Genomic DNA, 50,959 nt, shown 5'->3' on the forward strand with positions numbered 1-50,959 from the left:
ACGGGAAACGTGAGCCGGAAACCGGCGAAGGCGGCAGGTTACCAAGGCTGAGATGCCATCAGGAGCAACCATTTCTTTCGGTAATCCGCAGTTCTTCATAATATGCCCAATGCTTGACTCGTAGGTGAAAGAGAGAGTAATCCCTTATGTATAGAAAGTACATAACAGCCGGATGAACCTCAAAAGTTACCTATATGTTACCTATGAGTATAAAAGAGACTATGGTGCAATGTGTAACTTATTGATATTATTAATGCGCCCAGCAAGAATTGAACTTGCAACCTTTGGATTCGTAGTCGTCTGCAATATCCTCACGATCTTTTCCCGATCACCGCCCGTTCCTTACCCATTCTTGATCTATAAACATTTTTACAGTAATGTCTTCCGTGAGCTTATGGGGGATTACGCTATGTCTACTGTACAAAAACTATACAAGACGCGATGCTAACACCTACAACTAAATGATTTCGTTTTTATGAAGGGACGAGAATTACGGATCGAAACAAGCACAACATACGCTTGACCTGCAACCCGAACTTGGCGCTTTGTACATCAATATTCTAGCACAAAGCGTTACAGGCCGGGTTGTCAACGGTGAGATGGCTCTCTCTTTGGCAGATGATGGCGGTTCAAGGATTAAACAGGCAGGCTCTTCTCGCTGTTTGCCGGCTGATGTTTAGGGCTTTGGATATTGCCTGATACGACAGGCCCAAAGCGTGCAATTGGTTTGCTTTGTCGGCTAATGTCTTGTATAATATCCGCTGCTGATTCACGTAAATAAGGATGTCAGCAGAGATCTCGGATGCGGTTCGAATAGGTTGCATTCGGGTCCGCCATATGTGTTCAATAATTTCATTAGATTTTAGATCAACTGTCTAAAAAAGAAGACGCCGACCAACTTTCTGAGAAGGAAATCCAAAAATTTGTGAAGAAGACAACTCCTCCTTCAAAAATAGATAGGCTCATTGGAGAAATAGAACGAATTCTGGGGGAAAGGAGAATTACGGATGATGGCCAGGTGAGGCGGATATCCAACTCTATAAGAAACGATCCCGGCATATCGGGGATAGTTAATCCAAAGGGACATTAGCTCCCGTTTCCCTCTGTGTGGCTTCAGCATCTCCGTCACTTCTTCGTTGCCGAGGGCGTCAATAAACTTCCTTCGCCGGGCTTTACACCCTTGCGCACCGAGGATCTGTTCGAAATCATTCAATTCGTACCCGCAAAAAGTTACCTCTGTTTTACTTCTAATTTCTTTGACTGAAGGACGGTCATTTCTTGAACAAGGCACGAATCAGGAGCAAGCCACCGCCGATGATCATAACGGCAATCATCGGAACAAAAAGCAAGAGCACGGGAAAAAGAATAGGGCTGCCGCCTGATAGCTTGTATATAAAACCTATGGAGTATTTGAGGATCACGTTGGATACTCGGTCCTTGAGTGATTGAGGCGCAAGGAACGGTGGGTAACGGAGCAACCCCCAAAAAAAGGTAAAGTGCAAGGGTCGTAGACTACAAAGGGATTGTGGATGACTAATGGCAGTCCCGGAAGGGCTTTTCTATTATCTTATCGTTCTGTCGTACGAAAAGCAATATAGAAGCAAAGAGAGTCGCGCCGGATACGGCGGCGGTCAGAGGTACCGTGGCAGCGCTAAAATACAATTCAACATATACGTTGACTTCAAACATGGTGCTGGTGTAATGGTATTAACAAGGAAAGATGACCAGAGCTCGTTCCAGACAAGTGCGCAAACGATACGAGTCCCAGATTGTGCGGCCTTTGTGTCTCGGCAGGCTCAGTAGTCGATACGTACGTATATTCGAGGCGGGAGAGGGCGCTTTGTGTAGGCCTGTCAAAGCTCAGACCCGGCAATCAGGTTGCAGATGTGGTTGGCGCATTTCCGAGGAAACACGGAACCAAGGATTCGTGACCGGGCTCTGGTGCGGTTATCGAATGGGAATGGACCTCGGAGATGGCATAGGGCGCCTTGAAGGCGATTACACGCAAATAAAGGATGGCATGGTCCTTACACCACCCCCAGATCATGATGTAGGACCGCGAGGAGGGGTTGCTTCTGGCAGACACATTTGCAGTCACAGAGGATGGACCGCAGAATCTTTCACGAACGGTTTGCGAATTGAAGTCCCTTGCGCCGGACAGCTCGGGAGTGTAGAATGGACGGTGTAATTACTGCGGCACCTCGAAACACGTTCTGCTTGAGAGGCAAATAGCATTGATAAACAATCGGCGATTTGAAAAACTTCTGGAACCTGCTCGCATCGGTTCGGTGAGGACCAGAAATCGGATCATAAAGTCTGCTGCCGGCCTTCAATATTGGATTCAAGGTGATAACCCGGTATCTGAAAAAGCCAAATTTCTCTATGAAGCTTACGCCAGAGGCGGTGTAGGTCTTATCATCATGGAGAGCCCGTCCATCGAGAAGGGCGGTAAGAGTTTCCGACTCGACAGGGAATCTCACGTTCAGGCCATGTCTGAGGTGACTCATCTGATCCATAAGCATGGTTGCCCCGTCTTTGTGCAACTGGCTGATATGGCAAACTGGAAACTCACCCCAACGGCCGACGCACCCAGGGCCCCTTCCTCTGTCTGCGTCTATTCGGAAATGGATAATCACAATACAATGCCCCGTGAATTGACTGCCACCGAGATTCAAGAGATTGTCCAGAAATTCGTGACGAATGCGGAAGGAGCGAGTAAGGCTGGATTCGACGGGGTGGAGGTTAATGCGTCCTGCAGCCACCTGATACATACGTTTCTGTCGCCCTTCTGGAACAAGCGTGATGATGAGTACGGATCACAAAATATGGAAAACAGGACACGATTTCTTGTCCAGATCATCAGCCACATCAAGCAACGTTTGGGAAGGGATTTTCCCGTCACGGTCCTTATCAACGGTATTGAAACAGGTAAGCTCGTTGATGTAGACCAAAGCGAGTGCCTCACACTCCACGAGGGTTTAGAAGTAGCCCGCTTTATCGAAAAAGCGGGTGCCGACGCGATCCAGGTCCGGTCTCAATGGATTGGAAGGCACGACGCCTCTTTTCTCACAGACCATCTTTTTTATCCCGAACCCCCTGTCCCGCTAAGCTCATTTCCCAAGGAACTGGATATGAGCCGCCGCGGCGCAGGAGCGAATGCGTCCATGTCTCACGCGGTAAAAGGGGTAGTTTCTATCCCGGTCGTAACTGTAGGCAGGCTTGATCCTGTGCTGGGGGAAAAGATACTCCGTGAGGGCAAGGCTGACTTTATCGCGGTAACGAGACGTCTTTTTGCGGACCCCGAGTTTCCAAACAAGCTTGCGACTGGAAAGGCTGACGACATCGTGCCTTGTACCTCTTGTACCTGTTGCAAAGCAGAAAACGCGCCTCGACGGTGCAGGATAAACGCTGCCATAGGGACGACAAAGACCTATGGAATTGAAAAGGCTGGAACAAAGAAAAAGGTAATAGTGATCGGCGGCGGCCCTGCCGGCATGGAAGCAGCGAGAGTGGCTGCCTTGAGGGGACATGCGGTCACCCTCCTAGAAAAATCCTCCCGGCTTGGTGGGCTAATCCCATTGGCAGCGATGGTCAAGGGGCTCGAAATTGAGGACCTGCCGGCGATAGTGCGGCACCTGAAGAACCAGATCAACAAATTAGGTGTAACCGTAAGGGTCTCAACGGAAGCAAATCCCGCATTGATTGAAAGAATGCGGCCCGATGTGGTCATATTGGCCGCGGGGGGCATCCCTGTCGATCCCGAAATACCCGGTATCGAAGGCTCAAACGTGATAAGAACCGCCGAACTCCATCGCACGCTGAAATTCTTCCTGCGGCTGGTCGGACCCAGAAACTTACGGCGACTTACAAGGCTCTGGATGCCTGTCGGTAAACGGGTTGTTATAATAGGCGGCGGTATTGCAGGATGCGAGCTTGCCGAGTTCCTGGTCAAGCGGGGCAGGAAGGTCGTCATCGTCGATACGGCGGACAGTTTGGGAGAAGGCATGATACATCATTTGAAGCTGCAGCTCTTCTGGTGGTTCCGAAAAAAAGGCGTAGTCATGTTGCCGGGGGTACAACCCGAAGAGATTACCGACGGGGGGCTGAAGGTGCTCAGGAAAGAGGGGTACAGACAGACCATCGAAGCGGATAGTATCATACCCGTCCCACCCATGAAGCCCAACGCGGAATTGCTGAAAAGTCTTCACGGAAAAGTCCAGGAAGTGTACGCGGTTGGGGACTGCAGCGATCCCCGGCTGATAGCAGATGCCATTGCCGATGGATGGAGAATTGCCAACTCGATATGACAAGACCCGAAGGACATAACGTAAGGAGCAAAACGGCCCTGTGGTTTCGGGGCAGCTACAGCCCTTGTCTAAATTCAACACACGGAGGTGCATGATGAAAAACAAGAGGTTAACCGCGTTCATTTGTTCGGCCCTGGTCTTATTGTTCCTGAGCCTCATAACCGTTGGAACGACGGCCGGAGCGCCTGCGGCAAAGTCCCAGCAAAAAATAACCATAGCGGTCGCGGCCGAGCCCGATACGCTCGATCCAACGACAACTAGGTTCAGCGTCACCTCCGCGCCCATCAGCAACAATATCTTCGAAAGGCTTGTAGATTTGACGCCCGATGGGAGATTTGTGCCCGGTATTGCTTCGTGGACCGTGTCGCGTGACGGAAAGGTAGTGGAGTTCGTTCTGCGAAAAGGGATCAAGTTTCACAGTGGGGATCCGCTTACCACCAGAGACGTAGAATTCAGCCACAACAGGGCTCTCAAGACAAATCCCACACACCAGCGCGCAATGAGAAATCTGGACAGATTCGAAATTGTCGATGACTACAAATGCAGGTTCATCTTCAAGATACCTGATGTCCTCTTCATACCTACGCGTTCTCTCGCCATCGTTTCCAAAACTTATTATGACAGGGTGGGTGAAAACGAATTCGTCTCCAAACCAGTCGGAACAGGCCCGTACAAATTCGTTGAGTGGAAGTTGGGAGAATACATAGATATTACGGCAAACGACAGCTACTGGGGGACCAAACCTCAGGTCAGACAAGCGCGTTTCAGATTTATCAAAGAGGACTCAACACGGGTGGCTACGCTAAAGTCCGGAGAGGCAGACATTATTATGTCCACGCCGTATGCAATGGTGAAGGACGTCGAATCTGCCGGCTTCCGCACCGCGCGGCTGCCGACCCACCCGCCCACTTCCATCCAATTCCATAACAACAACCCTGACGTCCCGTGGTACGACAAGCGGGTTCGTCTTGCCATCGCCTATGCTATTGATGGAGACAGTATCGTGAAGAATCTGTTTCAGGGGATTCCAGGGCGTTACGCAAGGCTCGCCCCCGGTGAGCTCGGTTATGATCCCACGCTCAAACCGTACCCTTACGATCCGAAAAAGGCAAAGGAGTTGCTCTCTCAGGCTGGGTATTCCAAGGGCTTTGAAATGCCGCTCTACTATTTTTCAGGAAGAGTGGCTGGCCAAAAAGAGACCGCTGAAGCCGTCGCGCTCTATCTCAACGCCGCGGGTATTACCTGTAAGGTTCAGGGGATAGACGCCCCGCAGATGCTGGATAAAGTCAGGGCATGGCATGACGATCCCAAGGCGGTCTACGTGGGCCTTGCCACGGTTCCCATGGCCCACTTACCCGAACCCACAGAGGCTTTATCAACCGGCTACTATTCCAAACAGCGAATGGCGGTTTATTTCAACCCTAAGTTGGACGCACTGATTGAGACAATCGAGACGACGATAGATAACAAGAAACGGGGTGAACTGATCAAAGCCGCCATCAAGATGATACATGACGATGTGGCAACTATTCAGATTTACACAGCCACCGACGTTTACGCGATGAAACCCAATGTAGAGTTTACGTTGACAAAGAAAAACCGGGAGCCCTTGATGCTCATTAAGGACGTGAGGATTAAGAATTAGATCTATGGCGGGTAACCAGCCATAGAGCGCGGCCTGCCTTATACAAGGTTCATCGCGAAAGACCATGGCGGATCATAGATGCTCGTTTATGGGTTAAGCCTCGAAGGGAAGCTTATGAACAAGTGTAGACTATACCATTCTGCGGCATATAGGGAAGCATGAGAAGATATATATTAAAACGATTGATGCTTGGCCTTCTGACGCTCATCGGTGTGAGCATCATTATATTCGTGGCAGTTCGGCTTTCCGGTGACCCTGTTCTGCTCCTTGTATCAGCGGACGCGTCGCAGGAAGAGATTCAAAGGGTCAAAGTGGAACTCGGCCTCGACAAACCCATCCCGATACAGTATCTAATTTTTATGAAAAATTCCGTGAAGGGCGATTTCGGTCGTTCCACGCGGTATCATCGCCCTGCCTTGGAACTCGTGCTCAACCGTTTGCCTGCAACTATACAGTTGGCCCTGCTCGCCTTTTTGGTTTCGGTTGGCTTGGGCATAACCATAGGCGTGATTTCCGTGACACGAAAGGGTTCATGGCTGGATTTTTCGGGGAAGACTTTTGCTATGCTCGGGCAGGCCATGCCCGAATTCTGGATCGGCATCATGGCCATGCTCATATTCTCGGTAAAGCTCGGCTGGCTGCCTACGAGCGGCAGAGGAGGGCTTACGCATCTTATTTTGCCAAGCCTGACTCTCGGATGGTTTTCGGCGGCATCGATCATGCGGCTTACCCGTTCATCCATGCTCCAAGTCATGGGGAGTGAGTATATAAAGACCGCACGCCTCAAAGGAAATCCCGAATGGGTGGTGGTCTGGAGACACGCCCTTCGTAATGCCCTGATCCCTGTTATTGCTATGGGTGGAATCCAACTCGGCCGGCTTTTGGGCGGCGCGGTCATCGTGGAAAGCATATTCGGGTGGCCGGGACTTGGTCAGCTTATATTGGACGGCATTTACAGCCGCGATTATTCGATTGTTCAGACAGGTGTCTTTGTTACGTCAACGTTTTTTATACTGCTGAACCTTGCGACGGATATGACCTACGGCATCATAGATCCGCGGATACGTTATGAATAGGCGATGTCATGATGTTCAGAGATTTCATCGACGTAGGTAAGGGAAGGATATGAGCGAAACGCCTTCGTATCGTGGGGTATGGCCGACGATCAAAAGACTGCCACTGCTGCCGGCGCTTCTCCTTATGCCGATTCTCCTATTCGGAACGTTAGGTCCGTTGTTCTATAGCCACGATCCGGTGGCCATGAATCCCGCTCACTCTATGCAGCCACCATACTTGTTCGGCGGACAGGCCAGTTACTTTCTCGGTACCGACCACCTGGGACGGGATGTTTACAGTAAGATCGTGGAGGGGGCCAGAGCCTCTCTCGTTGTGGCTGTCACGGGTGTGCTTCTGGCAGGCGTTCTGGGCATCTTCTTGGGTATGGTTGCCGGGTATTTCGGCGGATGGATAGATGAAGTGATTATGAGGATTGTCGATATACAGATGTCCATACCGGCTATTCTCCTTACTATCCTTATCAGCGCGGCGCTGGGCGGAGGGTTAATAACCATAACGATCTGCGTGGCGCTTGTGTTCTGGACCCAGTATGCGCGGATAATCAGAGGAGAAACCTTGAGCATCAAAGAACGCGAGTTTGTATTATTGGCCCGTATGGCGGGATGCGGAACGGGCAGGATGTTTGTCAGACACATTATGCCCAACCTCGTGAGTACGAGCACCGTCGTCGCTACATTGCAGCTCGGACGCGCCATCATCATAGAGGCATCGATCACCTTTCTGGGCCTTGGAATACAGCCGCCCAAGACCGCCTGGGGCCTGATGATGGCCGAAGGCAGGATGTATCTCTCAACCGCATGGTGGTTGCCAGCATTTGCAGGTTTTGCCATAGTGATAACCGTTTTAGGTGCAAACATGATGGGCGATTGGATCAGGGACCGGCTGGACCCGAAATTAAAACAACTATGAGCGCACTAGAGGAGCGCCAGCGATGGCAGAGAAACAGCACCTGTTAACGGTTCAGGATTTAAGGACCTACTTTTACACACGCGTCGGTGTGGTTAAGGCAGTGGATGGCGTGAGCTTCCATCTTGATGCTGGTGAGGCCCTCGGTATGGTTGGTGAATCAGGCTGCGGTAAAAGCGTAACGTGCCACTCAATCGTGAGACTCTTGCCTCCCGCGGGGTCCCATATCGTCGGAGGAAAGATCCTTTTTGAAGGGGATGACTTGGTTCAAAAAAAAGAAAGGGAGATGAAGCGGTGGCGCGGCAAGCAAATCGGCATGATATTGCAGGACCCTCTCGTATCGCTCAACCCTGTGCATACAATCGAAAGACAGGTGGGAGAAGCGATACGGCTTGATAACAGAAGACAGAACAAAGGTTTCATCCGGCAGAAAGTAATAGCTATGCTCGAACGGGTCATGATCCCTTCGGCAAAGCTAAGGCTGAGCCAGTATCCATTTCAGTTCAGTGGAGGTATGAGGCAGAGAGTGCTCGCAGCGATTTCGCTCGCTCGCCAACCAAAACTCATTATCGCAGATGAACCTACGACAGCCCTCGATGTGACCATACAGGACCAGTTCCTGAGGCTCCTCAAAGAATTGCAGCGGCAATATGGGTTGGCTTTGTTGCTTGTTACCCATGACCTGGGACTTGTAGCAGAGACCTGCGACCGGGTAGCGGTCATGTACGCAGGCAGGATCGTGGAAACGGGAAGTGTGGAAAAAGTTTTTGATGATCCGGCCCATCCGTACACCAGGGCTCTCATGATGGCTCTGCCCGAATTGGAGACGAAGAAGAAAAGGCTCTATCAGATACAGGGTGAGCCGCCCAGCTTGCTCAATCCTCCGTCGGGATGCAGCTTCTCGCCGCGGTGCAGTGAGGTCATGGAAATTTGTCGAAAAGAATACCCTCCCTCAATGCCCACAGAAGCAGGTGGCGTAGCAGCCTGCTGGCTATGGGCGAATAGATCGGATTAGTGATGGAACCGCTTCTTGACATTCAGGGTTTGACCAAACACTTTTTCATACCTGCCAATGGATTCTTGCGCAGAGGGTATAGTACATTGAAAGCCGTTGACGGGGTAAGTTTTTCCGTAGCCAAGGGAACATGTTTTGGCATAGCTGGAGAATCAGGCAGTGGAAAGACCACAATCAACAAACTTATACTTCTTGCTGAAAAGCCAACAGCCGGCAAGATTCTCTTTGAGAGCAAAGATATCACTGCCTTCAACCGGCAGGAGATCATTTGGTACCGCACCCGCGTACAGCCCGTTTTTCAAGACGCCTCAAGCTCTTTAGACCCTAACATGCGGATCATCGACATCGTGAGCGAGCCTTTAGATATACAGCAAAAGGAGATACCCCGCAGGGCAATCCTGTTAAAAGCGCAGGAGATATTGCGGCTTGTGGGCATTGGACCGGAAAGCTTACGAAAATATCCTCACGAATTGAGCGGAGGGCAGAAACAGCGGGTGGCCATAGCGAGGGCCATTATTCTTGACCCGGCGCTTGTCATACTTGATGAGCCTGTGTCGGCGCTCGACGTATCCATTAGGGCCCAGATCTTGAACCTTCTCGCTGATATTCAGGAACAACGTCATTTGACCTATCTGGTTATTGCCCACGATCTCGCTATGCTTCGACAGATAACCACACACGTGGCTGTGATGTACCTTGGAAAAATCATGGAGACGGGAGAAACCGAGCAAGTGTTTGATCACCCCTCTCATCCGTATACAAAAGGGCTTCTTCAGGCGGTTCCTCGCTCCAAACCGGGTCAACGTAAAGAACGCCCCGCACTCTACGGGGAAATTCCGGATCCCCTGAACCCGCCCATGGGCTGCCGATTTGGTCCGCGCTGCGAACACCGCATTCAGGGCTGCGATGAATTAGATCCGCCGCTCATGCGCGTCGCAGAAGGCCATTTCGTGGCGTGCGCCAGGTTCCCCGAGGGAGGTACTCCATAATGATGGCAGGAAAGTAAACCTCCGGGGTACCCCGTCCGCTATGTGCCTGGTAGGGTTAGAGATTTTTCTGAGGTTTGCGCCAGTCTACCTTGGCGTTTCTCAGCGAGGAGACAGCCTTTTCGAAGAGCGACGTGTCCTTTGGCCTCTTCGAGGTCTCTTCCGGTTGCTTCGTCTGCTCTTTCCAATCTGGCATCTTTGCCTTCTCCGCTATCTCCCGAGTCGCTTTCAACAGGCCGTCCATAACTAAGTTGCCTAACCCGCCGCCGGTGTAATACTTGCGCTTCGGCGTATCGGAGTCTTTGTTCTGTTTCTGGGTTTGATCGCTTATACCTGCCTCCATTATTAGCATACTCCAAGTGCATGAACTTGCCAAAAAGTTCTTAATTGTGGACAGTGCACAAAGAGATATGGACAAGATCACTCTTCTGAGCGGTAACCGCCAGTCAATGAGACCTAAGGGGCTGGTATAGGACCATATTTATGGTAGGTTCATTTTTTCGCGCAAACCCAATACAGGCTTAGAGATTATAGAATTCAAGTCCTTACCTCTCTGCCATTTGGTTATTTGACCTGCATTATAGCTATGAGAATCCCACCTTCCTTGCCATCAACCCACGGTTGATTTATTTGAACTTTGAGTCCCTTGATTCAGGGAGAATTCCATTATACATATATACAATGAACGTTGGTCAGAAGATACGCAGGTTGAGAGAAGAGCGCGGATTGAAACAGATTAATCTGGCGAACGCGCTACAGGTCAGCCCGCAAGCGGTTTCAAAATGGGAACGGGGTTCCAATCAACCTGATGTTGATGCCTTGATAAAGATCGCACGGTTGTTCGACGTGAGCACCGATTATCTGTTGGGTATTACAGACGCCGCAAACGGTATTTTTGAGGCCACGGTTCTCTGTTCGGGTATTGCGCATTTTGCCGAGCGAGCGGCGTCAATGACATCCAAAGAAACGGCCGATTACGTGAATGTCCTTTTCTATCACCTTACAGAATCGGCGCTCAAGTTCGACGGCGTGCCGGTCAAATGTGTAGGAGACGGTTTCCTCAGTTTCTTTTCCGGTCCGCACCATGCTGACCGGGCTGTTAAAGCAGCGCGCCACGCCAAGAAGGTGATCTTCCAGAAGGAGCTCGTCATCGCGCTTAACTCCGGGGACATCTATCTTGGGCTCGTGGGGCATCCTCATTACGCTATGCGTGATATCGTGGGGGAGACGGTCAACAATGCCTTTATCATACTGGAATGGATTTCAAGGAATTGCCCGTCCGGCATCGGCACCACTGAAGCGGTCATAAAAAGGCTGAAGGAGGCCTATAAAACAAGGCTCCATCCGAAAGTTGCCGTGGATCTGATCAAAAAGGCTTTTGATATCTACGAGATTCTATAGACGGCTGAGGCTCGCGGCACGCGCAGCACAATATTGTGAAGGAGTCCGCGTTGAGGAAAAAAGTAAATATGAAACGTTACGGACTATACCTTATCCGCTGGCAGCTATCTACCCCGATTCTTGCGGGCGTCCTCATCGTGCTTGCAGGAATGGGCAAACTAACTGGCACGGTCATTGCGAACTTCATCGGCGGCCTCATCTTCTTCTGGGTAGATATGTTCATTTTTACGTCGAAGAACCTTTCCGTGCAGTGGGAGGTTAAAGACGCAATGGTTTGTACAGACTGCGGAAGAGAAACACGCGGTTACCGGATAGTGAGGGCAGCCGAATACGACCGCTCGGAGGTTCCTAATCCGGAGTACCGCTGTGAAGCCTGTTCCAGCAAAAAGACAGAGGACTTAAGACTGCGCGGTATCGGTGTCTGATACTCTTATTCGCAGAGGATTACGGTGAAAACTGAACTTAAAGTACTTCTCACGGGCCACACCCCGGAAGCGGAAAAAGCGATCAGTGCGGCGGCCAAACTCTGCTATAGCCCCCTCGGTGTGGAAGATGTTCTTTCTTCCGTCGAGAAGACGGACAATAATGCATTTTTGAGAGGGCTTATCGCCGCCGGGCATCTAAGCCCCATCGAGCATGCTTCATTCACGTTTGCTATAGAAGGGATATCACGGGCATGTTCTCATCAACTCGTCCGGCATCGTCTGGCGTCATACAGCCAGCAATCTCAACGCTACGTAGACGAAAAGCGATTCAATTATATCATTCCTCGTTCAATCGAGGACGACGATCAATTGAAAATCCGCTTCGAAGAACTCATGGGACATATTCAGAAGAGCTACCAAGACCTGGTGGATGCGCTGTGCCAGGCTGGTCACGATATAGAGAACGCCCGGGAAGATGCACGCTTCATTCTGCCGAATGCCGCGGAGACAAAGATCGTGATGACTATGAACGCCCGCGAGCTTCTCTACTTCTTCAGCTTACGATTATGCAACCGGGCGCAGTGGGAAATTCGTGCGTTGGCCTATGCAATGTTGCGGCTCGTACAACGTGTTGCACCGGTGATATTCGAACGGTCAGGTCCGCCATGTGTAACGGGAAAATGTCCCGAGGGAAGTAAATCCTGCGGAAAGGCGGACGAAGTGCGGCAGAAATTTACCGTCAAGGACAAAGAAGATCAAACGTAGATTGATGAAGGACTGCCAGGAAGGACGGACCCACACTTGGGCTATGGTAGTTGGTTCTACAACGGCCCATACCGGCGGGTCATTCTCTTCCCGGAAGGCGTAAAGCACTGACCGAACTTTAGTTGTACCCCCCCGAGAATCTTTCTGTGGCAACAGCAGTGACATCACGGTCTTCCTTGCGTATGACCCATCAGGGATAAAGACCCCATAGCCTCCCTTTTTCTCGTAACATGCCGACGAGTAATAGCACGGCGGACAAGACAAAGATAAGGGGACACAGCCTGAATGCTATGAAATCTATCTTAAATCCGGTGAGTAGCGAGACCACAGCCATCGTCACAAGCATGACCAAACACAGAATGTAGACCGCTTTCTTCGCCCCCGCCCCCGCGCTCTTGATGAAGGTGATTGTTATAATAAGCGATCCGATAAAAATGAGGGTAAGGCCCTCGTTTATCCATTCCATCAGGATAATCCGTTTGTTGTTGAGCGTGATGTCACCAAAACCACGGACAATACTACTCGCTGGAAAAAGATGGGCGATACCCCACAGAATGGTCAGAACCCCGGAAATGGTAAACTGCAGTTTCCCCTTCATGTCTGTCCCCCTTCTGAAATGACCATTGATTGCCTCATCGTTCGTGAAGAGCGGTTTCATGTCGTCACTTCTCTGACCCATCTCTCGATCCTTTCTTTTATCGCATCTCTGACAGTCCGCATTTTCGAGAGCCTCTCTTCGCGGGTTCCGGTAAAGGCGGAAGGGTCTTCAAAGCTCCAGTGGAGCTGTGCGGTCAACAGGCCGGGGAAAACCGGGCACGTCTCGGCGGACGCGGCATCACAGACCGTGATAACGTAGGAGAAGAGTTCTCCCTTTTTGAAAAGGTCAAAGACGCTCTTAGTCTTCTTGTGCGAGATATCGATGCCGATCTCCCTCATGACCTCAACGGCAAGAGGATGGAGCGTTCCGGGTTCAAGCCCGGCACTATCGGCTTCAAACCTGTCTCCAGCGAGAAAGTTGAGAAACGCCTCAGCCATCTGACTCCGGGCGCTGTTGTGCACGCAGACAAATAAGACCCTTTTCTTATCCATGTCATTTCCTCCTACTAATCTTTACAAACATCGTAGAAGATTCCAGCCGGCTTCTATACCGTATCAGGAAGATGCTTCCTCTCAACCCGGAGCATAAGCCATTGGATACTGATATCGGCCGCAATATCACTTGTCTTTCTCCCTTTGATCCTTGAGATATTGCCGGTATTCCTTGAGCAAAGCGTAGGTATACTCTTTTCGAGCCTTTTCAGATGAGGGTATATAGTTCTTATAAGCTTCCAATCTTGTGACGATCTTTTCGGCGGCGGCGTTCGCCTGTCTTCCTTCAGAATAGAGTTCGGCGAATGTCTCATCCAAACCGAAAATACCAGCCTGCGAATCGTCCACGAACTTCAGTACGCGCCAGCTAACTGGTGGCGGTGTATAATCATCCCCTCAGTCCACTCATCCTGCTTTGAAATGTGCCATTCTTTGCCTCGCTTTCAGTTATTTAATCTGACGACTTGTCGTCTCATTTGCATGTATAGTAACAGACCCCGCTTGGCGCTTCTACCGCGTATAGAAAGTACTTCTTCTTAAACCAGAGGGCAAGGTGCACGAGATTAATAAGCACGGGCACTTCCACAAGAGGGCCGATGACAGCGGCAAAGGCCTCGCCGGAATTGATCCCGAAGACAGCGACTGCAACGGCAATAGCAAGTTCAAAGTTGTTCGAGGCGGCGGTAAAGGAAAGTGTGGCAGCTTGTCCGTAGTGGGCCTTCACCTTGGCGCTCATAAAAAAAGAGAGCAGGAACATGACGACGAAATAAATGAAAAGCGGTATGGCTATCCTCACCACATCAAGAGGTATTTTGATTATGTACTCACCTTTGAGAGAGAACATGACGAGTATGGTGAAGAGGAGGGCAATAAGCGTGATGGGGCTTATCTTTGGGACGAAGCGCTCGTGATACCAGGCCTTGCCCTTGATACTCATTAAAGCAAATCGGGTTATGACACCGGCGATGAAGGGAATGCCGAGATAGATGAAAACGCTTTTCGCAATCTGGCCGATGGTAATATCAACGACCATTCCTTTGAGGCCGAGCATCGGGGGTAAGACCGTGATGAATATGTAGGCATATACGGAGAAGAAGAGGACTTGAAAGATGGAATTGAAGGCCACAAGACCTGCGCAGTATTCGGCATCCCCTTTTGCGAGGTCATTCCAGACGATGACCATGGCGATGCACCGGGCAAGACCGATCATAATGAGACCGATCATGTACTGCGGATAATTTCTGAGAAAGGCAATAGCGAGGATAAACATAAAAATCGGGCCGACTACCCAGTTCTGCACGAGGGAAAGCAGAAGAACTCGCCAGTTCTTGAATACTTCACCCAGTTCTTCGTATCTGACCTTGGCGAGTGGCGGATACATCATGAGGATGAGACCAATGGCGATAGGGATGTTGGTTGTCCCCGTTTGAAACCGATTCCAGAAGCCGACAACGCCTGGAGAGACATACCCCCAGAGAACACCCACAAACATGGCGAGAAAAATCCAGAGCGTCAAATAGCGATCAAGAAATGAAAGTCTTCGGACGGGATCATCCATGCTCACGCGCTCCTGCAGCACCCGGCGGCCATATCGGCGAATTCCGCTGACCTCAACGCGATGAAGGCTTCCAATCGTTGTCTATCGTCTGCTATATCTTCATCCTTTACCCGCTCAGCGATAGAAAGAAAGATGAGCCGCTTAAACAGGTCCGATTCGTTGAGGCGGTAATGCATCCACTTCCCCTCCCGTCTATCCCTTACGAGCCCTGAATCCTTGAGAACTTTCAAATGAAAGGAGACTTTGGACTGCGACATATTAACGGCGGCTACGATGTGGCACACACAGAGTTCACCCTCCTCAAGGAGCTTCACAATCCGTAATCTTGTTTCATCGGATAATGCCTTGAATAGTGAGAGAAGTTCTTTCACGCTATCCTCCACTTATATCAATGTCATTTAATATTTATAATATAAATTTACATATATGTCAACCATATCAGTAATTAACAATCAAACAAATATTGATATGAACGCCTTGACAAGCACCTCGGAATGTTCTATTATGAAGCATATGGAAGCTCTGCCAATCATAAAGCCTGTGGCCCGCGAAACTCAACCTTGCTGAGGCCCCTCAGAAAAGCGGGGCCCGATGAGGCCTCCTCGTATTGATCAACCTTTTGTCACAGGTACAATCGAAACCCCCGCCGGTCCTGTGCCCACGGTATCGAATGTCTTTAGCCGTACTGACCTCATGGGCGCTTTCAAGGTGCGATGGGGAATCGGGCGGATGAAATACAGGGTGGATCCGGGTCTTTATGCAATAGGGGCTCCGGATGCCGAATCTCCCGTCTTCGTCACGGCGAACTACAAGCTCACGTTCGATCTGGTTCGAAGAGCCCTTTTTTCGGTAGACGGGTGGATACTTGTGCTCGACACGCTTGGTATTAACGTGTGGTGTGCCGCAGGCAAAGGCACCTTCGGGACCGACGAGCTAGTGGATCGTATCGAATCGAGTCGCCTTGCCCATGTGGTAGCTCACAGAAAGCTCATACTTCCTCAGCTTGCGGGACCGGGCGTGGCTGGTTACGAGGTCAAGAAACGCTGCGGTTTTCAGGTTATATACGGACCTGTAAGGGCTCAAGATATACCTGAATTCGTGAGTCAGGGTTTCAAGGCGGAAGAACCGATGAGAACAAAAAGGTTCGAGTTTATGGAAAGGCTGGCGCTTGTCCCAATGGAAATCGTGCCGGCCGTGAGAGGCGGGCTTATTGTTGCTGCGGGGCTCTTTGTCATATCGTTTCTTGTTTCAGGCCTCGTAATATCGAAGGCGTATGCCTGGTCTATGACCCCTGCCCTCGCGATCGGGGCTTCCATCGTTGCGGGTGCTGTACTCACCCCGCTTCTGCTTCCGTGGCTCCCCGGCCGGGCTTTTTCCGTGAAAGGACTGGTTATGGGTCTTTTATCGGCTCTGTCGGTCATCTTCTTTGTCCACGGCCTAAGTTTTCTCGAAACGGTCGCGCTTCTCATCTCAATTCCCGCCATGGCTGCCTATCTTGCAATGAATTTTACCGGCGCGTCCACATTCACCTCGCTGTCCGGTGTGAAAAAGGAGATGCGCTTTGCCCTTCCTCTTGAGATTGGCGGTATCGGAGCGGGTCTCATCTTATGGATCATTGCCATTTCAGGAGGGTAGGGGGACGACATGCAATCCATGCTGTATCTCAAAGACGTAGTCACCCTTGTCCACAGGCCAGAGGCGTGCAACGGTTGTGGGGTGTGCCTTACCGTTTGTCCTCGGCGGGTGCTACGACGCTCTAACGGAAAGATCGAAATCGGCGAGCGCGATGCCTGCATTGAGTGCGGTGCCTGCCAACGCAATTGTCCTCACGGCGCACTGACAGTCAGGGCAGGCGTAGGCTGTGCTTCAGCGCTTATAAACCAAAAGCTCGGCAGGAAGCAGGCGTGTTGTGTTGCTGACGAGACGTCGGGTTGACCCGGTCACGCCGGTATCCTTCTGCAGCCGTCAAGCATCAAACAGAACGTCGTCCGATAATCAAATACCACGAGAAATCATCCGTGTTTACTGGCTTGACCAATCCCGCAATCTGGCCTATATTGTTAAAATCGAATGAAAAAGGCTTCGACCTACATCGCTCAAGTCCTTACCCGGGGCGTAGACCATGCAGTCCTTGTGGATACGAGCCGCGTCTTCACCGCCCCATGGGTGAGACTAAAATGCCAGTTCGGCTGTGCCGGGTACGGACAAACCCTTACCTGTCCGCCTTTTTCCCCGACCCCCGATCAGATGCGCTCTACTCTCGACTCGTACCGCCATGGCATACTTCTTCACCGCCACTGGAAGAAGGATCAAAAAGATATGGAAAAATTGAGCGATGTTGTCGTGGACCTGGAGACCATGCTTTTTCTTGACGGTTATTACAAGGCTTTCGGCATAGGCAGCGGTCCGTGCGCGGGGTGTAGAACCTGTGACACCACGGCGAGCTGCAAGCACCCGGAGCGTGCACGACCTTCCATGGAAGCCTGCGGCATCGATGTTTTCAAAACTGCGAGGGAGCATAACCTGCCCATTAGAGTTGTGCGTGAGCGCGGGGAAGAACGGGACATGTACGGTCTCGTACTCATGGAATAGACGCGCACAACAAGGAGATGTCCTATGGATGATAAAGACCGCCTCAATGCATTGGAAGTGGCCCTGAACAACGAAACAAGGGAACGTGAATTCTATCTAAAGAATGCACAGAGAACAAGCAATCGCCTGGGCAAGGCCATGTTTGAGCGGATTGCCCTCGACGAACTGGAACATTACAATCGACTCAAAGAGCTTCATCGTACATGGGAGAAGCAGGAAAAATGGCCCGAATCCGTTCCGCTCACCGTGAACAACACGAATATCAAAGACATCCTTCTCAATACGATCAAGGACCTCGACAAGGCGGCCAAGGCGGATTCTGGCGACCTTGATGCCATCAAAACGGCCGTGGAGTTTGAGAACAGGGGGACCAAGTTTTACGCGGAATTGAGGGACGCCTCCACGGACCCCAAAGAAAAGGAATTCTTCAATCTGCTCTCCGTGATCGAGCGCGAACACTACATGTCGTTAAGAGACGCCGAAGAGTATCTCACGAGCCCGGATACATGGTTCATAAAGGTCGAGCACCACTCTTTCGACGGCGCTTAGGAGTAGACTATAAAATATACGTGAGGGAGGTAAGTATGGTCTGGGTATGTTCCGTGTGCGGTTACCGCTATGAGGAGGATGTTGAAAAGGTGCCATTCGATCAGTTACCCGATGATTGGACCTGTCCGATCTGCAATGCGCCAAAGAGCGCTTTTGAAAAATCAGCCACGTAGGAAGAACAGATTCTCACGTTTCTCTTCCCGGCTTCATGGTACCCCTTTTTAAAAAGGGGTACCATGAAGAAAACATTCTCACTAATCACCCGATATGGAGACACTAATTGAGAACAGGGGCTCGCAGAGAGTACGACTGTGACAGTTGCCTATCCGGTTTTCCTGTGCTAAAGTTACGGAAAGAGTAAGGGAACACATAATCAATGGAGGAGGAAAGCATGAGAACCATGAGACGCAAAAGTTTTGACGTGTCGGCCGGATTACTCTGTTGTGCCCTGATATTCGCTGTTTGTGTTCCGCTGGTCTTTTCCGCAGAAACGGCCAAACCCAAAGCACCGCTCCCCCGGTACGGCGGGACCATGAGGGTGGCTGACCGGTTTGACGGCATATCGATCGGCTACCCGCCGAAGATGCCGAACAGTTACAGTCAGAGGCAGGCCGTTCCCGCATTGGAAACGCTCTTTCGTCTTGACAAGACAGGGAAGGCGACCCCGTGGCTCGCTACCGGCTTCAAGGAAGATGCGAAGGGCAAAACCATCCTTCTCACCTTGAGAAAAGGGGTGAAATTCCATGACGGCACGAATTTCAATGCCGAGGCGGTGAAGTGGAATTTGGATCTGTATGCGTCGGTCAAGACCCCGGGGACGGAGAAATTCAAATCGATTGATATCGTTGATGAGTTTGCAATCCGCATCAACCTCGCCGAATGGGATAGCACCGTGACGAGCGGCTTCACCCAGAGGCTCGGCATGATGATATCGCCTACGGCCTACAAGAAAAACGGCGAAGAATGGTGCGCGAGCCATCCTGTGGGCACGGGTCCGTTCGAGTTCGTGAGTTGGGAAAAGGGGACCTCTACCGTGTACAAGAAGTTTCCCGGCTACTGGCAGAAGGGTAAGCCCTATCTGGACAGGATAGAGTACTATGCGATAAACGACTCCATCACCAGACTGCTTAGCTTCAAGAAGGGCGAACTGGAGGTGCTTCTCTCGCCCGACGCCAAAGACTTAGCGGATTTGAAAAAGGACGGGTACGCGGTGAATAACCCGAGAGTGGGTTCAGGGGCTATGAGCCTTATGCCCGACTCGGCAAACCCCAAGTCACCCTTCTCCGACCTCAAGGTACGCCAGGCTGCAGAGCATGCCATCGACACGGAGAAGATCGTCAAAACAATCTACCACGGCGAGGCGGAGCCGGCCACCCAGTGGATCTACAAAGGCCATTGGGCCTATAACCCGGCGGTCCGAGGGTATCCTTATAACCCGGCCCTGGCCAAGAAGCTGCTCGCTCAAGCGGGCTATCCGAACGGATTCAAAACAAAGATAACCTACCGCGTGAACCCGCAGAGCGATCTGGTTTTCACTGCCGTCCAGGGATATCTGGCGGCGGTCGGGATCGATGCGGCGCTCGAGCCGATCCAGCAGGAACGATACAACAAGATCACCCAGGAGGGAGGAAGCTGGGAAGGGCTCATCGAGGACATGTTCTCGCCCTACGTAGACGTAGTGATTCCCATGTCACAGATGTATAGCGGAGGAAACCGATACTTCACCCAGACACTTGCGCCCGCGGATTATGTTAAGGCTATCCAGGATGCGGTCGGTGCCTCCGATTTCAAAATCAAGCAAAAATCAATTCGGGAGGCGATGAAGCTCATGAGCGACAAGTATTGTCTTCAGATACTGCTTCTCTGCCAATCCATGGCCAGCGTGAGCCAGCCCTATGTACATAATCACGGTTTTTACGAAACGCCGGCCATTACGTGGACGCCCGAAGACTCCTGGTTGGGGAAGTAGGCGGCGCGGTTGTAAGGTGCCGATAGTATCGCAGGGACCTGATAATGAAGTGGAGAGCGCATGCGGGATAAGATGAACGAAAAGAGCTTGACCATGCTCGCTGTGGGCGACACATGACCAGGGCTACCAACGCTTGAAAGGGCAGTTATTCTCCGGCAAGCTCTTGTAAGCGGCCTTCGAAAACGGCGGATTTCTTCTCGTACTCGCCGGTTGCCGCGTCAAGTTCTTCGAAGAGTCTCTCGATCTTTATTCCCGCTGTGTAGATGGCGAGCGACAGCGATTCGATGTCTTTTCCCTGCCCGTTTCGCGAGGCCGCGATGAGCGCCTTGTTATCACGGTCGATTGCCGCTTCGAGATCGGTTATCTCCTGTTCGAGGTGGGTAACCTTTTTTTTGAGCGGGGTCAGTACTTTCGACTTATCAGCTATGATCTGCGCCCGTAGCTTCCTCAAATCCTTTTTAGTTGGGACCTTTTCACGCTCTTCGTATGCGATCTCGATGTCTACCGCGGGCGCGGTTCTTTCATCTGCCCAGCCGACCCGTTCCAGAAAGTCTGCGTATCCACCTTCGAAAAGGGTGAGACCGCCTGCGTCGAATACGAGCAGTCTGGTGGCGACGGCCTTGAGAATCATCTCGCTGTGCGTCACGATGATCACGGCCCCGTCAAACTCGTCGATGGCTTCTATGAGCGCGTCTATTGACTCTGCGTCGAGGTGATTGTCAGGTTCATCGAGTAAAATCATGTTCGCCGGTCTGGCGAGAATCTTGCCGAGCATGACCCTGCTGCGCTCACCGCCGGAAAGTACCGAGATCTTTTTCATGGCCTTGTCATCTTCAAAGAGCATAGCGCCTGAGATGGCCCTGGCGCTGGCCAGGGCATACTCCTGGTGGGCGCTTAAGATCTCTTCGAGCACAGTTTTGTTGGGATCAAGACGTTCCACGTTCATCTGCCCAAAGTGGGCCGGCACGAGATTCTGGTTCGGCCGTATTGCGCCCCGTTGGGGCACGAGCTCGCCTGCAATGAGCTTAAGCAGCGTTGTTTTTCCTTTTCCGTTCTTTCCGACAACCGCGATCCGGTCTTTCTTCTTGACCGCTATCTTCAAACCATCAATGATGGGTGGGGCGGCATCTGTGAAAGAGAAGCAGAGATCGTCGATCTCCACGAGCCATTTGCCCGGGAATGGCGCTGCCTTGAATTCAAAATCGAGGCTTCTCTCTTCCACGAGGTTCGCCTTCTTTTCATGTTTCTCGAGCATGCGGATTTTTGATTGGACGGCCCGGGCACGGGTCGCTTGAGCCCTGAACCGGTTGATGAACTGCTCTATTTCCCTGTGTCTCCTCTCATCGTTGATTCTGGTCTTTTCATAAATCTCTTCTTCCTGGATAATCTGTCTATAGAACTTTTCCGTATCACCCGCCACCTTTCTCACCTTTTTGCGGTGTATACCCATGGTGTGAGTGGTAACGCTATCCATAAATGCCCGGGCATGCGTCACGAGAATCATCTCGCTCTTCCAGGTCTTAAGGAATTGGGTCAGCCATCTGATGGACAGGATATCGAGATAGTTAGTGGGTTCGTCAAGAAGCAGCAGATTTGGCTCGGAGACCAGTATCTTCGCGAGGTTCAGTCTTACCTGGTATCCGCCGGAGAGCATCCGTGGATCGAAATCAAACTGCGCGGATGAAAAACCGAGTCCCGAAAGGATCGCTTTTACCCGGTAGCTCTCGTCCCGGCCATCGTCGGACGCGTGCATGTTGGCGCAGGCTTCCTTGAGCACGGATCTCTCGGTAAAGTGGATGTGCTGCGAAAGATAGCTCGCCGTATAGCCTTTGGGCATGGAAATGAGGCCCGAATCGGCCTGGTCCTCCCCCACGATAAGCTTGAGGAGGGTAGTCTTACCGGAACCGTTCCTGCCGGTTAAGCCCGTACGGTCCCCGGCATTTACCGTGAACGTTACGTCATCCAGTATAACTTCTCTGCCGAAAGACTTGGTAAGCCCTGTGACCGTAAGCATTACACACCTTGAGATACGTTCGCTTTAGCCCAATTAGCTTACTGGAATTGTACCCAAAACACAATAACGCGCCAAATCCGCGTTGACGCCGAATTTATGGAGGGTTCCACGGGTCCTGGCGCCTTAAGGGCGGCCATTCTCGAGGCGGTTAATCATTTTATAATTTTTGTTGACAAAAGCACGCGTTTAGTTTATTATTATTCCAGATATGTTAATTAATTCACATACTGGGCATCATAAGTGGCCAAATCCATTAGAGTTTCTGAAAGCGGTAAAATTACACGCCATGGAAATTGAGCTTGGGATGCGCAGACTGTGCGAGTTTTCACAAGCAACATCACCCTTACACTGAAATTACCTCCATAAGCTTCTCATAATAACCCCCCTTCCCCCTGGGAACCCACCCAGGGGGTTTTTCTTTACAACGATGGGAATTTATTGTAATATTTTCCCGCAAATGGACATAAGTAGCGCAAACATGTACACGGGGGGACTCTTAGGTCTTATCCTGGATGCCGGGCCGCTTGCGAAAGTGGTTATCATCATCCTGATCTTCTTTTCCATCATTTCCTGGACCATCATTTTCGTCAAAATCAGGCAATTCGGCAGGGCAGACGAGCAGGGCGACAGGTTCTTTAGAATTATCAAGGACGCCGATTCCTTCAAGAAGCTTGTTTCGGCGTACAAGGAAGGGGGAGACAGCCCCTTCTACCGGCTTGTGCTTGCCTGTTATAAGGAGATAAGCTCGCGGCAACGGGAGAACGCGGGTGAATCCGGTAAGGCGGACGCTATCGCTGCCATAGACAACCTCTTGAAAATAACTGTTGCCGAGGAAGTGGTAAAACTGGAAAGGCGTCTTTCTTTTCTGGCGACCACAGCCAATACAGCACCCTTCATCGGTTTGTTCGGGACCGTCTGGGGCATTATGGATTCCTTCAGGGAAATCGGGGTGAGGGGAACGACAAGCCTGGCTGTTGTCGCCCCGGGCATCAGTGAAGCGCTGATCGCGACCGCCATCGGCCTCGCCACGGCCATACCGGCTGTTCTCGGGTACAACTACTGCCTGGGAAGGCTCAAGCGCATTTCCTCCCGAATGGACAATGCTGCACTGTATCTCATCAATATTATTCAGAAATGAAGAACTCAAGGGAAAGCAAAGGGCCTCTTTCGGAAATCAACGTGGTACCGCTCGTGGATATCATGCTCGTGCTTCTTATCATCTTCATGATTACTGCGCCTATGATGCAGCACGGATTAGGGATTGACGTCCCGCACGTAACTGCCAAACCCTTACCCACAAAAGACGAGCCCCAGATACTTAACATCACGGAGGGGCAGAAACTCATTTTGAACGAGAAGAAACTGGACGTAAGCGATCTCAAGGCGGCAATCCAGTTGCTGTTTGCAAACAAGACAAAGAAGGAAATATTCTTAAGGGCCGACAAAAACGTTCCCTACGGGTTTGTGGTGAAGTGTATGAGTACGATCAGAGAAGCGGGCGTGGACAAGATCAATATCGTAACGAAACCACTGGAAAAAGATGAGTGAAACAGCCTGGTACAGGATGCTCACAATCTCTATCACCCTGCACATTCTCGTCATAGCGGCCTTTACCATACCTGTCAAATTTTCATCCAAAAAAGTCGATCTTTCATCGTCGTACTCGGTAAATCTTGTTGCAGGGACAGGGACTCTTGGTGGGCCGCAGAGAGAGGCGGCACAACCGGTGGCCAAACCACTGCCGGAGAAGCCGGTCGCAGCCAAAGACAGGAAAATGATCGCGAAATCAAGACCTGTGCCTATCCAGAGAGAAAAAGACCTGGTTTCCATCTCGAACAAAAAGGTGCCGGCCAGGGAGGCGACAACACAACAAGAAATGAGCGAGCTTGAAAAACGGCTCAAAGAAATAAGAAGAAAGACAGATTACATCGATGTGACAAAGGCAAGCGGCAGCGGCCCCGTGAGAACGGCAATGGCGGGGAGCGCCGCCGGCGCAGGAAGCGACACTCACGTGAACCCGCTGGAACAGAAGTACTATCTCGATGTGAAAGATAAGATATATGCCGCGTGGAACATGCCGAGCACTGCAGCCGGTAAAAGCAACCTGGAAATGGATGTGGTGATTAGGATACGAAAGGACGGGAAACTTGTTGACGTGAGCGTGGATAAAGGATCGGGAAACCGAATCTATGACGAGTCGGTTATGCGGGCCGTCCGGGTGGCAGAGCCCTATCCGCCTATACCGGCGGCGCTCGACAGGGACTCTATCGAAATAGCGTTTGCATTCAAACCGGAAATACGATGACGGCGCCTGAGAGCATCTTCATGGGTGCCCTCCAGGGCATCACCGAGTTTCTCCCCATTAGTAGCCCTGCCCATCTCATCGTTGTGCCCTGGTTCTTCCACATGCAGGAAGGCGATATAAATAAACTCACTTACGACGTGATGCTCCACCTCGGCACGCTCGCGGCAATCCTCTTCATCTACGGTAAGAAACTCATCCATGTGGTTATGGAAGGTTTGCTCGATTTCAGAGAGGGCCGGGGCAGACAATCGCTGCTTGCGAAGCTCAGCATTGCCACGATACCCGCCGCTTTAGCGGGTATTTTGTTGCAGCATCTCATTGAAAGATACTTGAGAACACCTTTTGTCGCGGCATATATGCTCGCGTTCGTGTCGATCCTCATGATTATCGCCGAGAGGATACACGTGGAAAGAAGGGCCATTTCCTATCCCGTTGCCATTGCCGTCGGTATAGCTCAGGCCGTGGCGCTGATCCCTGGTACATCGAGGAGCGGGGCTACCATTACCATAGGAATGCTCATGGGGCTCAAAAGAAGTGAAGCCGTTGATTTCTCCTTTATGCTCTCCATCCCGATCGTGCTCGGCACCGCGCTATACGAAATGAGACACTTTCAACACGCGAGCCAGGGGGCGAGCTTATATGTTTACGGGGCGCTATCGGCCTTTGTGTTCGGTGCATCGAGCTTGAATTTTCTCATACAATATCTCAAGAGGCACTCTCTCGATATCTTCGCATACTACCGGATCGTGCTCGCCCTCGCTATCCTTCTCGTATCCCTGTGGAGTCACGAGGCCCGTTTGACAGCGTGAGTGTCAAGCCATATGATATGAGCATGGACAAAGAAGAGAAGGGTCAACCAAGCGAGCCCATCGAGCATACCTTCGTGATCTACGATCCTGAGCGATCGGCATACGAAAGGTTGGAGCTGTGTACCTATCTTAATGAATTGCCCGAACTTACGGAGGCGGATGTCGAGAAATACAAAGACGAGTAACGGCATCCCTCACCGGCGTCTCTTAGCTAAAGAAATATCTTCTTTTCGAGCTACCATCTACGGTCACTACCGGATAAGGGGTAGGGAACTTCCTTGGCGGAATACGGATGATCCCTATCATATCCTTGTTTCTGAAATCATGCTCCAGCAGACGCAGGTGGAGCGGGTTTTGCAGAAGTATGGTCCCTTCATAGCCAGGTTTCCGCATGTGATCGCTCTTGCTGGTAGCCCCCTCTCGGAAGTGCTCCGTCTGTGGCAGGGATTGGGCTACAACAGGCGCGCGCTGTCACTTGTGAAGATAGCACGGATCGTCGCGTCCGAGCTTGACGGACGGATCCCTGAAGACCCCGAAGCCTTGATGAGACTACCGGGAATCGGTCAGGCCACCGCGGGCTCCATACTCTCGTTTGCCTTTCAAAAGCCGTTTGTTTTTGTGGAGACTAACATCAGGAGGACCTTCATCCATCATTTCTTTCAGGACCGGAAAGAGGTGCATGATCGTGAAATCATGCCACTTGTAGAGGCGACGCTTGACAGAACGAACCCAAGGGAATGGTACTACGCGCTCATGGATTATGGGTCCCACCTCAAAGGCGAGGTGGAGAATCCAAACAGGAGGAGCATACACTATTCGCGTCAGTCGCGCTTCAACGGCTCTGACAGAATGATCCGCGGGGCGATTTTGAAGATCCTCGTTGAAAAAGGTTCCGTGACCACGAGAAAGATTATTTCGGCTGTTTCCAATGACAGTCAAAGGGTTACGAAAATTCTCAGGACCATGGAATGCGAAGGCTTAATCGTCCGATCCGGCAATACCTACAAGGTGGCGTAACAGGCTGTCTCAAAAGGAGATTATCGTTGACGCCTTGCCAAAAAGCCGATTAATGTTTATTATGTATGCTACTGTTGTCGGCATGCGGCGATAACAAATCCAGCAAAGGAGTATGGCATGTTTGAAGTATCCGAAAAGGCAGGTGAAGCGATCCTGCAGTTCCTTCAGGGGCGAGAAGGTCCCCAGGCGGTCAGGATTACGTTAAACGAGGGCGGCTGAAGTGGACCATCGTTGGGCATGGCTCTGGATGAGCCACGGGACAATGATGAGACCTTTAAGGAAAAAGGCGTTACCTTTCTTATTAACAAGGAGTTGTTTACTGAAGTAAAACCGATCGCCATCGAATATGTAGAATCCGAGATGGGGGCGGGTTTTATGGTACAATCGGCGCTGTCCAACAAGGCTGCCGGTTGCGGAAGCGGCACCTGCAGTTGTTGATTGAATAGGCGTGAGACGGGGCTCCTTTTGGAGCCCCGTTCTTTTATGGTGAAGATAAACGAGTGGCCGATTCCATTTTCCTCTTATTCTATTCCGCTCAATAGAACCTGGTGAAGACGGAATCAGCTTTACCGGGATATCTTCCCAAGGATCTTGTTGTAAACCGATTCTGCGATGGGCGTCGGAACGCCTAAATCCCTGCCCATGCTCATAATCGTCGCCCCGAACAGATCACCTTCGTTCTGTTTGCCGTGCTCCTCCAGGTCTCTTTGATAGGACGTCTTTGTTTCGTAAGGGAAGTTGTTCGCCTTGGCTATGGAGGCATTCACAACGTCCGGCGGAAGAGCTATCTGTTTCTTTTTCGCGATTAAAAAGACCTCCTTCATGATGCCGCTCGCGAGTATCATGAGTTCGGCGTCGCTCGCGATCTCGCCAAGGGTTTTTCCGTATGCCGCAGTGACGAGGCCAAAGGCGGCAATGAATAAATACTTTTCCCATATGGACGGGGAAACGTCTTCAAACCATTGAAAGGGGATATGTGCCCTTTGGAGAAGCTGCAAGATCTCATCGGGATAGAAATCGGGATGCATTGGGTCTTGGCCCAAGAGCATTCTACCCTCACCGCCCCTCTGGGTGACGACGCCCGGTTTCTCTATGTGCGTGCCCACATAGATACAGGCGGGAAGGACGATGCCTTTCTGCACAATCTTTCTTATCCTCTCGCAGATATTAACGCCGTTTAATAGAGGAATAAGGACTGTCTCTTCTCGGATAGCTTTGGCAAGCGAGCGACTCACCCCTTCGAGGTCGTAGCTTTTCACACAGACAAAGCAAAGATCGGGCGCCTCAAGCGTCCCGGGGTTGTCCGTTGCCAAGGTGGGGGTGCAGATGATCCCTTTCTCATCCCCCATATTGAGAATGAGACCGCTCGTTTGAATTTGCCTGAGATGTTCGCCCCGTGCGATAAAGTAAATCGCCGTATCGGCCCCACGCTCTTTTCCAAGGGAGCGCGCGATCTTTCCCCCTATGAGCCCGCCCACGCCGCCAACACCATATACCCAGATTGTCTTTACGTGCACGAGCTCTCTCCTGATATTTCAGACATGGTTCCTGGCCATCAACTCGAGGGGATGAGGGTTGAGGTAGACCTGCCTTTGCAGATACTCTTTATGGTATTTTCTCACATAATGATTGAGCGTGGTGATGGGCACGATGAGCGGAATAATGCCCATGTGGTAGTTGTCGATTATCTCGAGAAGCTCCCGCTTTTCATCACCGGTCAATTCTTTCTTGAAATACCCCAGGACGTGCAAAAGCACATTCGTCTGCTTTTTTGTCGTGGCGATACGTTTTAAGCCCTCCATCATGGTCCGGACATAGAGATCGCTTAAGCCTCGTGCATCTATGTTCGGACCGGCTACATATCTCCCGAGAAGGGTGAGATGCCTGGGGCTGTGCGCGAGTAAGAGCAGCTTGTGGGCTGCATGAAACTCGATGAGGTCTTTGGCGTTCACTTCTGTTCTCATTAAGTGAACCCACCTCTTTATGACGAATACCCTTTCAAGGTAATTCTCCCTAAGTGCGGGATCGTTGAGCATGACATCGTCAATTACCGGAACAAGAGGAAATCTGTCCATAAAGGCCCTGGCAAAGATACCTGATCCTCGCCTGGTTTTAACGCCTTTCTCGTCTGAGACCTCTACACCCTGCATTCCTGAGCTGGGAGACCTGCTCTTGAATATGAATCCATCGAGCCCCCGTTCTGAGAGCTGAGTAAGTCTGTCGATGGCCCATTTCTTCATCTTTTCTGTGTGGTCTATGCCTGTATGAATCGTGATAAGACGGGGGTCTTCAGGCACGCCCACGAGATGCATGGGCTCTCTCGGTACGGGCAGACCGCACTCAACTTCCGGGCAGACGGGTACAAATTCGAAATACCGGCCGAGCGTGTCCGTAATGTAGTGATCACGCTTTTGCCCTCCGTCATAACGGACCCTGGTGCCGAGCAAGCAAGCGCTCACCCCGATCCTGATCTTTTGCATCATCTCTTCCGCCCCGGTGAGAATCATCGAAAATCGAGGATGATCTTAAGGCTCTTATTTTCTTGAGCCCTATGTAAGGCCTCAAGTGCGTTATCAAACCTGTAGATCCCCGAGATGAGCGGTTGAACGTGGATACGTTTCTGAGTGAGGGCGCGAAGCGCGGGCTTAAAAGGTCCGCATCTGGAGCCGACCACGGTAATCTCTTTCACAACAAGCGGTGCGAGATGTATCTCTGATACCGCCTCAACCGTGCTCTTCAACACGATCGTTCCCATGGATCTCACATGTTCAATTGCCTCTGCGAGACCCTCCGCTCTTCCCGTTGCTTCGACTACGAGATCGTATTCTGCCTTATGCGGTCTTTTCCGCGACCTGTTGATTGTTCTCAAGTGGGCCTGTCGTGCAATACTCAATTTGTGCTCGTGGTTGCCGGTGAGCGTAACATCCGCCTCAGTGAGGGCAAGGACCAAAGCGCAGAGAAGCCCGAGTTTTCCATCGCCCACAACAAGAATACGGTCAGTGGGTTTGATGTGTACCTGACAGGCTATTTCAAAAGCAGCGGCCAACGGCTCTGTAAAGGTTGCTTCCTCGTCAGAGATGCTATCCGGCACTACATGGAGATTAGACAGGGGAAGCGTTACAAATTCAGCGAAGGCACCATTTTTGCTCCGGATGCCGAGCGTTTTCCTATGAGGGCAGTGTTCCTTATGTCCTGCCCTGCAGAAGTCGCAGACACCACAGCCGCAGTTAATCTCGCCCACAACCCTTTTTCCCAGGAGACCTCTGCCATTTGGCGGGGCCTCTACCACACGACCGACAAATTCGTGGCCCATGATTCCGTGGAAGCCGAGATAACCACGTATAATCTCCATGTCCGTATTGCAGATGCCGGCCAGCGACACCCTGATCAGGGCTTCGTTGTCTTGAGGACGGGGGATGGGATGGTCCTGTCTGCATGATAATGCACCGTCAAAAACAATTGCCTTCATACGTTTATTGCTGTCCTTGGAGGCACTATCGGTAGCCGGTGGAGAGATGAGCCTTCTGCCTACCATGCGTTGCGTATCCTATTCATCGCCGACCGCTTTGCCGTGTTTCGCGACAAACCAGTCGATAAGCGCCCGGGCGATGCTTATCCTTCCGGGAATCCTGGGAAGCCCGTCCGCCGCAAACCACGCTGCATCCAAAAGTTCCTCGCCATCAACCTTGATTTCGCCACCTGCGTACTGAGCGGTAAACCCAATCATGAGAGAGTCGGGAAAAGGCCATGGCTGACTCCCGAAGTAGTGAATGTTATCGACCTCGATCCCCGTCTCTTCTTTGACTTCCCGCTGCACTGTCTGTTCGAGCGTCTCTCCTGGTTCGACGAATCCCGCGATGACGCTGTACATCGCATCCTGAAACCTTGTCGCGCGGGCGAGAAGCGCCTTATCGTCGCGCTCGACAAGCACAATGACCGCGGGAGAGATGCGGGGAAACATGGTAAAGCCACATTTTGTGCATTGTCGGGCTAGCACGTCGTTGCGCCTTAGGGCCGGCGAGCCGCATTGGCTGCAGAATTCATGGGTGCTGTCCCAGTTAATAATGCCGAGGGCCCTGACCGCGATCGCGTAAAACTCCGGGTTCAGGTGTCCGAAAAGGCTTCTTAACCCGTGAAATTCCATATGAGCGGGCACTGCGACGTTCTCCGGAAGATAGGCGGCGATGCATCGCGTTCCATCTAAGATCCCAAGATGGTACTCGGTTAAGGGGATAAGTCCGAGCCCGAAAAGCGCATCTGAGGAGGGCACTTCAGGCGCGGATTTTTCCACAGCAACGAGCATTTTCTGATCCCGAAAAACAAACCACCAGGCAGAAGGATCTTCCTTAAAAGGCGGCGAATCGGAGGAAATGGGAGAATCTTTCACAACGCAAATCATTACCCTATGGCCCGCCGAAAGTCAAGGATGAACCCGTTGGCAGGCGTCATTGATAGAACGGCGCCTGATGATTAAATGTTTCTTAAGGACATTTGCAGATGACGATTTTCTCGAATAGTGCTATAATAATACGGCGATAATGGAAACGACGGCTATCATAACTCAAGGCAACGTCGCTAAAGTGCCATACTACGGCTCCCGCCCCATTGCAGAGACAAGCAGGCCGAACAGGGAAAAACAAGACGGCGCGCCAAAGGGTAGCGTTGCTGCGGACGCTGCCCGCGACGATAAGGGCCTTGCTCGTGCCGGTGAAACCCGTGTAACCAATGGGAGCACGAGCCTTCTTCCGGTTGAGCGATTCCTGACGCCGGAGGGTACGGGAAATTCCTCATACGGCACGGAGGTCTGCCCCGCCAGGGTCGCGACCGGTATAAAGATTGGCTACACCCTGAACGTGGATACACAATTTGTGAAAGACCAGTATGCCATCGATAAGGTCGTGACGGGTATGATCCAGTCCGGCGTGAGTAGGTACAGAGAGGTTGAGGCAGCAGGGTTGAGACTCATGTCAACCCTCGAAGTCTACGCGTAGGACGAGTCACCCTCGCTCGCCACCTTTTCTTGACAAAAATAGCGAATATCATTAATTTATACGTGAAAGGTTGAATGAGTTGAACGAAGTATTAAACGAGCGGGAAAAGATTGTGCTCCGACTGGTGATGGAGCACTACATATCGTCTGCCGAGCCAATCGGGTCGGAAACAATAGCGAAAACCATAAAGAGTAAGGTGAGTTCCGCCACAATACGAAACATCATGGGATCTCTGGAAGAACTCGGTTTTCTCTTCAAGCCTCACGCCGTCGCGGGAAGGATGCCCAGTCCAAAGGCGTTCAGGTATTATGTGAACAACCTGGCCACCTTCGGGATGCCGGGCAGAAGGGAGTTGAAAGTCCTGGAATCGCTTGCCAGGCCGCACTATTCTTATGTCGAAGAGATCATGTCGGATGCATCACGGATGCTGGCGGCCATGTCGAGCTGCACGGGTATTGTTGTGGAACCCAAAGTAAATACGATGTTTTTCAAAGAAATAGAACTGGTGAAGCTGTCCCGCCATACCATACTCATGGTATTTGTTACCTCCTCGGGCATGGTTCATAAGAGGCTTGTCGAAACCGACGAAGACCTTCCCATCCATGTGTTAAATGAGATGAAGGCATACATGAACGAGAGATTCAGCGGCATGCCCTTTTATGCGCTGAGGGACCATGTACTGCGAGAGATGAATAGAGATAGAGAAGAATTGACTTTGATCAGTGAAAAGATAAGAGACGCCCTCGATATCATTATAGGCGAAGAAGAGAAACGAGAAGTATACATGGAAGGCACTTCCGAAATGATAGGAGTTCCGGAATTTTCTGACATTGAAAGGCTCAAGGAACTTTTGAAAGCCCTCGAAAACAAAGAGAAGCTCGTAAAACTGCTCGATAGCTGCCTGAGAAAAGAGGGCACGAGCGTGATACTCGGCAATGAGAGCGATATGAGAGAGATGAGGGATGTGAGCATTATTATGTCCACCTATCGGATTAGCGAAAAAGGCATGGGTATCCTCGGGGTTATAGGTCCCATGAGGATGAATTACTCGAAGCTCATACCCATTGTTGACTATACGGCGAGGACCGTTACGGATATCCTCAGGATGATGTGAGGGAGAAACAGGTAATGAAAGAACCGGAAAATAATCAGGAAGAAACCAAAGCAAGGAACAAGGAAGAGCATCACAGGGAACCGCATGAAAAACGCGAGGCCGGCCATCAGGAAGAACACAGGCATGATGAACACAAGAAAAAAAAGAAGACTGATGAGGCCGGCGTAGAAGAATTAAAGAGATTGCTTGAAGAGAAGGAAGAGAACATAAAGGCGCTTCAAGAGAAGATGCTCTATCTCCAGGCGGAATTCGAGAACTTCAAGAGACTCAAGGCCAAGGAAAAACAGGAAGCTATAAAATACGGAAATGAGGTTCTCATCAAAGACCTGATCCCCGTGGTGGATCATCTGGAAATGGCCCTCGAACATGCCTCAAAAACCGATGAGTGCCAGGGCATCAACGAAGGGGTCAGAATGACCCTCAATGAATTCGTCAAAACCCTTGAAAAAGCCGGCGTGACGAGAATTGATGCGATAGGTAAAAAGTTTGATCCTAACCTTCATGAAGCCTTTTACCAGGAAGAGAGAGAAGACATGGAGCCGGATATGGTAATATCCGAGTTTCAGAAAGGTTACCTGCTCAACGAGAGATTGGTGAGACCCTCGCGGGTAGTTCTGTCCAAAAAACCTGAAATCCAGTAAAACAAGGCGATTTAATGAGAAGAGAATATGTCGACTACCACGAAATCCTCCATGTTTCTAAAGGGGCTACCGAAGAGGAGATAAAGAAGTCATACAGGAGACTTGCCCTCCAGTACCATCCCGACAGAAATCCGGGTAACAAAGAAGCCGAGGAGATGTTCAAGAAAGTAAGCGAGGCCTACGCGGTGCTTTCCGATCCCGAGAAGCGTCGCCGCTACGAACGATTCGGCGACGCGGGCGACGCGGGATCGATGTTCGATTTCGGCTTTCAAGGCAATTTTGACACGGTTTTTAACGACCTGTTCAATGATTTCTTCGGCACGCAGAGGCAGTCCAGGGAGCGAAAAGGGGATGACCTTCGCTACAACCTCACCATAGAATTCGAAGAGGCGGTGTTCGGCGGAGAGAAAGAGATTGAGATCCCTAAGGAAGAGAAATGCACGGTCTGCAACGGCACCAGGATAGAGCCGGGTTATCAGCCTACCACGTGCAAGAATTGCAACGGCAGGGGCCAGGTCCGACAGAGCCACGGTTTTTTCACGATCAACAGGACCTGTGAGTTTTGCGGCGGCGAAGGCGCTATCATTAAGAACCCCTGTAAGGCATGCAAAGGCAGGGGCAGCGTCAGAACAAAAAAGAAACTGAAAATCAAGATACCGCCCGGCGTGGACAACGGGACACGGCTCAAGCTCCGCAATGAGGGCATGCAACAGCATGGTGATACGGCCCCCGGAGACCTCTATATAGTTTTGCAGGTAAAGGAGCACGCAATTTTTGAGCGTGCCGGTGACGATATCGCCGTGCAGATCGATGTCGGTTTTCCGCTGCTCTCTCTGGGCGGAGTAATCACGGTGCCCACGATAGAGGGCCACACCGAGATCAAGGTTTCCGCCGGCACACAACCGGGCAAAGTATTCAGGCTAAAGGGTTTGGGCGTGACAAAATCCAACGGATACGGTCGAGGGGACCAGCTTGTTTACCTGAATATTGTCGTACCTTCCAACCTGAGCGAAAAGCAGAGAAATCTCATGGAAGAGCTCGCCAAGGAGTTCGGAGAGGCTAGCCCCAAGATGCGCAAAGGTGTTAAGGAAAGATTCAAAGAGATCTTCGAGTAGATTCCTCTCCGGTCTTATGTAAAAACCATCTGTCCGTTCGAAACCACCATACTTTACAAATAAATATGCAATAAGACCATGCGCGGCACCTGCCTGGCCTCTACTCAGCCTGCCTGGCTGCGGTATTCTCGAGCATTAACTTCGCAATGAGCTTTGAGAAAAGCCCGGGGTCTTTGGGCTTCGAGCCTTCAACAACCAGGGCTTGATCGTAGAGAAGCCGGACGTAGTCCTCAAGAACGGTGCTCTTTTTGTCCTTGTCGAAGATAGCGCTCATTGAGGCAAAAAGCGGGTGCGCCGGATTGATCTCCAGTATCCGTTTCATGGGAGGGACTTCCTGTCCCATGGATTTTAACAGCTTTTCCATCTGCGGATCGAGATCACCCTCGTCGGCCACAAGGCAGCAGATTGTATCGGTGAGTCTCCCCGAGAGCCTTACGTCTTTCACCTCATCCTTCAATATGTCTTTCATGAGATCGATAAATTTGCCATACTTCTTTTGTGCTTTTTCCTTTTCATCCTTTTCCGATTTGTCGAGGCTCACATCACCCCTAGTGATGGATTTCATCTTCTTGCCCTGGTATTCGAAATTACTCAAGATAAAATCATCGATCTCATCGAGCAGGACGAGGACCTCATATTCCTTTTCCCGAAATACTTCAAGGTAAGGAGACTTGAGCGTCTCATCAAGAGAGGTGCCGGTGATATAATAAATCGCTTCTTGGCCCTCCTTCATACCCTGAACATATTCACTGAGTGTCGTGAACTTTTCCTGCCCCGTTTTAGTGGAAGGGAAGACGAGCAAGTCCGCGATGGTCTCTTTTTTCAGGTAATCGAAATGGATCCCCTCTTTTAGGATCCGGCCAAATTCGCCATAAAACTTGAGATAATCCTCGTAGCTCTCTTTTTTCATGTCAGCAAGCGTATCGAGGACCTTCTTGGTGATATTCGTTTTCATGATCTCGATCTGTCTGTTGTGCTGGAGTATCTCGCGGGATACATTAAGCGGCAAATCGGATGAGTCCACGAGGCCCCTTACAAACCTCAAATACTGCGGTATGAGGTCTTCGCAGTGGTCCATAATCTGGACACGCTTCACATACAGGGTGGGGCCGACTTTGTAATCTTTGTACAGGATGTTGATAGGTGCCCTTGCCGGGATATAGAGGAGGGCAGTGAATTCGGAGGTGCCTTCGGCCCTATAATGGATTACCTTCGCCGGCGGGGTAAAATCGTGGGTCATATGTTTATAGAACTCGTCATACTCATCGTTCGTCAACTCGGATTTATCTTTTAGCCAAAGCGCCTTCATGGAGTTAAGCGTCTTCTCCTCGCTGACCTTGACCTTTTCACCTTTCTTCAACTCACTGTCTACCTGTCGTTCCACATCCATAACGATGGGATGTTCGATGAAGTCAGAGTATTTCTTGACGATGCCCTCTATTTCCCACTGATCGAGGTACTGCTTTTCATCATCGACGAGATGCAGGGTGACATCCGTGCCTTTTGCCTCCTTTTCGACATCTTCGACGGTGAACGTGCCGTCGCCGGTGGATTCCCAACGGACAGCTTGCTTGTCCTTTCGGCCTGCCTTTCTTGAGAGCACCGTAATCCTGTCAGCGACCATAAAGGAAGAGTAAAACCCCACACCGAACTGACCGATGAGTTCCGGGTTGTCCTTGACTTCTTTGTTGCTCAGGACGGCGAGAAACTCTTTTGTGCCTGAGCGAGCGATAGTCCCTAAAGCCTCTACGATCTCATCGTGATCCATACCGATGCCGTTATCGCTCACCGTCAGAGTTCCCCTGTTTTTGTCGGCGATAATCTTTATTCTCCAGCCCTTATCATTTTCAAGGATGTCCGTATTTGTCAGTGATTCATACCGCGCGCGGTCGATCGCGTCGGAGGCGTTGGAGATGAGCTCCCGCAAAAAGACCTCTTTGTGAGAATAGAGAGAATGGATCATAAGATCGAGAAGCTGCTTGACCTCTGTTTTAAATTCTAACCTTTCCGTCGTCATATTCGGTTCACCTCGTTCATGCGAGTAAAAAAGTTCAGTTCCGCGCAATGCGGAACCGATTGCCTGTGTATGGTAAAATAAGACACCCGCACCTGATAAGTCAACAATCAATGACGTAGATGATCGCTATAACCACGCGGAAGAACATCGAATGCCCCCCACAACTGCCCGCTTATTGGTTGTTCTTATTGCACGTCTTCCATGCTATAATGGTTCAATGTTGATAAGGCATCTTCCCAGGAAATTGCTAAACATTATTGTTATCGTCATCGCGGTTATCCTGATCGGGACCATCGGATTCAAGATCATAGGCGGCAAGGACAAGAGTATTCTTGATGCGCTGTACATGACAGCGATTACCATCACCACTGTGGGTTACGGTGATGTGATAGGTATTGACGACAAGCCTTTTGGAAAGATCTTTACGATCATTTTCGTATTCATCGGGGCGGGGACGATTGCCTACGTTTTTACCGCCCTTGCCGCATACATCATCGAAGGGGAGTTGAAGAAGGTTTTCAGGAGGAGAAAAATGGAGAAGCATATCGCGAAACTGAAGGACCACTATATCATATGCGGTATCGGCATGGTGGGCCTCTATGTGGTGCACGAACTCTTTCTCACGAAACAGCCGCTCGTGGCCATCGATGTGGACGAAAACAAGCTTGAGCTCTTTAGGGCGAACGATCTGGCAGTGGACCTCATTGTCGGCGACGCAACGGAGAACGAGATCCTCTGGAAGGCCATGATAGAACATGCAAAGGGCCTTTTCGCCACCACCGACTCCGATAACGACAACATCGTGATTTCGCTCACAGCGAGGCAGCTCAACCCTTCGCTACGAATCATCTCGCGGTGCACCGATATGAAAAACGTAGACAAGATCAAACGGGCCGGCGCCGATGCGGTCGTAGCACTCAACTTTATCGGAGGCCTGCGAATGGCCTCCGAGATGATACGGCCCCATGTGACCTCATTCCTTGACATGATGTTAAGAGACAAATACTCGCCGATGAGTGCAGAAGAGATACATATACCGGCAAATTCGCCCTTCGTCGGCAGGCCCGTGAAAGACATCAATTTCAGGGATATCGGTAATATACTCGTTATCTCCGCCAGGAAGAAAAGCGGGGAATGGATTTACAACCCCTATCCGGATACGATCATGGAGAAGGAGATGAGCATGATCATCATAGCCACACCCGAAGAAAAGAGGATGCTCATCGCGGCCCTATCGGGAGAGGCGTGATGTAAGGGCCGTCCCCCCTATAATGCTCCGTTGACATATTTTCATGAGAAATGATAGCCTTTCACAACGATAAATCCTAAGGACGGACCATGAAGATTGCCATTTCAGGAAAGGGGGGGGTCGGAAAGACCACTCTCGCCGGTGTCATGGCGCGCATCCTTGCGCGACGCGGCCACAGGGTGATAGCCATTGATGCGGACCCTGACTCAAACCTTGCCTCGGCCCTGGGAATTAACGAGGGGGAGGCAAGAAAGCTCGAGCCTTTGGCTCAAATGCAAGAATTCATTGAGGAACGGACAGGGACGAAAAAGGGACAATACGGGGCTTTTTTTCAGATCAATCCCAGGGTGGATGACATACCCGAAAGGTTCTCTCTTGAGAAGGACGGTGTTAGGCTCATTGTGCTCGGCAGTATTCCCCAGGGGGGCGGGGGTTGCTTCTGTCCGGAGAATGCCCTGTTGCGGAGCTTTCTTTCCCATGTGCTCGTAGAGCGCGATGATTACGTGATCGTCGATATGGAGGCGGGGCTCGAACACCTGGGCCGGGCGACCACGGAATTCATCGACGCGCTCATCGTGGTCGTGGAACCGGGGAAAAGGAGTTTTCAAACCGCTTTCCAGGTAAAACGCCTTGGAGAAGACATAGGAATCAAGCGCGTATACGCGGTCGGCAACAAAGTAGCCGGTGAAAAGGATCTCACGTTCATGAAAGAGAACCTTGGCGATCTTCCGTTTCTCGGCTACATGGCGCAGAACGAAAAGATCATTGATGCGGACAAGCGCGGTCTGTCGCCGTATGACGCAGATCCTCAAATTGGTCGGGAAATCGGAGACATCGTCGATCACCTCGCGCAAGCCATGACGCCTTCCGGTGCAGAATGAGGAAGTCGCTCATCGCCTTAAGCCTCATCGTCAGTACAATAGTGCTTTCTACGATTGCGCTTGTCGTTTCACTGTTTGATCGGGACGGAAGAAGAGTGCACGCCATGGGCCGGTTCTGGGCCTCGCTCCATTTAAGAGTGAGCGGCGTGAAAGTTGTGATCCAGGGCATTGAGAAGATTTCAGAGCCTCCGTACGTCCTTATGTGTAATCACCAGAGCGCCCTCGATATCTACTCGCTACTCTCTTCGCTCCCGCTTTCGTTCAAGTGGATTGCAAAGAGACAGCTTTTCAGAATTCCCTTCATAGGGTGGGCAATGGGACGGGCAGGATACATCAGTATTGACAGAGAGAATCCACGCGAAGCCTTGAAGGCCATAGAAGAGGCAGCCCGAAAAATCCAGCGTGGCATGAATATCATTATTTTCCCGGAAGGCACGAGGAGCGCGGATGGAAAGCTGCTACCTTTCAAGAAGGGCGGTTTCACTCTGGCGCTGCGCGCCATGGTTCCCATTGTCCCTATCGGTATAAGCGGATCGTGCTCACTGCAGCCAAAAGGGAGTTTCATTCCGAAAGAAAAAGGGGTAATATACATTCGTATCGGGGAGCCAATAGTACTTGCCGGCATGGACCGTTCGGCAAAGACCAGGGTCATGGATGACGTGAGATCACGCATTGAAGGATTGATGATATGTCGCGGGAATTGAAGAAGGAAATACTGGGCATCGGGCTTGCGGGCCTCTTTCTCTTTCTCCTCGTAAGCCTTGTTTCCTACTTTCCTCTGGATGCGGCATCACGCAACCTCTGCGGAAAGGCGGGGTTCTATCTGGCGGACGGCCTCGTGCTTGTCTTCGGCATGATGAGTTATTTTCTCGCGGCCATTACGCTTATGTTCGCGCTCTTTTACCTGAAAAAGAAAGACCCGCCTAACATCATCGTCTTTTCATCCGGTCTTGCTCTTCTTTTCATCGCTCTTACTGCCATGCTCCAGATTATTGTTGGCAAGATCGGCCTCAGAGGAGTCCCCATGAATTTTTGCGGTCTTCTCGGTTTTTTCCTCGAGAGGACGCTCATGAACTTCTTTGGCTACTTCGGAAGCGTCTTGATCAGCCTTATCCTGCTTCTCATCTCCCTTTTTCTTATCGTGCAGGCGCCGATTCTCTCCGTGCTTGAAGAACGGCTGGCGCGCAGAACCAAGGCTGAGAAAAGAAAGGAAATCAAAGTAACCACAGTAACCACGGAACCGAGGAAAGAAGAACCTAAGGAAGAAAAGAAGCCGGTCCAGGAGTCCTTTGATTTTCTCAAAGAGATCGGTCCCTACAAGCTCCCATCGGTTGCGCTTCTTGATGCCATCGAGAAAAAGGAACTGAAAGTCGACAAGGAGAGCATTCAGGCCAACGCGAGCATCCTCGAAAAGAAGCTCAAGGATTACGGTATCGATGGCAAGGTCACGGAGGTAAGACCCGGGCCGGTGATCACCATGTACGAATTCGAACCGGCGCCCGGCATCAAGGTGAGCAGGATATCGAACCTGGCTGACGATCTTGCCATGGCGCTCTCCGCGGTCTCCATCAGGATTATCGCGCCTATACCGGGGAAGGCGGTGGTGGGTATTGAAATCCCCAACAAAGTCCGCGAAACCGTGTACCTTCGCGAGATCATCGAGTCCGATGTGTTCCGGTCTTCCCATTCCTATCTCACCCTTGTGCTCGGAACCACAATTGCAGGAGACCCTTACGTGGCGGATCTCGCGAAGATGCCTCATCTTCTTGTTGCCGGTGCAACAGGTTCGGGCAAAAGCGTCTCTTTGAACAGCATGATCTGCAGCATCCTCTTTAAGGCAAGTCCCCTACACGTGCGTTTTCTCATGATCGACCTCAAGATGCTGGAACTGTCTTTCTACGAGGGTATTCCGCACCTTTTGCTCCCTGTTGTGACAAACCCGAAGAACGCGAAAACAGCTCTCAGGTGGATGACCGACGAGATGGAGCGACGATACTCCATGATGGCCGAGAAGGGCGTGAGGAATATCGAGAAATATAACCAGAAAATGGTGAAACAGGAAGGCGGTGAGCCCATACCCTATATCGTCGTGGTCATCGATGAGCTTGCGGACCTTATGATGGTTTCGCCCAAAGAGGTTGAGGAATATATCGCCCGGCTTGCCCAGATGGCCCGCGCCTCCGGTATCCACCTGATCCTTGCCACACAGAGACCCTCGGTCGATGTACTCACAGGCATTATCAAGGCGAACTTTCCAGCGCGTGTTTCCTGCAAAGTCTTCTCCAAGGTGGACTCGAGGACCATCCTCGATACGAACGGCGCGGAGAGTTTACTCGGCAACGGCGACATGCTCTTCTTGAGCCCCGGTATCGGGAGATTGCAAAGGCTTCATGGCCCGTACGTATCGGAGAGTGAGATCAAAAGTGTGGTGGAGTTTCTGAAACGGCAGGGTGCCCCATCGTACCACAACGAGATACTCGAGGAAAAGGAAGACGAAGAAAACGGCGAAGACATGGATGATGACAAATACCAGGAGGCTGTCGAGTTCGTCATGACGAGAGGGGAGGCCTCTATCAGTATGGTGCAGAGACGCTTCAGGATAGGATACAACCGGGCTGCACGGATCATTGAGCGCATGGAGAGAGATGGAGTTGTCGGTCCCTCCGACGGCGTAAAATCCAGGGAAGTGCTCAAACGTTAGGTGATCGATATGGGTAAGCGGTGGGAAAATGTTCTTTGTGTCTCGGCCCTGATCGTTGCCGTAACAACCTCGTCCTTTGCGGTCGGCTTCGATGACTTGAAAAAGACTTACGGCGACATAAATTCACTGGAAGCCACCTTTCATCAGAAAATATTTATCGCGACCATAAAGCGAGCGCGGGAATTTGATGGCGAGTTCTTTTACAAAAGAGGGAAAGGGTTCCTCTGGCGCTACACAAAACCTAAAATCAAATATTTCCTCTATGATGGAAGATATATGTGGCAGGACGAGGAAGACAAGACATTCGTGTTGAAGGAGAAGATTAACAAGGAAAGAACCGGAGGCACCTTTTTTGATCTCGTGGAGGACATCACGAAGCTCGACGATCTCTTTGTGCTCAAGCAGGAGAGCGTGGCCGGCGACATGCGGGTCCTCGACCTTGTGCCGAGAAAAGAAGGCAGCATCACGAGAGCCAGGGTATGGATCGACAAAGAGAACATCGTGAGAAAGATCGAGATGGAGGAGTTTACCGGCAACATCAACACCATCGAATTTTCGCCCGTCAAGGTCAACGCGCCCATAGGCGACGCCAAATTCATTTATAGACCGGACAAAAACAAAGAAGTAGTGGAACACTAAGAAGAGAGCGCCTCGGGTTAGACATCTTGCCCGCGGTTCCGTATGTTCGGTGTTTACGAAGCAAGTGCGAGCGGTGTCAGGCCATTCTCTTGCTGACCACTGGCGATCTTCAGCAGAGTTACGATGTGTTTCACCGCCGTCACCCGGTCGGTCGTTTGCCAATCCGCGTCGCGAGCGTTAATGATGGCTCTCGCCATGGCTTCATATGCTTGCCGGAACTCATCACTCATGATTTCATGTTCCTCTCGCGCAGTGTGAAGCCTGTTAACTTTCTTCTTATCCGACTCGTGAGCTTCCTGTATCTCCCGCACAGTTTCTTCTACATGCTTTGCGGTAACCTTACCGTCTGGCGCAGTCTCTACCGCCTTTTGATAGGCTTTTCGCTGATCCAAAGGGGATAGAGGCGTAAGGGGGCGCAAATGACTCTCGGGAATTTCGCCAATTGGCAAATTCTCAGCCATTTGTGTAATGTTCTTTTCTGTTCTTGCGGCTTCGAGTTGTCTGTATAAATAGCTTTGATGCTGTTTAAACTCTGCGGTCACGCATTCCCGCCAGTTCGGGTACCCCAGGGCTTTCCATCCTTCGCGCTCGTAAAGATCGAGCAGCAGCGTACGGGTATTCTTCAAATTCCGGTTGATTTCGGCGATACACGCACGTGCTTCGCCCGAAGTCATTGTCGATGGCATTATTTTAGTCATAAGGGCCTCCCCTCTTGGTGCCTCTGAAAACGCCTGGCCAACTTTGTATCCTCCATTTGTTACATTACCTCCAGCATCGTATAGTGATAGAGCAAAAGGTGTGCCATCGTAGGGTTTATTTAATATAAACTAACGATCTTGAGGCGTTAGAAATGCGCGTGTGATGGGATACGCGAATTCTAAGCGTTCCAGGGCTACAAATTCCGGAGGGGAATATTCACACAATTGTAGTCATTGTGTTGCCATAGATATACGAAGAACTGGAGGATACTGAGCTGAGTAGCATACCCATCCAGTTCTTCCCTCACGCTCCTCTATCCTTTTTCCAGAATGATGCGGTAACCTCCACCTTCGGTATCGATACTCTTTACCCGCCATCCCTGCCCGGTTGCCGCCCGACAGACATTTTCTTTGGATGTGTCCGTATCAACCAGAACCACAACCTCTCCCGGCTGATTCTTCTTTATTTCATTCAAAGTGGCCAGTACGGGCTCGGGGCACGAAAGACCGCGCGCATCCACTACTTTGTCCATTTTCTCCTCCTTAGGCAGTTTTTTCTCTCATGGTGAAGCCGATGAAAAGGCAGACAAGAAGTCCGATGATCACAGCAGGAATACCGTAAGGCCCCACTCCGTCCGCGGAACTGGCAAGGCCGAGATTATGGGAGAAGCCTGCCCCCACGAGCATGCCAAGAACAAAAACCGCCGCGTCGCCATCACCTTCTCCGGAGAGAAAAAGCTGCCTGCCGGGACATCCCCCGGCGAGCGTGAAAGCGAGACCCGCAAGCACCATGCCGCCGAAATTCCAGAGCGCCATCGTGTGCGCAATAGGCTGCTTTACGAAGCCCGGGTGAAACTGCCCCACAATCAGGTTCGTAACAAAGGCTGCGACCACGAGTGCCAGGACTCCCCACAAGAGATGGCCCTGCCGGAAGAGAATGAGGTCACGAACAGCACCCGTTGTGCAGAACCTTGTCTGCTGAGCAACGAAACCCACGCCAAGGCCGACAACGAGAGAAATAAGCAAAGGGGCATGCATGGACCCGGGGCCTGTCATACTGTAAAATAGTAGCCCGCTTTTATCCTTACCGGTGATCTGAGGAAAGACAAGCATCAATACCAGGAACGCAAGCATGGTGAGCGGCAGGAGCCAGCCCACCGACGTGTGCGTCTGATACGAGCGGCCGAGGCCGAACCCTTTTCTCAAAAAGAGAGTGCCTACCCAGATTCCCCCGATCAGACCGAGGATACCGAAAATGGCATTCCCGTCTCCCCCCGCGAGGCGAAGCATAGCCCGCCAGGGACAGCCTAAGAACACGAGGGCGCCGATCATCGCAAAAGCGCCCAGAACAAATCTTACGATGGGGGCCGACCCTGCCCGGGGTCGAAACTCTTTGAAGGTATACGCAGCCACAAGCGATCCGAGGACAAAGCCGATAATTTCCGGCCGCATATACTGTACCATGGCGGCGCGGTGAAGGCCCAGGGAACCGGCGACGTCCCTCTCGAAACAGGCCACACAGATGCCCATATTCCCGGGATTTCCCATCTTTTGCAAGAGGGCCGCCAGGACTCCGATAAACAGACCCGCAAAGACGATGCCCGTGCGGGAGGCGAAAAAATTGAATAATTTTCGAGACATTTTTGTTCCTCCTTCGTTAGCCCGATAGGCTGCTTTTATGGGTTATGCAGGAATGGAAGGAGGAGGTCGAATTATTTCAAAAGAGGGGGAAACTTCAGATGAACCGGGACCGCCCTTCTTCCCTTCCTGCGAATGAAGCGGAGGTCTAACCTAGACCTCATCGGGTCAAAAATCGACCCTCATACGAGCGAAAGGGGCTTTTTGGACTTTCCCATTTTTCTCACCTCCTCTACGGTTTTACTTGTTATCTATCACCTCCCTCCGGTGAAGTCAACGTCATTTTGATCTACTGAAACACCCCCAGCATGCTGAGACGAGAGAGCTCGATACAGTCAATAAGCGTTATCGCTCGAAAGCACGGATAGACGATATGAGAATGTGGAACCGCCTGAGCTATTCAGGGAGAAGTTCCTGCGTGATGCGACAGGATCTGACGGCTTAAAACCTGTTTTTCTACGGGTGATGTGGCTGTGCCGCTATCATTCTGTGCTCTTTTCGCGTCTTCCCCATCGTCTGTGTACCCAGAACCATTCATCGGGGTATTTCAGGATGATCGTTTCAAGGAAAGCGTTTATCTTGCGCGTGTTTTTGGCCACGAGGTCTTCAATGTTTCCGCCCCGCTCCATTTCAATGGGCGCCCCACACACGTACGTATAGCGAAGAAAGCCCTTTCTGACAGGGTACACGGGTAGCACCGACGCCCCGGTCTTCATGCCGATCATAGCCATGCCTTTTGACGTGGACACCTTGACGCCGAAGAAATCCACAAATACCCCCCGAGAGCGTTTCTCCCGCTGGTCCCCCAGGATTACCACGACCTTGTTTTCCTTGAGCAAGCGTATGACTTCCTGCGCCACGTTCTCATTAACCATGATCGTAAGGCCCGCCGACTCTCTCAAGCGGTTCAGAAAATTATTCAACAGACGATGTTTCTTGAGAGGGCGGGCAAGCGCGATCACATCGCGGTTGAGAAGCCGGGACGCAATGCCTTCTACCTCCCAATTGGCGAAATGGAACGTGAGGGCTATGACGCCCTTGCCCTTGTTCAGGGCCTCTTCGAAGTGCTCGAGGCCCTCGACGTCGAACCTTTTTGTGATCTCGGTCCTGGAGAGATAAGATACGAGCAGAAGCTCGATGACGTTAATCCCCAATTTTTCAAAATTGCGTTTTGCGATAGAGGTGATTTCCCGGTCAGAGAGAAGGGGAAAGACCCTTTTGATGTTCGTGATCGCCACCTGTCTTCGGCTTCTCAAGGCAAGAAAGGCGAGTCTCCCCAGCATCTTTCCCTTGAAGAGCTGCACACTTTCCGGCAGGATACGCAGCGACTGCTGCAGGGCTCTGATGATAAGGATCAGGAGGAGATCAACAAACACCGTTGTCTATTTTGAGCCAGGCGCATTAAGGGGGAGCGCCTCCTCTATAATCATGATGGGTATGTCGTCCTTGATGGGATAGAGGAGTTTACAGGCATCGCAGGTGAGACCGTCCCCGGTATCGCTCAGTCGTATATCCCCCTTGCATTGAGGGCAACAGAGTATCTTCAACAATTCCTCACTGATGGGCATTATTCCTCCTCTTCCGTGGTATTCTCTTCCAGGTTCTTTTTCATTGCCGGCTCCAGGATGTCGCCGAGCGTGGAGAAAGCGCCTTCACTTTCCGGAGGAGATGCTGCCGGCTCTTTGTCTTCGGCCTTTCTCAGCGCCTTCACGCTGAGGCCGATTCTCTTATCCTTTTCGTCGATATTGAGAATGACGGCCTGAATTTTGTCATCTATCCGAAAGACCTCAGATAGCTGTTTACCCTGCATGTCCATTTCCGAGAGATGGATAAGCCCTTCTATGCCTTCCTCTATTTCCACGAACACACCAAAATCGGTAACGCTCGTGATAAAGCCTTCAATCACGTCTCCTACGTGGTATCGCGAGGCCACACCCTTCCATGGATCGTCCTTGAGCCTTTTGAGACTCAGGGAAAATTTCTTCTGCGCTTTGTCTACATTGAGTACAAGCACCTCTACCGTAGTCCCCTTCTGGAACTGTTCCGGGGCGGCGCTCTTCTTTCTCGACCAGGATATCTCCGACATGTGAACCAATCCGTCCACACCCGCGCCGATGCCCACGAACATACCGAAGTCGGTAAAATTCTTTACCTTACCCGTGATTATGGTTCCCGGAGGGTAGGCTTTCTCCAGTTCATCCCATGGATCGGGCGCCAGTTGCTTAAGCCCGAGCGAGATTCGTTTTTTCTCGGGGTCTATTCTCAGGACCACAAGCTCGAGCCAATCCCCCTTGCTCACGATCTTGCCCGGGTCCCTCAGTTTCCTGTCCCAGCTCATCTCGCTGATATGGAGGAGCCCTTCAAGTCCCTGTTCAAGCTCGATAAATGCGCCATATTCGACGATGCCCACTACCTTGCCTCTCACCTTGGAACCGATGGCATATCGTTCCTCAATCTTTGCCCAGGGATCGACTTTCAACTGTTTGATGCCCACGGATATGCGCGATTTTTCGGTCTCTATGGTGACGATCTTCACCTTCACTTCATCGCCGATCCTTAAGTATTCCTTCGGGTGCGTGATTTTGCCCCAGGTGATGTCGTTCACGTGGAGAAAACCGTCGACCCCGCCGAGATCGATAAAGGCGCCGTAGTCAGTGATGTTGCGGACGAATCCGTACATTATCTGACCTTCTTTTACGTTCTTCCAGAATTCCTGCTTCTTCTTTTCGCGTTCTTCTTCAAGGAGCATCCTTCGAGAAACGATCACGCCACCTTTTCTCTTGTTGACCTTTATGACCTTGAACTTCAGGTGCCTTCCCACGAAAGAAGAGGGGTTTTTCACCGGTTTTATATCGACCTGTGAAAGCGGCAGGAATGCGTTGACCCCGCCCGTGATTACGATGAAACCTCCCTTTACCTCTGAAGCTATGGTGCCATCTATCGGAATTCCCTCTTCAAGGGACTTATCAATCTTTTCCCATGTTCTGATCTCGTCGACTTTCTGTTTGGAGAGCACAAGAAGGCCGGATTCCCTGTCCCTCCCCACGACCATGACCTCAATCTCGTCGCCGATATGTATTTCCGGTTCCACGCCTCGCGGCGCAAATTCGCGAAGAGCTACAGTCCCTTCCGACTTCAAGCCCACGTCTACAATGACCGATTCCCCGTTGATCTTTATAACCGTGCCTTTGAAAACGTTGCCGTCGCCGGGACTCCTCATGGACGTTTCATAGAGCGCCCTCATCTCCTCCTGTGAGTTTTCTTTCTGTGCCCCTGTGTCGCCGCTGTCCGCCATATCGGCCCCCTAAAGATTTTTTACACGCCTTTCCACAATATCTATTATGAGATCCGGAGTTGATGCACCCCCGGTAATCCCCACCGCATGGACGTTTTTGAACCATTCAGGTTTGATGTCCTCTTCCGTTTCTATATGATGCGTGTTCGGTTGTACTCTGTTGACGACTTTATAAAGCTTGGTTGTATTGGAGCTGTTCTTCCCCCCCACGACGAGCATCATGTCCACCTTGCCCGAAAGCACCACGGCCTCCTTTTGCCTCACTGAGGTGCTCTCGCAGATTGTATTGTAAACCCTGAGTTCTTCAACCCCTCCTATTAATTCCTTTACGATGTTCACGAATGTATCTTTGTCGAGGGTAGTCTGACTTACAACCCCCACCTTTTTGTGATCGAGCCTTTTCGGCTCTTGCAATACAATACCATCCCCATCCAAATAACTCAAGACACTTTTGACCTCGGGATGACTTTTATCGCCAACGATTACGACCTGATATCCCTTACTTTTAAGATACATGGCGTGCTTTCGCACCCTCTTCACAAAAGGACAGGTCGCGTCGATGACCTTGAGGCCCGTTTTTCTGATATATTCCTCTTCTTCCTTTTTGATGCCGTGGGTCCGGAAGACAACGACCCCGTTTTTCACCTCGAACACGTTATCCACGGGGATAACCTTCTTTTCTTTGAGGATGTTCACCATCTGCGGGTTGTGGATAATGGGTCCGATGGTGTGCACCGTCTCGTTCGTCTTTTCGGCGTGCTTAAGGACCATCTTGACCGCCCTTTTCACTCCGAAACAGAAGCCGATATTTTCTGTCTTGAGGACTTTCATCGAGCGCTCTCCCCGGCGATATACTTGAGAAGCATGGCGAGCACGGAAGGCACATCGATACCCGTCGTATCCACGCGATGGGCGCCTTCGGGAATGACGAGCGGGGCGATTTGACGCTCCGAATCGTTTCTATCCCTTACGGCCATCTCTTCCCGAACAGTCGCCAGTTCGCTGCTATCGCCTTTTGCCGCGAGTTCCGTGTGCCTTCTTTTGGCCCTCTCGTCGGGGCTTGCATCGAGGTAGAACTTGACGTGGGCGTGAGGAAAGACCACGCTCCCCGTGTCTCTTCCTTCGAGTACAACACCGCCGTTCTTTCCTATATCGCGCTGGATCTGGTAGAGGTACTCTCTGACTACGCTCTGCTGGGACAGAGAAGAAGCAAGGAGTGATATGTGGGGTTCACGGATCTCCTGGGATATGTCCGCTCCGTCTAAATAAACCCTGGTTTCGCCCTTGAACTCGAAACGAAGAGGAAGGTCTTTCAAGATTGATTCAACGGGCTCGCCCTCCCTTGCCTTACAGGCACAGGCGATGCCCCTGTACATGGCACCCGTATCGATGAAGGTGTAGCCAAGTTCTCGGGCGAGGAGCTTCGCGATGGTGCTCTTACCTGCGCCGCTCGGCCCATCGATGGTGATGATGAGATCTTTTCTGTAAACCATCCTATACCTCTTTAAATATCAGAGGATTACAAGTATATAATAAACGAATAAAGAATTCCAATCAGACGAGTTGTTCCGGCTCCGACGTCAAAAGAGAGTATTCCTCAAGCGTTCTATCGCATCCTGGTTGCGGTGGATACCCGATTGGGGAGGAACGCACAAAGAGACCCTCAACCGTTTTAGTAACACTTGACGTTAACGAGTTTCCCCATTTTTCGCAATTTTTCAACGAGAAGAGGGATAATTGCTTCGCGGGGAAGGATGCCCATTTGCCGGAAGGTGATCGCTTTGTGCGCGGGATTGGAGGCGGTGCCGATAATGATGTTGATCGTATCGGCACTGTGGAGAAGCCGATACAGATCAGAGACGGCCGAGTCGGACGCTAACTTGTTTTCGCTTTCTTCAATGATGTTGTAGACTTGGTTGAGTGTAATGGCGCCTTCTGTTGCAAGGTCGATCCCTTGAAATCTATAAGACGGTGGTTTGTGAAACTCCGTTGAGTAAGCGTCCATCGAGACGCTTACTTTTAGTGTACGGGCGACCATTTCGACGGTCGTTGACCCGCAGACCGCTTTGCGGCCTTTCATCTTCATGAAGTCTTCCACCACGGCAGCATCCATGGTTTTCTTCCCAGGCGGACCGGACAGGATATTCAACGTCCTTGCTTCTCTGCACAAAAGCAAAAGGCACGTGGTGTCATCGCCATACGTTGAACCCGATATTTCCTTGACCCGCGCTAAAATCTTGTCCGGCACTTCTTTGAGGTCCCCTCCCTGAATCAGGCAGCCATTCACAAAGTCGGACGCGCCCTTAAGACCCCACCCCAGGCGGTATTGGTGTCCCAGACCTGCCTGGCTTACTCCGTCACTGACTAAAATAATGCCATCTCCATAGTTGAGGGCGCAATTCGTTTCGGAGACGATTTCAAGGCCGAGCGGGAAGGACCGTGGTGTGGGCAGATAGGCTGCCAGACGGTTATCAACGAGAATAGGGTGAGGTATTTCATAGGAAATGACAGTAGCCTGTCCGTTATTCAGAATACGGCAGATGGAGAAGGCGGCAAACGGAATGTTAATCGTTCGGGCCTGGTGCATGGTGTCGACGAGCTTTCTCGTGGCCTCGCGAAGGGTGAAGCCCTGGCGTGTGAGCTCGATCAAGCGGCTCGCGCACATCACCGCCGCAATCTGTGCTTTAATCCCTGTACCGATGCCGTCAGCGAGAATAATGGTGGTTGCCTCCGGACTCCTGTCAATCACCACGTGATCGCCACATATGCCGCCGACTTTCTTTGGCTTCTGGGCAACCACCATTTCGATGTATTTTCTTACCTTATTCGGCATCCTTGTCATCTGCCTCACTGAGCGTCATGAGTTTTCGCACGAGCGCTTCGCCCTCAGCCGTGCTCTCCCCCAGAAACTGGGCGATATTCTGGGCCATCTTTATCTGATGTTCAAGAAGCTCGTTGGCCTGCTTGATAGTCTGGGACCTGATTTCGTTGAGCTTCTTTTCATGCTCCTCCTGACTGGTAATGTTCATGAAGATACCGACGATCTGCCGTTCTTCCTTCAACATATAGAGAATCTGACGACAGAGCAGGTTGAAATGACGGTGAGACGCGGTCAGTTCCAGACTTTCCACTTGACCGGTGATGATCTTTTCGAAAGGAGCCGGGTCCATGAGGTAGGAGATGTGGCGGCCGAGCACCGCATCTGAACAGAAGAAAAATTTCTTGAAAGCGGGGTTCATACTGATGATGTTCAGGTTTTCATCGAGAATAAGAACACCGTTTGGCGTTGTTGTGACAATCTGATCTGTCCGTCTTTCCGCCAGGCGTCTCATATACGGGATGCACATCTCAGGTTCGGCCATTCCGAGGGCCACAGCCACGGCTTTCTGGCGGCAGCTATCATAACCGCAAGCGCCGCAGTTGAGCTGTTGCTCAACATCCGATTTGCCCGTCCTTGCCAGTATCTGTTGTATCTATTCCTCGCTGACCCGTCGTATCGAATGGGCCTGGGGTTCGTAAACTGCACGAAAAAGCTCAATGGGTTCCAATGC

At 51.2% G+C, this 50,959-nt stretch carries 55 protein-coding genes and 1 tRNA gene; 32 read left to right on the top strand and 24 right to left on the bottom strand.

Annotation, left to right across the window (positions count from 1 at the left end; genetic code table 11):
- Nucleotides 1-254: 254 nt before the first annotated feature.
- A tRNA-Arg gene (locus VMT62_11330) sits at nt 255-335 on the bottom strand.
- Nucleotides 336-925: 590 nt separating this feature from the next.
- Here VMT62_11330 and VMT62_11335 point away from each other — a divergent pair.
- The 7 genes from VMT62_11335 (at nt 926) to VMT62_11365 (ending at nt 9,939) form a co-directional block, all read left to right on the top strand.
- Nucleotides 926-1,090 carry a hypothetical protein gene (locus VMT62_11335; protein HVN97014.1) on the top strand — a complete coding sequence of 55 codons (165 nt, stop codon included), beginning with the start codon at nt 926-928 and terminating at the stop codon, nt 1,088-1,090.
- A 1,144-nt stretch (nt 1,091-2,234) separates the two neighbouring features.
- Nucleotides 2,235-4,307 (top strand): FAD-dependent oxidoreductase, encoded by a 2,073-nt coding sequence (locus VMT62_11340; protein ID HVN97015.1) that lies wholly within the window; start codon nt 2,235-2,237, stop codon nt 4,305-4,307.
- 91 nt (nt 4,308-4,398) lie between these two features.
- Nucleotides 4,399-5,952: an ABC transporter substrate-binding protein gene (locus VMT62_11345; GenBank protein HVN97016.1), complete on the top strand. Its 1,554-nt coding sequence runs from the start codon at nt 4,399-4,401 to the stop codon at nt 5,950-5,952.
- A 158-nt stretch (nt 5,953-6,110) separates the two neighbouring features.
- On the top strand, nt 6,111-7,028 hold the full coding sequence (locus VMT62_11350) for an ABC transporter permease (protein HVN97017.1): 918 nt from the start codon (nt 6,111-6,113) through the stop codon (nt 7,026-7,028).
- Nucleotides 7,029-7,077: 49 nt separating this feature from the next.
- On the top strand, nt 7,078-7,938 hold the full coding sequence (locus tag VMT62_11355) for an ABC transporter permease (GenBank protein ID HVN97018.1): 861 nt from the start codon (nt 7,078-7,080) through the stop codon (nt 7,936-7,938).
- A gap of 22 nt (nt 7,939-7,960) precedes the next feature.
- Nucleotides 7,961-8,950, top strand: coding sequence for an ABC transporter ATP-binding protein (locus VMT62_11360; protein ID HVN97019.1), 990 nt, complete (start codon nt 7,961-7,963; stop codon nt 8,948-8,950).
- A gap of 2 nt (nt 8,951-8,952) precedes the next feature.
- Nucleotides 8,953-9,939: an ABC transporter ATP-binding protein gene (locus VMT62_11365; protein HVN97020.1), complete on the top strand. Its 987-nt coding sequence runs from the start codon at nt 8,953-8,955 to the stop codon at nt 9,937-9,939.
- A gap of 55 nt (nt 9,940-9,994) precedes the next feature.
- On the opposite strand, the gene VMT62_11370 is transcribed toward VMT62_11365, so the two are convergent.
- A complete protein-coding gene (locus tag VMT62_11370; protein HVN97021.1) occupies nt 9,995-10,279 on the bottom strand; it encodes a hypothetical protein in 285 nt (94 codons plus the stop codon).
- A gap of 338 nt (nt 10,280-10,617) precedes the next feature.
- On the opposite strand from VMT62_11370, the gene VMT62_11375 reads away from it, so the two are divergent.
- The 3 genes from VMT62_11375 to thyX are packed head-to-tail and all read left to right on the top strand — an operon-like array spanning nt 10,618 to nt 12,527.
- Nucleotides 10,618-11,337, top strand: coding sequence for a helix-turn-helix domain-containing protein (locus tag VMT62_11375; protein ID HVN97022.1), 720 nt, complete (start codon nt 10,618-10,620; stop codon nt 11,335-11,337).
- Between the two features lie 50 nt (nt 11,338-11,387).
- Nucleotides 11,388-11,762, top strand: a complete 375-nt coding sequence (locus VMT62_11380) for a hypothetical protein (protein ID HVN97023.1) — start codon at nt 11,388-11,390, stop codon at nt 11,760-11,762.
- Nucleotides 11,763-11,786: 24 nt separating this feature from the next.
- A complete protein-coding gene (thyX, locus tag VMT62_11385; GenBank protein HVN97024.1) occupies nt 11,787-12,527 on the top strand; it encodes an FAD-dependent thymidylate synthase in 741 nt (246 codons plus the stop codon).
- 190 nt (nt 12,528-12,717) lie between these two features.
- Here thyX and VMT62_11390 read toward each other — a convergent pair whose 3' ends face one another.
- The 5 genes from VMT62_11390 to VMT62_11410 all read right to left on the bottom strand — a co-directional run bounded on the left by VMT62_11390 (nt 12,718) and on the right by VMT62_11410 (nt 15,545).
- Nucleotides 12,718-13,206: a hypothetical protein gene (locus tag VMT62_11390; protein HVN97025.1), complete on the bottom strand. Its 489-nt coding sequence runs from the start codon at nt 13,204-13,206 to the stop codon at nt 12,718-12,720.
- A complete protein-coding gene (locus tag VMT62_11395) occupies nt 13,182-13,616 on the bottom strand; it encodes an arsenate reductase ArsC (protein ID HVN97026.1) in 435 nt (144 codons plus the stop codon). The genes VMT62_11390 and VMT62_11395 overlap by 25 nt, the downstream gene beginning before the upstream one ends.
- Nucleotides 13,617-13,742: 126 nt before the next feature.
- Nucleotides 13,743-13,964 (bottom strand): hypothetical protein, encoded by a 222-nt coding sequence (locus VMT62_11400; GenBank protein ID HVN97027.1) that lies wholly within the window; start codon nt 13,962-13,964, stop codon nt 13,743-13,745.
- 124 nt (nt 13,965-14,088) lie between these two features.
- The gene (gene arsB / locus VMT62_11405; protein HVN97028.1) at nt 14,089-15,174 is read right to left on the bottom strand and encodes an ACR3 family arsenite efflux transporter; all 1,086 of its coding nucleotides are present in this window, start codon (nt 15,172-15,174) and stop codon (nt 14,089-14,091) included.
- 2 nt (nt 15,175-15,176) lie between these two features.
- Complete coding sequence (locus tag VMT62_11410) at nt 15,177-15,545, bottom strand: metalloregulator ArsR/SmtB family transcription factor (GenBank protein HVN97029.1); 369 nt, start codon at nt 15,543-15,545, stop codon at nt 15,177-15,179.
- A gap of 142 nt (nt 15,546-15,687) precedes the next feature.
- On the opposite strand from VMT62_11410, the gene hgcA reads away from it, so the two are divergent.
- The 6 genes from hgcA (at nt 15,688) to VMT62_11440 (ending at nt 20,284) form a co-directional block, all read left to right on the top strand.
- The gene (hgcA, locus tag VMT62_11415; GenBank protein HVN97030.1) at nt 15,688-16,809 is read left to right on the top strand and encodes a mercury methylation corrinoid protein HgcA; all 1,122 of its coding nucleotides are present in this window, start codon (nt 15,688-15,690) and stop codon (nt 16,807-16,809) included.
- A gap of 9 nt (nt 16,810-16,818) precedes the next feature.
- Nucleotides 16,819-17,109, top strand: a complete 291-nt coding sequence (hgcB, locus tag VMT62_11420; protein ID HVN97031.1) for a mercury methylation ferredoxin HgcB — start codon at nt 16,819-16,821, stop codon at nt 17,107-17,109.
- 135 nt (nt 17,110-17,244) lie between these two features.
- Nucleotides 17,245-17,766, top strand: coding sequence for a DUF2284 domain-containing protein (locus tag VMT62_11425; protein ID HVN97032.1), 522 nt, complete (start codon nt 17,245-17,247; stop codon nt 17,764-17,766).
- Between the two features lie 24 nt (nt 17,767-17,790).
- Nucleotides 17,791-18,315, top strand: a complete 525-nt coding sequence (locus VMT62_11430; GenBank protein HVN97033.1) for a ferritin family protein — start codon at nt 17,791-17,793, stop codon at nt 18,313-18,315.
- A 35-nt stretch (nt 18,316-18,350) separates the two neighbouring features.
- Nucleotides 18,351-18,488 (top strand): rubredoxin, encoded by a 138-nt coding sequence (locus VMT62_11435; GenBank protein ID HVN97034.1) that lies wholly within the window; start codon nt 18,351-18,353, stop codon nt 18,486-18,488.
- 218 nt (nt 18,489-18,706) lie between these two features.
- The gene (locus tag VMT62_11440; protein HVN97035.1) at nt 18,707-20,284 is read left to right on the top strand and encodes an ABC transporter substrate-binding protein; all 1,578 of its coding nucleotides are present in this window, start codon (nt 18,707-18,709) and stop codon (nt 20,282-20,284) included.
- A gap of 145 nt (nt 20,285-20,429) precedes the next feature.
- Here VMT62_11440 and VMT62_11445 read toward each other — a convergent pair whose 3' ends face one another.
- A complete protein-coding gene (locus VMT62_11445) occupies nt 20,430-22,298 on the bottom strand; it encodes an ATP-binding cassette domain-containing protein (GenBank protein HVN97036.1) in 1,869 nt (622 codons plus the stop codon).
- 478 nt (nt 22,299-22,776) lie between these two features.
- Here VMT62_11445 and VMT62_11450 point away from each other — a divergent pair, with 478 nt between their 5' ends.
- The 7 genes from VMT62_11450 (at nt 22,777) to VMT62_11480 (ending at nt 26,867) form a co-directional block, all read left to right on the top strand.
- Nucleotides 22,777-23,436: a MotA/TolQ/ExbB proton channel family protein gene (locus VMT62_11450; protein ID HVN97037.1), complete on the top strand. Its 660-nt coding sequence runs from the start codon at nt 22,777-22,779 to the stop codon at nt 23,434-23,436.
- Complete coding sequence (locus VMT62_11455) at nt 23,433-23,846, top strand: biopolymer transporter ExbD (GenBank protein HVN97038.1); 414 nt, start codon at nt 23,433-23,435, stop codon at nt 23,844-23,846. Before VMT62_11450 ends, VMT62_11455 begins: the two co-directional genes overlap by 4 nt.
- Nucleotides 23,839-24,603, top strand: a complete 765-nt coding sequence (locus VMT62_11460; protein ID HVN97039.1) for a TonB family protein — start codon at nt 23,839-23,841, stop codon at nt 24,601-24,603. The genes VMT62_11455 and VMT62_11460 overlap by 8 nt, the downstream gene beginning before the upstream one ends.
- A complete protein-coding gene (locus tag VMT62_11465; GenBank protein ID HVN97040.1) occupies nt 24,600-25,412 on the top strand; it encodes an undecaprenyl-diphosphate phosphatase in 813 nt (270 codons plus the stop codon). Before VMT62_11460 ends, VMT62_11465 begins: the two co-directional genes overlap by 4 nt.
- A 23-nt stretch (nt 25,413-25,435) precedes the next feature.
- Entirely contained in the window at nt 25,436-25,597 is a 162-nt protein-coding gene (locus VMT62_11470; protein ID HVN97041.1) for a hypothetical protein, read from the top strand.
- Nucleotides 25,572-26,429 (top strand): hypothetical protein, encoded by an 858-nt coding sequence (locus VMT62_11475; GenBank protein ID HVN97042.1) that lies wholly within the window; start codon nt 25,572-25,574, stop codon nt 26,427-26,429. Before VMT62_11470 ends, VMT62_11475 begins: the two co-directional genes overlap by 26 nt.
- A gap of 237 nt (nt 26,430-26,666) precedes the next feature.
- Nucleotides 26,667-26,867 carry a hypothetical protein gene (locus VMT62_11480; protein ID HVN97043.1) on the top strand — a complete coding sequence of 67 codons (201 nt, stop codon included), beginning with the start codon at nt 26,667-26,669 and terminating at the stop codon, nt 26,865-26,867.
- A gap of 128 nt (nt 26,868-26,995) precedes the next feature.
- Here the strand turns inward: VMT62_11480 and VMT62_11485 are convergent, their stop codons facing one another.
- The 4 genes from VMT62_11485 to nudC are packed head-to-tail and all read right to left on the bottom strand — an operon-like array spanning nt 26,996 to nt 30,816.
- Entirely contained in the window at nt 26,996-27,946 is a 951-nt protein-coding gene (locus VMT62_11485; protein HVN97044.1) for a 2-dehydropantoate 2-reductase, read from the bottom strand.
- Nucleotides 27,947-27,964: 18 nt separating this feature from the next.
- Nucleotides 27,965-28,912, bottom strand: a complete 948-nt coding sequence (locus VMT62_11490; protein ID HVN97045.1) for a DUF523 and DUF1722 domain-containing protein — start codon at nt 28,910-28,912, stop codon at nt 27,965-27,967.
- A gap of 20 nt (nt 28,913-28,932) precedes the next feature.
- Nucleotides 28,933-29,964 (bottom strand): alcohol dehydrogenase catalytic domain-containing protein, encoded by a 1,032-nt coding sequence (locus VMT62_11495; protein ID HVN97046.1) that lies wholly within the window; start codon nt 29,962-29,964, stop codon nt 28,933-28,935.
- A 12-nt stretch (nt 29,965-29,976) separates the two neighbouring features.
- Nucleotides 29,977-30,816 (bottom strand): NAD(+) diphosphatase, encoded by an 840-nt coding sequence (nudC, locus tag VMT62_11500; protein ID HVN97047.1) that lies wholly within the window; start codon nt 30,814-30,816, stop codon nt 29,977-29,979.
- Nucleotides 30,817-30,967: 151 nt separating this feature from the next.
- Here nudC and VMT62_11505 point away from each other — a divergent pair, with 151 nt between their 5' ends.
- From VMT62_11505 to dnaJ, 4 genes are all read left to right on the top strand, one after another.
- Complete coding sequence (locus tag VMT62_11505; protein ID HVN97048.1) at nt 30,968-31,420, top strand: hypothetical protein; 453 nt, start codon at nt 30,968-30,970, stop codon at nt 31,418-31,420.
- A 79-nt stretch (nt 31,421-31,499) separates the two neighbouring features.
- Nucleotides 31,500-32,534, top strand: a complete 1,035-nt coding sequence (hrcA, locus tag VMT62_11510; protein ID HVN97049.1) for a heat-inducible transcriptional repressor HrcA — start codon at nt 31,500-31,502, stop codon at nt 32,532-32,534.
- A gap of 14 nt (nt 32,535-32,548) precedes the next feature.
- The gene (gene grpE, locus VMT62_11515; GenBank protein ID HVN97050.1) at nt 32,549-33,175 is read left to right on the top strand and encodes a nucleotide exchange factor GrpE; all 627 of its coding nucleotides are present in this window, start codon (nt 32,549-32,551) and stop codon (nt 33,173-33,175) included.
- Nucleotides 33,176-33,189: 14 nt separating this feature from the next.
- Complete coding sequence (dnaJ, locus tag VMT62_11520) at nt 33,190-34,290, top strand: molecular chaperone DnaJ (protein HVN97051.1); 1,101 nt, start codon at nt 33,190-33,192, stop codon at nt 34,288-34,290.
- Nucleotides 34,291-34,390: 100 nt separating this feature from the next.
- Here dnaJ and htpG read toward each other — a convergent pair whose 3' ends face one another.
- Entirely contained in the window at nt 34,391-36,307 is a 1,917-nt protein-coding gene (htpG, locus tag VMT62_11525; GenBank protein HVN97052.1) for a molecular chaperone HtpG, read from the bottom strand.
- A 217-nt stretch (nt 36,308-36,524) separates the two neighbouring features.
- Between htpG and VMT62_11530 the strand changes: the two genes are divergently transcribed.
- The 5 genes from VMT62_11530 to VMT62_11550 all read left to right on the top strand — a co-directional run bounded on the left by VMT62_11530 (nt 36,525) and on the right by VMT62_11550 (nt 41,777).
- Nucleotides 36,525-37,556, top strand: coding sequence for a potassium channel protein (locus VMT62_11530; protein HVN97053.1), 1,032 nt, complete (start codon nt 36,525-36,527; stop codon nt 37,554-37,556).
- Between the two features lie 89 nt (nt 37,557-37,645).
- On the top strand, nt 37,646-38,437 hold the full coding sequence (locus VMT62_11535) for a carbon monoxide dehydrogenase accessory protein CooC (GenBank protein ID HVN97054.1): 792 nt from the start codon (nt 37,646-37,648) through the stop codon (nt 38,435-38,437).
- Complete coding sequence (locus VMT62_11540; protein HVN97055.1) at nt 38,434-39,141, top strand: lysophospholipid acyltransferase family protein; 708 nt, start codon at nt 38,434-38,436, stop codon at nt 39,139-39,141. The genes VMT62_11535 and VMT62_11540 overlap by 4 nt, the downstream gene beginning before the upstream one ends.
- Nucleotides 39,126-41,138 carry a DNA translocase FtsK 4TM domain-containing protein gene (locus VMT62_11545; GenBank protein ID HVN97056.1) on the top strand — a complete coding sequence of 671 codons (2,013 nt, stop codon included), beginning with the start codon at nt 39,126-39,128 and terminating at the stop codon, nt 41,136-41,138. The genes VMT62_11540 and VMT62_11545 overlap by 16 nt, the downstream gene beginning before the upstream one ends.
- A 9-nt stretch (nt 41,139-41,147) precedes the next feature.
- Complete coding sequence (locus VMT62_11550; GenBank protein HVN97057.1) at nt 41,148-41,777, top strand: outer membrane lipoprotein carrier protein LolA; 630 nt, start codon at nt 41,148-41,150, stop codon at nt 41,775-41,777.
- A gap of 53 nt (nt 41,778-41,830) precedes the next feature.
- Here the strand turns inward: VMT62_11550 and VMT62_11555 are convergent, their stop codons facing one another.
- From VMT62_11555 to VMT62_11605, 11 genes are all read right to left on the bottom strand, one after another.
- Complete coding sequence (locus VMT62_11555) at nt 41,831-42,475, bottom strand: hypothetical protein (GenBank protein ID HVN97058.1); 645 nt, start codon at nt 42,473-42,475, stop codon at nt 41,831-41,833.
- Between the two features lie 314 nt (nt 42,476-42,789).
- Entirely contained in the window at nt 42,790-43,008 is a 219-nt protein-coding gene (locus VMT62_11560; protein ID HVN97059.1) for a sulfurtransferase TusA family protein, read from the bottom strand.
- Between the two features lie 10 nt (nt 43,009-43,018).
- Nucleotides 43,019-44,116 carry a YedE family putative selenium transporter gene (yedE, locus tag VMT62_11565; GenBank protein ID HVN97060.1) on the bottom strand — a complete coding sequence of 366 codons (1,098 nt, stop codon included), beginning with the start codon at nt 44,114-44,116 and terminating at the stop codon, nt 43,019-43,021.
- A gap of 479 nt (nt 44,117-44,595) precedes the next feature.
- The gene (locus VMT62_11570; protein ID HVN97061.1) at nt 44,596-45,489 is read right to left on the bottom strand and encodes a lysophospholipid acyltransferase family protein; all 894 of its coding nucleotides are present in this window, start codon (nt 45,487-45,489) and stop codon (nt 44,596-44,598) included.
- Nucleotides 45,490-45,495: 6 nt separating this feature from the next.
- A complete protein-coding gene (locus VMT62_11575; GenBank protein HVN97062.1) occupies nt 45,496-45,681 on the bottom strand; it encodes a Trm112 family protein in 186 nt (61 codons plus the stop codon).
- On the bottom strand, nt 45,681-47,408 hold the full coding sequence (locus VMT62_11580) for a 30S ribosomal protein S1 (protein HVN97063.1): 1,728 nt from the start codon (nt 47,406-47,408) through the stop codon (nt 45,681-45,683). Before VMT62_11580 ends, VMT62_11575 begins: the two co-directional genes overlap by 1 nt.
- Before the next feature lie 9 nt (nt 47,409-47,417).
- Nucleotides 47,418-48,239, bottom strand: coding sequence for a 4-hydroxy-3-methylbut-2-enyl diphosphate reductase (gene ispH / locus VMT62_11585; GenBank protein HVN97064.1), 822 nt, complete (start codon nt 48,237-48,239; stop codon nt 47,418-47,420).
- Nucleotides 48,236-48,901 (bottom strand): (d)CMP kinase, encoded by a 666-nt coding sequence (gene cmk, locus VMT62_11590; GenBank protein ID HVN97065.1) that lies wholly within the window; start codon nt 48,899-48,901, stop codon nt 48,236-48,238. The genes ispH and cmk overlap by 4 nt, the downstream gene beginning before the upstream one ends.
- Nucleotides 48,902-49,080: 179 nt before the next feature.
- Nucleotides 49,081-50,241 (bottom strand): SpoIIE family protein phosphatase, encoded by a 1,161-nt coding sequence (locus VMT62_11595; GenBank protein ID HVN97066.1) that lies wholly within the window; start codon nt 50,239-50,241, stop codon nt 49,081-49,083.
- Nucleotides 50,231-50,770, bottom strand: coding sequence for a PAS domain-containing protein (locus VMT62_11600; GenBank protein ID HVN97067.1), 540 nt, complete (start codon nt 50,768-50,770; stop codon nt 50,231-50,233). The genes VMT62_11595 and VMT62_11600 overlap by 11 nt, the downstream gene beginning before the upstream one ends.
- Nucleotides 50,737-50,959 (bottom strand): hypothetical protein (locus tag VMT62_11605; GenBank protein HVN97068.1); only part of this gene is annotated, 223 nt, incomplete at its 5' end. The genes VMT62_11600 and VMT62_11605, both read right to left, overlap by 34 nt.

The organism is Syntrophorhabdaceae bacterium, from assembly GCA_035541755.1.
Taxonomy (GTDB): Bacteria; Desulfobacterota; Syntrophorhabdia; order Syntrophorhabdales; family Syntrophorhabdaceae; genus PNOF01.

Bases quoted from the DNA above. Each gene is read 5' to 3' on its own strand.
- VMT62_11345 (HVN97016.1), top strand. From the start codon at position 4,399: ATGATGAAAAACAAGAGGTTAACCGCGTTCATTTGTTCGGCCCTGGTC.
- VMT62_11350 (HVN97017.1), top strand. From the start codon at position 6,111: ATGAGAAGATATATATTAAAACGATTGATGCTTGGCCTTCTGACGCTC.
- VMT62_11355 (HVN97018.1), top strand. From the start codon at position 7,078: ATGAGCGAAACGCCTTCGTATCGTGGGGTATGGCCGACGATCAAAAGA.
- VMT62_11360 (HVN97019.1), top strand. From the start codon at position 7,961: ATGGCAGAGAAACAGCACCTGTTAACGGTTCAGGATTTAAGGACCTAC.
- VMT62_11365 (HVN97020.1), top strand. From the start codon at position 8,953: ATGGAACCGCTTCTTGACATTCAGGGTTTGACCAAACACTTTTTCATA.
- VMT62_11370 (HVN97021.1), bottom strand. From the start codon at position 10,279: ATGGAGGCAGGTATAAGCGATCAAACCCAGAAACAGAACAAAGACTCC.
- VMT62_11375 (HVN97022.1), top strand. From the start codon at position 10,618: ATGAACGTTGGTCAGAAGATACGCAGGTTGAGAGAAGAGCGCGGATTG.
- VMT62_11390 (HVN97025.1), bottom strand. From the start codon at position 13,206: ATGGGTCAGAGAAGTGACGACATGAAACCGCTCTTCACGAACGATGAG.
- VMT62_11395 (HVN97026.1), bottom strand. From the start codon at position 13,616: ATGGATAAGAAAAGGGTCTTATTTGTCTGCGTGCACAACAGCGCCCGG.
- arsB (HVN97028.1), bottom strand. From the start codon at position 15,174: ATGGATGATCCCGTCCGAAGACTTTCATTTCTTGATCGCTATTTGACG.
- hgcB (HVN97031.1), top strand. From the start codon at position 16,819: ATGCAATCCATGCTGTATCTCAAAGACGTAGTCACCCTTGTCCACAGG.
- VMT62_11425 (HVN97032.1), top strand. From the start codon at position 17,245: ATGAAAAAGGCTTCGACCTACATCGCTCAAGTCCTTACCCGGGGCGTA.
- VMT62_11430 (HVN97033.1), top strand. From the start codon at position 17,791: ATGGATGATAAAGACCGCCTCAATGCATTGGAAGTGGCCCTGAACAAC.
- VMT62_11435 (HVN97034.1), top strand. From the start codon at position 18,351: ATGGTCTGGGTATGTTCCGTGTGCGGTTACCGCTATGAGGAGGATGTT.
- VMT62_11440 (HVN97035.1), top strand. From the start codon at position 18,707: ATGAGAACCATGAGACGCAAAAGTTTTGACGTGTCGGCCGGATTACTC.
- VMT62_11445 (HVN97036.1), bottom strand. From the start codon at position 22,298: ATGCTTACGGTCACAGGGCTTACCAAGTCTTTCGGCAGAGAAGTTATA.
- VMT62_11450 (HVN97037.1), top strand. From the start codon at position 22,777: ATGTACACGGGGGGACTCTTAGGTCTTATCCTGGATGCCGGGCCGCTT.
- VMT62_11455 (HVN97038.1), top strand. From the start codon at position 23,433: ATGAAGAACTCAAGGGAAAGCAAAGGGCCTCTTTCGGAAATCAACGTG.
- VMT62_11460 (HVN97039.1), top strand. From the start codon at position 23,839: ATGAGTGAAACAGCCTGGTACAGGATGCTCACAATCTCTATCACCCTG.
- VMT62_11465 (HVN97040.1), top strand. From the start codon at position 24,600: ATGACGGCGCCTGAGAGCATCTTCATGGGTGCCCTCCAGGGCATCACC.
- VMT62_11470 (HVN97041.1), top strand. From the start codon at position 25,436: ATGGACAAAGAAGAGAAGGGTCAACCAAGCGAGCCCATCGAGCATACC.
- VMT62_11475 (HVN97042.1), top strand. From the start codon at position 25,572: ATGTCGAGAAATACAAAGACGAGTAACGGCATCCCTCACCGGCGTCTC.
- VMT62_11480 (HVN97043.1), top strand. From the start codon at position 26,667: ATGGCTCTGGATGAGCCACGGGACAATGATGAGACCTTTAAGGAAAAA.
- VMT62_11490 (HVN97045.1), bottom strand. From the start codon at position 28,912: ATGATGCAAAAGATCAGGATCGGGGTGAGCGCTTGCTTGCTCGGCACC.
- VMT62_11495 (HVN97046.1), bottom strand. From the start codon at position 29,964: ATGGTAGGCAGAAGGCTCATCTCTCCACCGGCTACCGATAGTGCCTCC.
- VMT62_11505 (HVN97048.1), top strand. From the start codon at position 30,968: ATGGAAACGACGGCTATCATAACTCAAGGCAACGTCGCTAAAGTGCCA.
- grpE (HVN97050.1), top strand. From the start codon at position 32,549: ATGAAAGAACCGGAAAATAATCAGGAAGAAACCAAAGCAAGGAACAAG.
- dnaJ (HVN97051.1), top strand. From the start codon at position 33,190: ATGAGAAGAGAATATGTCGACTACCACGAAATCCTCCATGTTTCTAAA.
- htpG (HVN97052.1), bottom strand. From the start codon at position 36,307: ATGACGACGGAAAGGTTAGAATTTAAAACAGAGGTCAAGCAGCTTCTC.
- VMT62_11530 (HVN97053.1), top strand. From the start codon at position 36,525: ATGTTGATAAGGCATCTTCCCAGGAAATTGCTAAACATTATTGTTATC.
- VMT62_11535 (HVN97054.1), top strand. From the start codon at position 37,646: ATGAAGATTGCCATTTCAGGAAAGGGGGGGGTCGGAAAGACCACTCTC.
- VMT62_11540 (HVN97055.1), top strand. From the start codon at position 38,434: ATGAGGAAGTCGCTCATCGCCTTAAGCCTCATCGTCAGTACAATAGTG.
- VMT62_11545 (HVN97056.1), top strand. From the start codon at position 39,126: ATGTCGCGGGAATTGAAGAAGGAAATACTGGGCATCGGGCTTGCGGGC.
- VMT62_11550 (HVN97057.1), top strand. From the start codon at position 41,148: ATGGGTAAGCGGTGGGAAAATGTTCTTTGTGTCTCGGCCCTGATCGTT.
- VMT62_11555 (HVN97058.1), bottom strand. From the start codon at position 42,475: ATGACTAAAATAATGCCATCGACAATGACTTCGGGCGAAGCACGTGCG.
- VMT62_11560 (HVN97059.1), bottom strand. From the start codon at position 43,008: ATGGACAAAGTAGTGGATGCGCGCGGTCTTTCGTGCCCCGAGCCCGTA.
- yedE (HVN97060.1), bottom strand. From the start codon at position 44,116: ATGTCTCGAAAATTATTCAATTTTTTCGCCTCCCGCACGGGCATCGTC.
- VMT62_11575 (HVN97062.1), bottom strand. From the start codon at position 45,681: ATGCCCATCAGTGAGGAATTGTTGAAGATACTCTGTTGCCCTCAATGC.
- VMT62_11580 (HVN97063.1), bottom strand. From the start codon at position 47,408: ATGGCGGACAGCGGCGACACAGGGGCACAGAAAGAAAACTCACAGGAG.
- ispH (HVN97064.1), bottom strand. From the start codon at position 48,239: ATGAAAGTCCTCAAGACAGAAAATATCGGCTTCTGTTTCGGAGTGAAA.
- cmk (HVN97065.1), bottom strand. From the start codon at position 48,901: ATGGTTTACAGAAAAGATCTCATCATCACCATCGATGGGCCGAGCGGC.
- VMT62_11595 (HVN97066.1), bottom strand. From the start codon at position 50,241: ATGCCGAATAAGGTAAGAAAATACATCGAAATGGTGGTTGCCCAGAAG.
- VMT62_11600 (HVN97067.1), bottom strand. From the start codon at position 50,770: ATGGCCGAACCTGAGATGTGCATCCCGTATATGAGACGCCTGGCGGAA.